At 30.5% G+C, this 57,671-nt stretch carries 49 protein-coding genes and 2 pseudogenes (2 of these 51 cut by a window edge); 18 read left to right on the plus strand and 33 right to left on the minus strand.

Annotation, left to right across the window (positions count from 1 at the left end):
• Together ABD766_RS00575 and ABD766_RS00580 are read right to left on the minus strand one after the other, a co-directional pair.
• Window positions 1-3,036: the 5' portion of a transglutaminase domain-containing protein gene (locus ABD766_RS00575; protein ID WP_344814895.1), read on the minus strand. Its footprint begins 711 nt before the window's first position; the window shows 3,036 of its 3,747 coding nt (coding positions 1-3,036); it begins with the start codon at window positions 3,034-3,036; the stop codon falls past the left edge of the window.
• Between the two features lie 56 nt (window positions 3,037-3,092).
• On the minus strand, window positions 3,093-3,734 hold the full coding sequence (locus ABD766_RS00580) for a protein-L-isoaspartate(D-aspartate) O-methyltransferase (protein ID WP_298306062.1): 642 nt from the start codon (window positions 3,732-3,734) through the stop codon (window positions 3,093-3,095).
• Between the two features lie 97 nt (window positions 3,735-3,831).
• Between ABD766_RS00580 and ABD766_RS00585 the strand changes: the two genes are divergently transcribed.
• The 11 genes from ABD766_RS00585 (at window position 3,832) to ABD766_RS00635 (ending at window position 13,837) form a co-directional block, all read left to right on the plus strand.
• Window positions 3,832-4,800, plus strand: a complete 969-nt coding sequence (locus ABD766_RS00585; RefSeq protein ID WP_344814896.1) for a Gfo/Idh/MocA family protein — start codon at window positions 3,832-3,834, stop codon at window positions 4,798-4,800.
• Window positions 4,801-4,802: 2 nt separating this feature from the next.
• On the plus strand, window positions 4,803-5,810 hold the full coding sequence (locus ABD766_RS00590; protein WP_344814897.1) for a PDDEXK nuclease domain-containing protein: 1,008 nt from the start codon (window positions 4,803-4,805) through the stop codon (window positions 5,808-5,810).
• Window positions 5,811-5,853: 43 nt separating this feature from the next.
• On the plus strand, window positions 5,854-6,447 hold the full coding sequence (locus ABD766_RS00595) for a hypothetical protein (protein ID WP_344814898.1): 594 nt from the start codon (window positions 5,854-5,856) through the stop codon (window positions 6,445-6,447).
• A 9-nt stretch (window positions 6,448-6,456) separates the two neighbouring features.
• Window positions 6,457-7,347 carry a 3-hydroxyacyl-CoA dehydrogenase family protein gene (locus ABD766_RS00600; RefSeq protein WP_344814899.1) on the plus strand — a complete coding sequence of 297 codons (891 nt, stop codon included), beginning with the start codon at window positions 6,457-6,459 and terminating at the stop codon, window positions 7,345-7,347.
• Window positions 7,348-7,417: 70 nt separating this feature from the next.
• Entirely contained in the window at window positions 7,418-8,650 is a 1,233-nt protein-coding gene (locus ABD766_RS00605) for a DUF1015 domain-containing protein (RefSeq protein ID WP_344814900.1), read from the plus strand.
• Window positions 8,651-8,747: 97 nt separating this feature from the next.
• The gene (locus ABD766_RS00610; RefSeq protein WP_344814901.1) at window positions 8,748-9,209 is read left to right on the plus strand and encodes a hypothetical protein; all 462 of its coding nucleotides are present in this window, start codon (window positions 8,748-8,750) and stop codon (window positions 9,207-9,209) included.
• Window positions 9,209-9,883 carry a YggS family pyridoxal phosphate-dependent enzyme gene (locus ABD766_RS00615; RefSeq protein WP_344814902.1) on the plus strand — a complete coding sequence of 225 codons (675 nt, stop codon included), beginning with the start codon at window positions 9,209-9,211 and terminating at the stop codon, window positions 9,881-9,883. The genes ABD766_RS00610 and ABD766_RS00615 overlap by 1 nt, the downstream gene beginning before the upstream one ends.
• Window positions 9,884-9,942: 59 nt before the next feature.
• The gene (locus ABD766_RS00620; RefSeq protein ID WP_344814903.1) at window positions 9,943-11,304 is read left to right on the plus strand and encodes an exonuclease domain-containing protein; all 1,362 of its coding nucleotides are present in this window, start codon (window positions 9,943-9,945) and stop codon (window positions 11,302-11,304) included.
• Between the two features lie 9 nt (window positions 11,305-11,313).
• On the plus strand, window positions 11,314-12,141 hold the full coding sequence (locus ABD766_RS00625; RefSeq protein ID WP_344814904.1) for an ion transporter: 828 nt from the start codon (window positions 11,314-11,316) through the stop codon (window positions 12,139-12,141).
• Between the two features lies 1 nt (window position 12,142).
• The gene (gene miaA, locus ABD766_RS00630) at window positions 12,143-13,066 is read left to right on the plus strand and encodes a tRNA (adenosine(37)-N6)-dimethylallyltransferase MiaA (RefSeq protein ID WP_344814905.1); all 924 of its coding nucleotides are present in this window, start codon (window positions 12,143-12,145) and stop codon (window positions 13,064-13,066) included.
• A gap of 42 nt (window positions 13,067-13,108) precedes the next feature.
• Complete coding sequence (locus tag ABD766_RS00635) at window positions 13,109-13,837, plus strand: acyl-[acyl-carrier-protein] thioesterase (protein WP_344814906.1); 729 nt, start codon at window positions 13,109-13,111, stop codon at window positions 13,835-13,837.
• 29 nt (window positions 13,838-13,866) lie between these two features.
• Here the strand turns inward: ABD766_RS00635 and ABD766_RS00640 are convergent, their stop codons facing one another.
• The 13 genes and pseudogenes from ABD766_RS00640 to ABD766_RS00700 form a co-directional block, all read right to left on the minus strand.
• Window positions 13,867-14,571: a response regulator transcription factor gene (locus ABD766_RS00640; protein ID WP_298306159.1), complete on the minus strand. Its 705-nt coding sequence runs from the start codon at window positions 14,569-14,571 to the stop codon at window positions 13,867-13,869.
• A gap of 6 nt (window positions 14,572-14,577) precedes the next feature.
• Window positions 14,578-16,161 carry a sensor histidine kinase gene (locus tag ABD766_RS00645; RefSeq protein ID WP_344814907.1) on the minus strand — a complete coding sequence of 528 codons (1,584 nt, stop codon included), beginning with the start codon at window positions 16,159-16,161 and terminating at the stop codon, window positions 14,578-14,580.
• Window positions 16,162-16,232: 71 nt separating this feature from the next.
• Complete coding sequence (gene coaE, locus ABD766_RS00650; RefSeq protein ID WP_344815387.1) at window positions 16,233-16,943, minus strand: dephospho-CoA kinase; 711 nt, start codon at window positions 16,941-16,943, stop codon at window positions 16,233-16,235.
• A gap of 12 nt (window positions 16,944-16,955) precedes the next feature.
• A pseudogene (locus ABD766_RS00655) lies at window positions 16,956-17,951 on the minus strand (glycosyltransferase family 2 protein); the annotation flags it as partial.
• Window positions 17,952-18,039: 88 nt separating this feature from the next.
• Complete coding sequence (locus ABD766_RS00660) at window positions 18,040-22,041, minus strand: GEVED domain-containing protein (RefSeq protein ID WP_344814908.1); 4,002 nt, start codon at window positions 22,039-22,041, stop codon at window positions 18,040-18,042.
• Window positions 22,042-22,135: 94 nt separating this feature from the next.
• A complete protein-coding gene (fabV, locus tag ABD766_RS00665; RefSeq protein WP_344814909.1) occupies window positions 22,136-23,326 on the minus strand; it encodes an enoyl-ACP reductase FabV in 1,191 nt (396 codons plus the stop codon).
• A gap of 61 nt (window positions 23,327-23,387) precedes the next feature.
• Entirely contained in the window at window positions 23,388-25,040 is a 1,653-nt protein-coding gene (recN, locus tag ABD766_RS00670) for a DNA repair protein RecN (protein WP_344814910.1), read from the minus strand.
• Between the two features lie 21 nt (window positions 25,041-25,061).
• Window positions 25,062-25,949 (minus strand): type IX secretion system protein PorD, encoded by an 888-nt coding sequence (gene porD / locus ABD766_RS00675; protein WP_298306175.1) that lies wholly within the window; start codon window positions 25,947-25,949, stop codon window positions 25,062-25,064.
• A complete protein-coding gene (coaBC, locus tag ABD766_RS00680; RefSeq protein WP_344814911.1) occupies window positions 25,942-27,153 on the minus strand; it encodes a bifunctional phosphopantothenoylcysteine decarboxylase/phosphopantothenate--cysteine ligase CoaBC in 1,212 nt (403 codons plus the stop codon). Before coaBC ends, porD begins: the two co-directional genes overlap by 8 nt.
• 9 nt (window positions 27,154-27,162) lie before the next feature.
• Window positions 27,163-27,480, minus strand: coding sequence for a DNA-directed RNA polymerase subunit omega (locus tag ABD766_RS00685; protein WP_298306181.1), 318 nt, complete (start codon window positions 27,478-27,480; stop codon window positions 27,163-27,165).
• A 7-nt stretch (window positions 27,481-27,487) separates the two neighbouring features.
• Window positions 27,488-28,282 (minus strand): outer membrane protein assembly factor BamD, encoded by a 795-nt coding sequence (locus ABD766_RS00690; RefSeq protein WP_344814912.1) that lies wholly within the window; start codon window positions 28,280-28,282, stop codon window positions 27,488-27,490.
• A 120-nt stretch (window positions 28,283-28,402) separates the two neighbouring features.
• The gene (dapA, locus tag ABD766_RS00695; RefSeq protein ID WP_298306187.1) at window positions 28,403-29,278 is read right to left on the minus strand and encodes a 4-hydroxy-tetrahydrodipicolinate synthase; all 876 of its coding nucleotides are present in this window, start codon (window positions 29,276-29,278) and stop codon (window positions 28,403-28,405) included.
• Between the two features lies 1 nt (window position 29,279).
• Window positions 29,280-29,798 (minus strand): DUF6913 domain-containing protein, encoded by a 519-nt coding sequence (locus ABD766_RS00700; RefSeq protein WP_425556538.1) that lies wholly within the window; start codon window positions 29,796-29,798, stop codon window positions 29,280-29,282.
• A 78-nt stretch (window positions 29,799-29,876) separates the two neighbouring features.
• On the opposite strand from ABD766_RS00700, the gene ABD766_RS00705 reads away from it, so the two are divergent.
• Window positions 29,877-30,626 carry a 5'-nucleotidase C-terminal domain-containing protein gene (locus ABD766_RS00705; RefSeq protein ID WP_344814914.1) on the plus strand — a complete coding sequence of 250 codons (750 nt, stop codon included), beginning with the start codon at window positions 29,877-29,879 and terminating at the stop codon, window positions 30,624-30,626.
• Between the two features lie 26 nt (window positions 30,627-30,652).
• Window positions 30,653-31,567, plus strand: coding sequence for a bifunctional metallophosphatase/5'-nucleotidase (locus ABD766_RS00710; protein ID WP_344814915.1), 915 nt, complete (start codon window positions 30,653-30,655; stop codon window positions 31,565-31,567).
• On the opposite strand, the gene ABD766_RS00715 is transcribed toward ABD766_RS00710, so the two are convergent.
• The 6 genes from ABD766_RS00715 to rpsF all read right to left on the minus strand — a co-directional run bounded on the left by ABD766_RS00715 (window position 31,543) and on the right by rpsF (window position 37,515).
• The gene (locus ABD766_RS00715; RefSeq protein ID WP_344814916.1) at window positions 31,543-32,241 is read right to left on the minus strand and encodes a hypothetical protein; all 699 of its coding nucleotides are present in this window, start codon (window positions 32,239-32,241) and stop codon (window positions 31,543-31,545) included. The two genes, ABD766_RS00710 and ABD766_RS00715, sit on opposite strands and share 25 nt — an antisense overlap.
• A gap of 1,418 nt (window positions 32,242-33,659) precedes the next feature.
• Window positions 33,660-35,657: an NAD-dependent DNA ligase LigA gene (ligA, locus tag ABD766_RS00720; protein WP_344814917.1), complete on the minus strand. Its 1,998-nt coding sequence runs from the start codon at window positions 35,655-35,657 to the stop codon at window positions 33,660-33,662.
• 57 nt (window positions 35,658-35,714) lie between these two features.
• Entirely contained in the window at window positions 35,715-36,188 is a 474-nt protein-coding gene (locus ABD766_RS00725) for a DUF6495 family protein (protein ID WP_344814918.1), read from the minus strand.
• A 180-nt stretch (window positions 36,189-36,368) separates the two neighbouring features.
• Window positions 36,369-36,809, minus strand: a complete 441-nt coding sequence (gene rplI, locus ABD766_RS00730; RefSeq protein ID WP_344814919.1) for a 50S ribosomal protein L9 — start codon at window positions 36,807-36,809, stop codon at window positions 36,369-36,371.
• A 65-nt stretch (window positions 36,810-36,874) separates the two neighbouring features.
• The gene (gene rpsR / locus ABD766_RS00735) at window positions 36,875-37,171 is read right to left on the minus strand and encodes a 30S ribosomal protein S18 (protein WP_007138295.1); all 297 of its coding nucleotides are present in this window, start codon (window positions 37,169-37,171) and stop codon (window positions 36,875-36,877) included.
• Window positions 37,172-37,173: 2 nt separating this feature from the next.
• Window positions 37,174-37,515 carry a 30S ribosomal protein S6 gene (gene rpsF, locus ABD766_RS00740; RefSeq protein WP_344814920.1) on the minus strand — a complete coding sequence of 114 codons (342 nt, stop codon included), beginning with the start codon at window positions 37,513-37,515 and terminating at the stop codon, window positions 37,174-37,176.
• A 191-nt stretch (window positions 37,516-37,706) separates the two neighbouring features.
• On the opposite strand from rpsF, the gene ABD766_RS00745 reads away from it, so the two are divergent.
• The gene (locus ABD766_RS00745) at window positions 37,707-38,402 is read left to right on the plus strand and encodes a LytR/AlgR family response regulator transcription factor (RefSeq protein WP_344814921.1); all 696 of its coding nucleotides are present in this window, start codon (window positions 37,707-37,709) and stop codon (window positions 38,400-38,402) included.
• Here ABD766_RS00745 and priA read toward each other — a convergent pair.
• From priA to nadC, 4 genes are read right to left on the minus strand one after another with little or no spacing between them, the layout of a single operon-like run.
• A complete protein-coding gene (priA, locus tag ABD766_RS00750; protein ID WP_344814922.1) occupies window positions 38,399-40,846 on the minus strand; it encodes a replication restart helicase PriA in 2,448 nt (815 codons plus the stop codon). The two genes, ABD766_RS00745 and priA, sit on opposite strands and share 4 nt — an antisense overlap.
• 49 nt (window positions 40,847-40,895) lie before the next feature.
• Window positions 40,896-41,345 carry a DUF2147 domain-containing protein gene (locus tag ABD766_RS00755; RefSeq protein WP_344814923.1) on the minus strand — a complete coding sequence of 150 codons (450 nt, stop codon included), beginning with the start codon at window positions 41,343-41,345 and terminating at the stop codon, window positions 40,896-40,898.
• A 55-nt stretch (window positions 41,346-41,400) separates the two neighbouring features.
• Entirely contained in the window at window positions 41,401-42,345 is a 945-nt protein-coding gene (locus tag ABD766_RS00760; protein ID WP_344814924.1) for a YihY/virulence factor BrkB family protein, read from the minus strand.
• 3 nt (window positions 42,346-42,348) lie between these two features.
• A complete protein-coding gene (nadC, locus tag ABD766_RS00765; RefSeq protein WP_344814925.1) occupies window positions 42,349-43,206 on the minus strand; it encodes a carboxylating nicotinate-nucleotide diphosphorylase in 858 nt (285 codons plus the stop codon).
• 140 nt (window positions 43,207-43,346) lie between these two features.
• Here nadC and ABD766_RS00770 point away from each other — a divergent pair, with 140 nt between their 5' ends.
• A complete protein-coding gene (locus ABD766_RS00770) occupies window positions 43,347-44,996 on the plus strand; it encodes an XAC2610-related protein (RefSeq protein WP_344814926.1) in 1,650 nt (549 codons plus the stop codon).
• A gap of 225 nt (window positions 44,997-45,221) precedes the next feature.
• Here the strand turns inward: ABD766_RS00770 and ABD766_RS00775 are convergent, their stop codons facing one another.
• The 3 genes from ABD766_RS00775 to ABD766_RS00785 all read right to left on the minus strand — a co-directional run bounded on the left by ABD766_RS00775 (window position 45,222) and on the right by ABD766_RS00785 (window position 48,511).
• Window positions 45,222-45,695 (minus strand): porin family protein, encoded by a 474-nt coding sequence (locus tag ABD766_RS00775; protein ID WP_344814927.1) that lies wholly within the window; start codon window positions 45,693-45,695, stop codon window positions 45,222-45,224.
• Between the two features lie 78 nt (window positions 45,696-45,773).
• Window positions 45,774-47,177, minus strand: coding sequence for an FAD-binding oxidoreductase (locus ABD766_RS00780; protein WP_344814928.1), 1,404 nt, complete (start codon window positions 47,175-47,177; stop codon window positions 45,774-45,776).
• Between the two features lie 122 nt (window positions 47,178-47,299).
• Window positions 47,300-48,511, minus strand: coding sequence for an MFS transporter (locus tag ABD766_RS00785; RefSeq protein ID WP_344814929.1), 1,212 nt, complete (start codon window positions 48,509-48,511; stop codon window positions 47,300-47,302).
• 117 nt (window positions 48,512-48,628) lie between these two features.
• Here ABD766_RS00785 and meaB point away from each other — a divergent pair, with 117 nt between their 5' ends.
• On the plus strand, window positions 48,629-49,714 hold the full coding sequence (gene meaB, locus ABD766_RS00790) for a methylmalonyl Co-A mutase-associated GTPase MeaB (protein WP_344814930.1): 1,086 nt from the start codon (window positions 48,629-48,631) through the stop codon (window positions 49,712-49,714).
• Window positions 49,715-49,749: 35 nt separating this feature from the next.
• On the opposite strand, the gene ABD766_RS00795 is transcribed toward meaB, so the two are convergent.
• From ABD766_RS00795 to ABD766_RS00815, 5 genes and pseudogenes are all read right to left on the minus strand, one after another.
• Window positions 49,750-52,584 (minus strand): BspA family leucine-rich repeat surface protein, encoded by a 2,835-nt coding sequence (locus ABD766_RS00795; protein ID WP_344814931.1) that lies wholly within the window; start codon window positions 52,582-52,584, stop codon window positions 49,750-49,752.
• Between the two features lie 226 nt (window positions 52,585-52,810).
• Window positions 52,811-53,038, minus strand: coding sequence for a hypothetical protein (locus ABD766_RS00800; protein ID WP_298115261.1), 228 nt, complete (start codon window positions 53,036-53,038; stop codon window positions 52,811-52,813).
• Between the two features lie 11 nt (window positions 53,039-53,049).
• The gene (locus tag ABD766_RS00805; protein WP_344814932.1) at window positions 53,050-53,628 is read right to left on the minus strand and encodes an HNH endonuclease; all 579 of its coding nucleotides are present in this window, start codon (window positions 53,626-53,628) and stop codon (window positions 53,050-53,052) included.
• Window positions 53,612-55,018, minus strand: coding sequence for an MATE family efflux transporter (locus ABD766_RS00810; protein WP_344814933.1), 1,407 nt, complete (start codon window positions 55,016-55,018; stop codon window positions 53,612-53,614). Before ABD766_RS00810 ends, ABD766_RS00805 begins: the two co-directional genes overlap by 17 nt.
• A gap of 145 nt (window positions 55,019-55,163) precedes the next feature.
• Window positions 55,164-56,036: pseudogene (locus ABD766_RS00815) on the minus strand (PPK2 family polyphosphate kinase).
• A 133-nt stretch (window positions 56,037-56,169) separates the two neighbouring features.
• Between ABD766_RS00815 and ABD766_RS00820 the strand changes: the two are divergent.
• Together ABD766_RS00820 and ABD766_RS00825 are read left to right on the plus strand one after the other, a co-directional pair.
• Entirely contained in the window at window positions 56,170-57,003 is an 834-nt protein-coding gene (locus ABD766_RS00820) for a DUF6929 family protein (protein ID WP_344814934.1), read from the plus strand.
• Between the two features lie 99 nt (window positions 57,004-57,102).
• Window positions 57,103-57,671: the 5' portion of a hypothetical protein gene (locus ABD766_RS00825; protein WP_344814935.1), read on the plus strand. Its footprint extends 160 nt past the window's final position; only the first 569 of its 729 coding nucleotides appear in the window; its start codon is at window positions 57,103-57,105; its stop codon lies beyond the right edge, outside the window.

Below are 57,671 nucleotides of genomic sequence, written 5' to 3' on the forward strand. Positions count from 1 at the left end.
GATTACAAGTGCATTGGCATTATACAAACTACTTGGCAATGCTTTAAATGGAAGATACTTATCTGTTAACTCTAAAAAATAATCTTTACCATCAATTGCAACTTTTACGATACAATGATTAAAGTCATTTGATGGCAATAACATAGAAGTAAATCCATTATCGTTTGTAGTTACCAAAACTAAATTGGCTTTCATTCCTGCCAATTGCGATAAGGCAACAAATAACGTTGAAACATCTTTACAATCACCAAGTTTTGTTGTAATAGTTTTAGATGGTTTTTGAGGAACATAACCACTTTGTCTAAAATCTAAAGAACTGTATTTAATATTATTTCCTATATAAGAGTATATTTTTTTAGCTATTTCTTCTTGAGAAATTCCAGTTACGCCATTTGGAAAAATTTCGGCAAAAGTTTTCTTAGTTATTTTATCTAATTTCAAATTTTTCTTAACCAAATCAGAATACCAATTTGAAATTTCTTTCCAAGACTTTATTGTACTAATTCTGATAGTATTAGTCAAATCGCTAAAATTTGGTGCATAAGCTTCAGAAAGAGCCATTGCAGGAACATTAGTTCTTTTCCAAATCATATAAGTTTTATTATTTACTTTTTTAGTTGTTGATGGAACTGTTCCGTTGATGAAATCTGAAATGTATTCTGTTCCTGGAGGATAGATAAATCCAAAAACTGCTTCTACTGCAGGATAATAGCTATTGAAATAACAAGACAAATCAAAATCTTTATAGAATCTTCCATAAGAATTCTCATATCTTTCATATTGAATATAGATTACATCACCAACTTTCAAATCGGTAAATACTAAAGTACCATCACCTTCTTCTGCTGGAACTATAGAACCATCTTGCTTAACAATTTCAGATTTTAAAACAGTATTACTATAAGATTGTATGTTGTACTCCTTAAGTTCTTCAATACCTTTTTCTGAAGTAATTTCATAAAGAAAAGTAACTTTAGATTTTCTTCCGCCTTCTGGCAAAATATTAACGATGTATTCATCAAGAAGAGTCGTTACTCCAAAATCACCTTTCAAAGTTGAATTTCTTCTTTGTTTAATAACTTTATAGATATCTTTAGTCGCCACCTCTTCTATCTCATCTGGAGTTTTTGTAATATCATAAAGTTTCTTACGCAATGAACTATTACTAGAATTGTGAGATAATGATTGTCTGATGAATTTTTCAGCATCTTTAACGTTATTAAGACTATTGTAAATAGTTCCTTTTTTCTCCATCAAAGAAAATGAATACGGAAAATTAGCTAAAGCTCTGTCAACCTCAACCAATGCTTCTGTATATCTTTTTTCATCAACCAAATGATTAATATAATCAACTCTTAAATCATTAGAATAAGGATACCTTGTACTAACATCTTGAATCAATTTTTCAACCTCATCTTTTCTATTTGCATCATCATAATACCCTCTTAATTGATTCAATGCAATAAGATTCTCTTTTGAAGCAACTAAATCCTCAAGCATTTTTATGGTTTTAGCCTTATCATTTTTTAACTTTTCATAAATACCAGAAAATGTGGTAACATAAAATTCATTATTGTCTGATTTAGCAAATAAATCCTCCAATTTTTGAATCATTAAATTGATATCAGATTTTCTTGAAGCTAAAATAAAATCAAACAAAGTTGTTACCATTTCTGATTTTACCGAGGTTGTTTTTTCACGAAATTTTTCAAGCTCTACAATATTTGCTGAACGCATCCAATCTTGATCTTGAATTTTTTTGATGATATTATAGTAATAAAACTCATCATTAATCTCCATATTTTTAGCAATCTCTTCAACTTTTTGAGTTTCCTTTTTATTAGAATAATTGGTCATTTGAAGCACATGCATAAAAGAAGATTTTGGATATTCTTTTATCAATTCTTCAATGATATCATTTGCCAAATCATTTTTACTATTATTAGAATAAGCTTCAAATAATAAAATCTTGTATAAAACATTACTCGGATTTTTGGCAATCAAATCTTTAAAATAATCTTCGAATGTTGGATTCAATTCAACTACATTCAATTGCTCTAGAGTTGATTTATTATAAGTTTTATACTTATTTGAAATCGTTACATCTGAAATCTTATTGTTAGTTTCATCTGTTAATGACACAAAGAAATTATCATTACTAGCATTAGTTGAGAATTTTACTAATAACCTATTTGTGCCTTTCAACAACTTGAATTTCAACCTAAAGGCATTCAAATCGGTGTGTTCTGCCATATTATTAGCATAAATTTCAGCATCATTTACAAAGATTTTGATAGAAGAACTAGTACCAAAATTTAAATACACTTCTTTATCAGAAGGTGAATCAATGAATACTTGAGAATACATAATTCCGTCACCATATTCTGACTCATTACTATAAAAGTGATAGCCTTCTTCTTGCTTGTCAACAGGAATATACCAACCAATTTTTCCGTTACTATTTGCATCAAATAACTTATCGTTATTAGCATAAACTTCTGGTTCGTATTCTGTTTCTAATCCACTGTCATTTAAATTTTCAAAAGCTCCACAATATTGCCAATCTTCAATAGCATTCAATTTTTTAATATTATCGCTAAAACCTTGTGTATTTTTTCTTTTTCTATCGCAAACCGCCTTGAAATAAATTACCAAAGGATCTTTACCAAATACTTCTGAAGCAGCTAAAAGATCTATTTTCTTGTAGGTATAATCATTGTAACCATTGGTATTTGCATTATCCATCATGTATGGTTTGTACCAAATTGGATACAGATAATTTTTCTCCTTACAAGTAACCAAAAATTGTTTTAAAATTTGATCATCAAATGCTAGTGTTCCCATTTCATATTGCAACATAGCGTCTAATATCAAATAATCAACATTAGTTGTCATTTTGGATTTTAATTCTTTATCAAAAAGTTTTCTGGCATCTTCACGCTTGTTAGACAATAACAAATCCCATACTTTTTTTTCAGCTGTTTGTGCAAATGTTACATTTACAAACAGAATACAAATGGCAATGATTTTCTTCATTAATTTGGTTGGTTTAAATTTGGTACAATATAGTAATTCTTGTGAAACTTTGTAAATTAATTCTTATTTTCCAAGAGAGGCACAAATTTAAAATCACCAAATTCATGTTTTTCAAATTGCGTTTCGTTTTTACGAATTAGCATAGTCATGATTTGCTCTTTTTCTCCAACTGGAATTACAAGTTTACCTCCAATTTTTAATTGCGCCATAAGTGGCTTTGGAATAATTGGAGCACCAGCAGTGACAATAATACTATCAAATGGAGCGTGATTAGGTAATCCTTTATAACCATCTCCAAACGATAAATGTTTTGGACGAATTCCGAGTTTTGGTAATAAAAGTGAAGTAGTTTTAAATAATTCATTTTGTCTTTCAACTGAATAAACTTTGGCACCAAGCAAACACAAAACTGCTGTTTGATATCCACTACCAGTACCAATTTCTAAAATTTTATCATCTTTTTTAACGTCTAAAAGTTGACTTTGAAAAGCTACAGTGTAAGGTTGTGAAATAGTTTGTCCAGCACCTATTGGAAATGCTTTGTCTTGGTAAGCAAAATCTTCAAAACTTGAATTCAAAAACAAGTGCCTTGGAATTTTTTTTATAGCTTCCAAAACGTTTTTATCGGTAATTCCTTTTTCTTCAAGCTGTTTAGCTAATTGATTTCTAAGTCCTTGATGTTTGTTTGTATCTTTCAATTTGGGCAAGTATTTATTTTGTAAAAATAGAAAACAAATTATCAATTATCAATTACCAATTATCAATTAATTACTATTTTTGATAAAATTTTATTTTATGCTTAAAGTTGGCGTTTTAGGTGCCGGTCACCTTGGAAAAATACACTTACGATTGTTGAATCAATCTAAAAAATATGAATTAGTTGGTTTTTATGATGAAAATGCTGAATATGCAGATAAAATAGCTGCTGAGTTTGGTTATAAACGTTTCGATACCATTGCCAAATTAATTCACGCTGTTGATGTAATTGATATTGTCACTCCTACTCTTTCTCACTACAAGTGTGCAAAAGTTTCCATCAAAAGTGGCAAACATGTTTTTATAGAAAAACCAATTGCAACAACTGTTGCAGAAGCAGAGGAAATCATTGCTCTAGCCAAAGAATACAATGTAAAAGGTCAAGTTGGACATGTGGAACGATTCAATCCTGCGTTTATAGCTGTAAAAGATATGATTGAAAGCCCAATGTTTATTGAAACGCATCGTTTGGCAGAATTCAATCCTCGTGGTACTGATGTTCCTGTGGTTTTAGATTTAATGATTCATGATATTGATGCTATTTTAAGCGTTGTAAAATCAAAAGTTAAAGCCGTTCACGCCAGTGGAGTTTCAGTTTTGAGTCAATCTCCAGATATTGCTAATGCTCGAATTGAGTTTGAAAATGGTTGCGTTGCCAACATAACTTCAAGCAGAATTTCGATGAAGAACATGCGTAAATCTCGTTTCTTTCAAAAAGACGCCTACATCTCTGTTGATTATTTAGATAAAATCTGTGAAGTTGTAAAAATGAAAGACGCACCAGAAGTTCCGGGTGATTTTGATATGATTTTACAAAACGCAGAAGGCGAAAAGAAACAAATTTATTTCAATAATCCAGAAGTTACGACAAACAATGCCATTTTAGATGAATTAGAAACTTTTGCCGATGCTATTGTAAATAATACAACTCCAATAGTAACTTTAGAAGATGGAACCGAAGCTTTGAGAGTTGCTTATATGATTATTGATTCGATGGAAAATAGATAATCATGGAGTTAAGTCAAAACCTTATACATGAAATAAAATCTTTAATTGTGAAAGCAAAAGAAGGTGCTATTCGATCGGTTGACCATCATCGAACAGTTATGTATTGGCATATTGGCGAAAGAATTTTTAACGAAGAACAACAAGGAAAAGACCGAGCTGATTATGGTAATTATTTAATAAAATATTTATCGGAGCAACTACAACCTGAATTTGGAAGTGGATTTTCCTATAGAAATTTACATTGGTACAGACAATTTTACCGAACATTTCCAATTGTGAACTCACTGCGTTCACAATTGAGTTGGACACATTACAGATTGCTTTTAAGTATTGATAATGAAGACAAAAGAGAATATTATATAGCGGAAACCGCAAAAAATAATTGGTCGGTTCGTCAAATGGAACGACAAATAAACAGTCAACTATTTGAACGATTATTATTGAGTAATGATAAAGAAAGTGTTTTGGCTATTGCAAGAAATGAAGTAATACCAACCAATCCGAATGAAATTATAAAAGATCCTTTGATTCTAGAATTTTTAGGATTAAAACGTGAAAGTGCTTACTACGAAAAAGATTTTGAGCAAGCCATCATCACCAACCTTCAAGATTTTCTTTTAGAACTTGGAAACGGATTTTCATTTGTGGCCAGACAAAAACGAATTCATTTAGATGGTGATGATTTTTTTATAGATTTGGTTTTTTATAATCGATTGTTGCAATGTTTCGTCTTGTTTGAAATCAAAACACACAAATTAACACATGAAGATTTAGGTCAACTTCAAATGTATGTGAACTATTATGATCGTGTTGAAAAAGTAGCTCACGAAAAACCAACGATTGGAATTTTACTTTGTGCCGATAAAAACGATGCCGTAGTAAAATATTCATTACCAGAAAACAACAATTCGATATTAGCAAGTCAATACCAATTATATCTTCCAACAGAAGAACAATTGTTGACTGAAATTAGGCGAGAAATTGAAATTTTAAATAAAAATGATAAATAGACTTTTCATTTTATTCTTTTGTATTATTTTTTCTAATTGCTGTTTGTCGCAAATAGATCACATTTTTTATGTGAATGATGTTGAAAATGTAGAATATTTGACTGTCAATTTTTGTATTGACAACAAAGGTAAAACATCTAGCGTTAATATTGTACCTAATAAAACAACATACAAAAACGAAAATATAATAAATCAAGTAATTGAATATAGAAAGGGAATAGAATATTATCCAGATAGTAATATGAATAACAATTGTTATGATTACACATTTACATTTCTGAATATTAAATATCAAACAGAAACTTTGGATAGTAACGAATTAGAAAAATGTAAAAACTTTAAAAAAGGTGTTTACAAATACAATAATACAATTCATCCAAATACAATAATTGAGAGAACAGAAGAATTTCAAATAGAAAAAACAGGAAAAGATTTTATTAAATTCAAAATAGATTGGCTAACACCAAATAAATATATCTTAACTTATTTTGAAGTAAGTGATAAAGAATATGATTATTTGTTAGGCGAAAAAATAGAAGTCGAAATCATTAAAATCATAAATGACAATGAATACTTATATTTCAGTAATTTATTAAATAGAACTTATACAAGTATGATTATTACAAAAACAAACTAAACAAACATAATGAAAACAATAGCTGTAATAGGCGCAGGAACGATGGGCAACGGAATTGCTCACACTTTTGCACAAAGCGGTTTTACCGTAAAATTAATCGATATTTCAGAGAAATCTTTAGAAAAAGGAATGGCTACCATTGCTTCCAACCTTGACCGAATGGTTGCTAAAGGAACGATTACTGAAGATGACAAACACAAAACTATCGGAAACATAATCACTTACACCGACATTAAAGATGGCGTTGTTGGAACTGATTTAGTAGTAGAAGCTGCAACAGAAAATGTAACTTTAAAACTAAACATTTTCAAGCAATTAAGTGAAGTTTGCGACCATAATGTGATTTTGGCAACAAATACTTCTTCTATTTCTATTACTCAAATAGCTGCTCAAGTAGTTCATCCAGAACGTGTCATTGGAATGCATTTTATGAATCCGGTGCCGATTATGAAATTGGTTGAAATCATTCGTGGTTACAACACTTCTGATGAAGTTACTAAAATCATTATGGATTTATCAGTAAAACTTGGAAAAACGCCAACAGAAGTGAACGATTATCCAGGATTCGTTGCCAACAGAATCTTAATGCCAATGATTAACGAATCAATTGAAACTTTATATAACGGAGTTGCTGGTGTTGAAGAAATCGATACCGTAATGAAGTTAGGAATGGCGCATCCAATGGGACCATTGCAATTGGCTGATTTTATTGGACTTGACGTATGTCTTTCAATATTAAACGTAATGTATGACGGATTCAAAAATCCAAAATATGCTCCTTGCCCACTTTTAGTAAATATGGTAATGGCAGGAAAACTCGGAGTAAAATCTGGTGAAGGTTTCTACGATTATTCGGAAAGTAAAAAAGCAGAGAAAATTGCAAAGCAATTTTCAAAGTAATTAGTCGCAGTCGCAGTTTACAGTTAGTAACTAAACTGAAAACTGGGACTGAAAACTGTAAACTAAAAACATGAGCAAAATAATCCCTTTCAAAGCCGTTCGTCCAACTCCTGATAAAGTAGCGTTGGTAACTTGTCGTAATTATGATGACTATTCGCCTGCGGAATTGGCTTCCTGGTTGGATTTCAATCCGTATTCGTTTTTGCACGTGATTAATCCTGCTTACGTTCATTCGCAAAAGATTACTTTAGACAAGCGTTTCAAAGGTGTCGCTCATAAATATCAGGATTTCAAAAACGATGGTATTTTTCTTGAAGATGAAAAAGCGGCTTTCTTTTTGTATGAAATTCAGACGAAAAGTCAATCTTTTACAGGAATTGTAGCAGGAACTTCAATTGATGATTACAAAAACAATGTCATCAAAAAACACGAAGATACTTTGCAATATCGTGTAGAATTATTCAAAGATTATTTGCATCAAACAGGTTTCAATACAGAACCAGTTTTGATAACTTATCCAGATAAATCAGAAATCAACAATTGGATTTCAGAAAAGAAAAAAGAACAGCCAATTTATCATTTTGCCACAACCAACAAAGAAAAACATACACTTTGGAAAGTTGATTCTGACTCAGAAATAACTTGGTTAGAAAAACAATTTGAAAACATTCCAGAATTATATATTGCTGATGGTCACCACCGTTCGGCTTCGGCAGAATTATTATTTGATGAAGACAATCATTTAGGAAATCAGAATCTGAATTATTTTATGAGTTTTCTAATTGCTGAAAGTAATGTCAAAATTTATGAGTTCAACCGAATCATTCGTGATTTGAATGGTAATTCGAAAGAAGAATTTATTCTAAAGCTATCAGAACATTTCATCATCAAAACCAAAGAACAAGAATTGTGGAAACCCCAAGGAAAATTTGAATTCGGAATGTATTTAGATGGTGCTTTTTATGCGTTGTTTTACAAAGTCAATGACAATGACAATATCAAAAAGCAAAATTCAATATTATCAAATTTAGATGCGCAAGTTTTATACGATAAAGTATTGCAACCCATTTTAGGAATAGAAGATTTAAGAAATGACGAACGTATTGAATACATTCCAGGAAAGCAATCAATTTTAACGATAAAAGAATTGGTTGACGAAGGTGAATTTGAAGTAGGATTTATGTTATTTCCAAGTGATATTTCAGAGATTAAAGCACTAGCAGATAACAATTTAATCATGCCTCCAAAATCAACTTATATTGAACCTAAATTTCGTAGTGGATTGATGGTGTATGAACTTTAGTTGGGAGTTTGAAGATGGAAGTTGGGAGTTTTGCTCACAAAGTTTAACCACAATCTAGTCATTCTAAATTTGTTTCAGAATCTATCAATTTATGAAAATGAAAAAATTACTTATTTTGTTATTTATTACAACTTTCTGTTTTTCGCAAGAAAAAGCATTGACTATTTCTCAAATTGATAGTATTGTAAAAAAAATACGACCAAAAATAGAATCTAGCGGGATTTTAAAAAAGAAGAAAAAAATAATTGGTGGTTTTGGAAATACAATATATGAATATAAAAAAAAGCTGATTTATTCTTATTACAATGAATCTACTAAAGAAAAAGAATTTGAATTTTTCCATTTTTATGAATTTTATTATTTCAATGAAAGTCCTATTTTTATTAAAATAAATATTGAAAAAACAAATATTAAAGATAAATCAAAAGAAGTATTTAAAGCTGAATTAAATGAAACAGAATCAACTTCTTTCAAAGAAATAAAGAATCCATTTTTAATTAATTTAAGAATGAAACTAAATAGAATCATTTTTGATTTCATAAATAATATGCCAGAATAATGTCAATATCTCAAAACCTTACCGAAATAAAATCCCAACTTCCAAATCATGTTACACTTGTTGCCGTTTCTAAAACTAAACCTGTTGCTGATTTGATGGAAGCTTACAATGCTGGTCAACAAATTTTTGGAGAAAACTATGTTCAAGAATTAGTTGAAAAACACGAAGCGCTTCCTAAAGATATTCAATGGCATTTTATTGGTCATTTGCAATCGAGAAAAGTAAAACTTATTGCTTCATTTGTAAATTTGATTCACGGAGTTGATAGTTTGAAATTATTGCACGAAATCAGTAAAGAAGCTCAAAAAAATAATCGCGTAATTGATTGTCTGCTTCAAATTTTTATTGCCGAAGAAGAAAGTAAATTTGGATTAGATGAAAAAGAATTAACAGAAATTCTATCTTCAGAAGAGTTCAAAAACCTGAAAAACATAAGAATTATTGGTTTGATGGGAATGGCAACCTTCACAGACAACCAAATCCAAATCCAAAAAGAATTTGATCATTTGAAAACAATTTTCGACAAACTTAAAAAATTACCTAAAACCCAAAACCTACAACCTACAACCTTATCAATGGGTATGTCTGGCGATTATCAATTAGCAATTGAATGTGGAAGTACAATGGTTCGAATTGGAAGTAGTATCTTTGGGAACAGAAATTATAATAATTAAAGTTGAGATTCCTACGGAATGACAGACTGAACTCTGAAAACTGAACACTGAATACTATTTTGTACTGCATACTCGACATAGAAACCACTGGAGGTCAATTCAACGAAGAAGGAATTACCGAAATCGCCATCTACAAATATGATGGTCACGAAGTCGTGGATCAATTTATCAGTTTGGTCAATCCTGAAAAGGAAATTCAACCGTTTGTGGTTAAGTTAACTGGAATCAATAATGCTATGTTGCGTTCGGCTCCAAAGTTTTATGAAGTTGCCAAAAGAATTATCGAAATTACACAAGATTGTATTGTTGTGGCTCACAATTCTTCATTTGATTATCGTATTTTGAGAACCGAATTTACACGCTTGGGTTACGATTTCATTCGTCCAACACTTTGTACAGTTGAATTATCTAAAAAACTTATTCCTGGAATGGAATCGTATAGTTTGGGAAAATTGGTTCGTGCTTTGGGAATTCCTGTAACCGATAGACATAGAGCTAGTGGTGATGCCTTAGCAACCGTCAAATTGTTCAAATTATTATTATCAAAAGATACTGAAAAAGAGATTTTAATTAGTTCGATAAAAGCTGAAATCAAAAGTGGTTTGACTCCAAAATTGCTTGATATTGTTGAAAGTTTACCCTACAAAACTGGTATTTATTACATTCACAATGAAAAAGGTGATTTGATTTACATTGGTAAAAGCAAGAATATTAAAAAACGTGTCAATCAACATTTTACAGGAAAAACCAATAAATGTAAAAAGATTCAATTAGAAGTTTTTGCCGTGACATATGAAGAAACTGGAAGTGAATTGATTGCGCTTTTAAAAGAAAGTGAAGAAATCAAAATTAACAAACCAATTTACAATCGTGCGCAGCGTAAAAGTATTTTTCAATATGCTTTGTATGAAGTTTTAGACGACAATGGTTATTTGAATTTACGCCTTCAAAAAGCAGATGGTAGAAAGAAAGAAATTACAGCATTTACAACACTTCAAGAAGGAAAAAATGCGTTGTTTAGAATCACAGAGAAATATAATTTATGTCAGAAATTGAACGGATTATATGAAACGCAAAACGGATGTTTCCAACACAAAATAAAAGAATGTAACGGCGCTTGTTTAGGATTAGAATCACCTGAGGAATATAACCAACGAGTTGAAGATTTTATCAATGAAATGACGTTTGAAAATAACAATATGATAATCATTGACAGAGGTCGAAAAATTGACGAGCGAAGTGCGGTTTTAATTGAAAACGGCATTTACAAAGGCTATTGCTTCTATGATTTAAATTATCAAATTACTAATGTTGAAGTCTTGAAAAACATTATTATTCCGATGCAAAATAATCGAGATACACGAACTATTATTCAGAGTTATTTGAGAAAGAATAAAGTGTTGAAAATTGTCAAATTTTAAATTAGTTTCATGCAAAATAATAAATCTACTTATCAAAAGTTTATTGAAAAAGCTCATGTTATAATTTATGGCACCAATACTATTGCAGGAAGACTTTTTGATTTAATCTTACTCGGATTAATACTTTTAAGTGTTTTACTAGTAATGCTAGAAACTGTAAAAGATTTTAATCAAAAGTACCATTCCTTTATAATTGTATGTGAATGGATAATAACTATCTTTTTTACTATTGAATATATACTCAGAATTTTAACTATAAAACGTCCGAAAAACTATATTTTTAGTTTTTATGGATTGATAGATTTAATATCTATTTTACCAATGTATTTGTCTTTTTTCATAAGCGGAACAAGCATTTTTGCAGTCATTAGAGCGTTACGTTTGTTACGATTATTTAAAATTTTAAATCATCCACAATTTAATAATCATTCTAAACATTTAAAGGAATCATTAATTGCTAGTAAAGGAAAAATAGTGATTTTTATATACTTTGTTATGATAAGTACAATTATTATTGGGTCTGTGATGTATGTTGTAGAAGGTGAAGAAAACGGATTTACAAGTATTCCGACTAGCATATATTGGGCTATTGTAACTTTAACTACGGTTGGCTACGGCGATATTTCACCAGTAACTCCTTTAGGACAATTTATTGCTTCTTTTGTAATGATAATGGGTTATGGCATCATTGCAGTTCCTACAGGTATTATTTCGGCAGAGTTTGCCAAAAATAGACCAATAATTAAAGAAAGTGAAACCAAAGTATGCAGTAATTGCGGAAGTCACGAGCATTACATTAATGCTAAATTTTGTCAAGATTGCGGTCATGCATTATAAAATGAATTATCTAATTACCATCATTGGACCAACTGCTATAGGAAAGACTTCCTTGAGTATTGCATTGGCTCAACATTTTGGTTGTGATATTCTTTCGTGTGATAGTCGTCAGTTTTTTAAAGAAATGAAAATTGGTACTGCTGTTCCAAGTGATGAAGAATTGGCAAGTGCAACGCATCATTTTATTCAAAATAAATCCATTTTTGAAAATTACACTGTTGGAGATTTTGAAAAAGAAGCCATTGTTAAATTGGACGAATTATTCTTGAAAAACAACATCCAAATTATGGTTGGTGGTTCTGGTTTGTATGTTGATGCTGTTCTAAAAGGATTTGATAGTTTTCCTGAAATCGATTCGCAAGTTCGAGATGAAGTTCGATTGAATTATGAAGAAAAAGGAATCGAATATCTTCAAAATCAGTTGAAACAATTAGATACTGAATATTTCAATTTCATAACAGAAACCAATCCACAAACATTACAAAATCCACAACGAATGATGCGTTTTGTAGAAGTCTGTATCGGAACAGGAAAACCTTATTCGTCATTTCTAAATAAAGAGAAGAACAAAAGAAACTTCACGCCTATTATAATCGGATTGGAAGCCGAAAGGTCAATAATGTATGAAAGAATCAACCAAAGAGTTAATATTATGATAAATGAAGGATTGCTTGCAGAAGCAGAAAAGTTGTTTCCAAATAAAGATTTGAATGCCTTACAAACGGTTGGCTACAGAGAATTATTCGATTATTTTGAAGAAAAAACTTCACTAGATTTTGCAATCGAAGAAATCAAAAAAAATACAAGACGCTTTTCAAAACGTCAATTGACTTGGTTTAAAAGAACCGAAAATACGGTTTGGTTTGATTATTTGACTGATAGAAAAGAAATAATTAATCATATAAATCAACACTTTAAGTCTTAATACTTAATACTCATATCTTAATACTCATATCTTAATACTTCCATGCCAATTTCACCTAACTTCACTTCTATTCTAACCAAAGACTGGGAAATCAATTTTCTGCAATGTTATCCTAATGGATATTTGAAATATACTGAATTGTGTAATTTATTTCAGTTGACAGCAGCAACACATTCGGAAGTTGGTGGGATTAGTTTTAGCGATATGCAAGAGTTTCATCAAGCGTGGGTTTTGAGTAAAATGAGAGTTGAGATTAAGCGTTTACCTAAATGGAAAGATAAAGTAACAGTTAAAACTTGGATAAAATCGTTAGAAAATTCGCGTTCTACACGTTGTTTAGAATTGTATCTTGGTGATGAAAAGATTGTAGGTTGCGAAACTTTTTGGGCAGTTTTTAATACCAAAACACGTCGTCCGGAAGCTTTAGCATTACCACACGAGCATTTTGAAAAATATCCAAATGTTAGTGCAACTGAAAAAAGTTATGCAAAAATAGATCTTCAGCAGGAATTTGAAGAAGTTGCAGAACGAACTGTTTTACTATCTGATTTAGATATTGTTAATCATGCCAATAGTGTAAAATATTTAGAATGGTGTTTGGATTGTGTGGATTCAAAAAAGCTTTTGAAACAAGAACTAACAGCTTTTGAAATGAATTACTTAAAAGAAGTTTCGCTGAATGAAGTAATTACAATTGGTAAGAATAAGAACGTTTTTACAGTAAGTAAAGATGGAAAAGTTTGCTTTGGATTGGAACTTGAATTGAAATAAAAAAGCCCCAATTTCTTGGAGCTTTCTGTTTATTTTTTTACGACTAATCTAAATCCCTCACCGTGAATGTTTAAAATTTCTACATTTGGATCTTCTTTTAGATATTTTCTTAGTTTAGCGATGTAAACGTCCATACTTCTTGAAGTGAAGTAGTTATCGTCTCTCCAGATTTTTGTTAATGCTAATTCTCTTGGCATTAAATCTTCTACATAAAGTGCTAACATTTTTAGCAATTCGTTCTCTTTTGGTGACAATTTTATTGGTTCGTTACCTGGAAAATTCAAGAAACGCAACTTAGAATTTAAGTGAAATTTACCAATTTGGAATTCAAACTGAACATTTTCAGCTTTAGTTTCAGATGATTTTCTTTGCATGATAGCTTTGATTTTCATCAACAACACTTCAGAATCGAATGGCTTGTTAAGATAATCGTCTGCTCCTACTTTGTATCCTTTCAATACGTCTTCTTTCATGGTTTTAGCCGTTAAGAACACGATAGGCACTTCTTTATTTTTCTCTCTAATTTCTTTAGCTAAAGTATATCCGTCTTTGTAAGGCATCATTACGTCAAGAATGCACAAATCGTAAGTGTCTTTTTTAAACTTTTCAAAACCTTCCATCCCATTTTTTGCCAATACAACATCAAAATCATTTAACATTAAATAATCTTTCAGAATGGCTCCAAAGTTTTGATCGTCTTCAACTAATAATATTTTTTTATTTTCTTTTTCCATAATTTTTTAATTTATCAATGGGACTTTTATAATAAATGTACTTCCTTTTCCTTTTTCGCTTTCAACAAAAACTTGACCATTGTGGTCTTCCACAATTCGTTTTACGTAAGCTAGACCTAAACCGTGTCCTTTTACGTTGTGAATATCGCCTGTGTGTTCGCGATAAAACTTTTCAAAAATTCTTTTTTGAGCCACTTTGCTCATTCCTGCGCCTTGATCTTTTACTTTAATTAATATAAAATCTTTGATGTTCTCTGTGTATATATCTATAACGGGCGCATCTGGCGAATATTTTATAGCGTTGTCTAAAATATTAACAATTACATTGGTAAAATGTACATCATTTAGTAATGCTGTGGTTCTATTTGCCTCAAAATGAGTTGTAATAGCACCTTGTCTATCTTCAATAATTAAATGCACATGATCTATTGCTTCTTCAATAATATCTTGAACGTCTAATGGTTCTTTGGTAATCTCTAATTCTTTTTTCTCTAGTTTTGAAATCCTAAGGACATTCTCTACTTGAGCATGCATTCGTTTATTTTCGTCTCTAATCATTTGGAGATATCTATAAACTTTTTCTTTATCATCAATTACTTTAGGATTTTTAATAGCATCTAAAGCTAAATTGATAGTTGCAATTGGCGTTTTAAACTCATGCGTCATGTTATTAATAAAATCTGTTTTGATTTCAGAAATTTGACGTTGTTTGATTAATTGGTGTAACGCATTGGCATAAGCTATAATTATTATTAAAGTAAAAACTACCGATAACAGCGTAATAGCAAGAATTTCTGAAAACAAGAACTTCTTTTTCTGAGGAAATGTAACTAGCAACATATACTTGTTATTTCCGTCATTGTCTATAAAAACAGGAATCGAATAAGTAGCATATTTATCAAAATTGAAATGTTCTGATTTAATTTTTGTTGCTAATCCATTACTGTAAATATTGAACTCATAAGGAGTTTTGATTCCATATTCTTTAAGTTCTTTATCTAATAATTCATTTAATTGTTCTTTAGAAACACGTTCGTTTATTGGATAATTAGCTACAACATCTTTGTAGGCAATTTCAAATTGTGCATCTTCAAGAATCTTTAAATCTCCAGCTTTTTCAATAGTTAAATCAGGAACAATTGTGTTTTGAATTCCTGAATTATCAAATGAGTTATTGTTAAATACTTTAGTTTTTCTTTTAGCTGTGTAATTTTTTACTTTAAGACTATCAAGTCTTTTATCAAAGAACGTAGAAAACATATCATAATCCTCTGAAATAATGCTGTTGGAATAAATTATTGTTTTATTCGTTTTAGCATTTCTTTCGTAGTAACCGTATTCTAATAAATCTTCACTTTTTGGAGATTTTTTAGCATTATCTTTAAATCTTCCGTTTTTTTTATAAAAAGCATAACGCTCTTTATTTTCGAGTTTGTTGGCAACGCTACCTAAAACCTGTTTTACATGAAACTTAAATTGTTCTTCGTTGTTTTCTAATGAAGTATTAAACCAATATACTTGGACTAAAATTATCCCAAGTAAGGATAAACTCATTAATAATACCAACAGCCGAAAAACAAACTTATTCATCACAACAAATTTAGTATTTTAACATTTATTCTGTTAATGTATTAACCAAACATTAACATAGAGGTAAATAATTATCTATTTTTCAATAAATTGACGATTTCGTCGACTTGTTTTTTAGTATCTTCAAAATTTTCGTTTTTTATTACAAAATTACTTCTTGCAATTCTTTCTTCATCAGACAATTGATTGTTTATTCTTTGTAATACTTTTTCTCTCGTAGTCGAATCACGCTTCAATACACGCGCTATTCTTAACTCTAGTGGTGCTGATACGGTAATAATTTTATCACAATCTTTATAACTACCACTTTCAAACAATATAGCTGCTTCTTTTACTAAAATTGGATGGTTTTGATTTGTAGCAATCCAATTATCGAAATGTTTTTTTACTGCCGGATGAACGATAGCATTAAGTTGTTTTAGCTTTTCTGGAGCATTAAAAACAATTGCTGCAAGTTTTTCTCTATCTAAAGTTTGATCACCTGTAATTAATTCATTTCCAAAAGTTTGTACAATTTGAGAAATAATCTCAGGAAACTCCATTACTTTTTTTGCTTCTACATCGGATATATAAACTGGAATACCTTTAGAAATAAGATATTTTGCAACCGTAGTTTTACCACTACCTATTCCTCCTGTTAGACCAATTATTTTTGATTTTGTTACAACTGGTTCAACAATTTTATTAATAGGAGTAACAATTTTATCAATAACTTTCTCTACCGATTTTTGAATTGGAGTTTCCATTTGTTTTTCAAAAATCAACTCTTTTTCAGCTTCCATTGGATTGGAATTTATTTTAAAAAACAATTCAGGAAAAGCATCTTGAGGTTTTTTTCTGAGAATATTAATCTTGAAAAATGATTTTAAAAATCCAAAACCATACCCAAAAAATTGCTTCCAAACAGCTACTATGGATAATAAACCTATTATTGGATTTCTGTTTTGAATACTAGATACAATAAAGATTATTACGAAATATAAAAAATATAGTTTTAATCCCCAATCAAATAGAATTATTAAAAGCCCAACAGAGATTATAAATCCAATAACAAATAAAGAAGGTAACCAATAGGTTAATTTACTATATTCTGGATACCAGTGATTTAAAATTGGTCTTGCTTTTCCAAATTTTGATACTTGAAGTGTAAATTTATCCCAGTCAATTCTTCTTTTATGATAAACAAAAGCTGAAGAAAAAAGTCTAGTTTGATAACCTAATTTCCATAATCTAATGGATAAATCTGGATCTTCACCTGGATGAATATTTCCGAAACCTTTAGATTCTTCAAATGCTTTTTTAGAAATTCCCATATTGAAACTTCTTGGTTGAAATTTATCTATTTTCTCAGAACCACCTCTTATTCCTCCTGTTGTTAGAAAAGAAGTCATTGAAAAGTTGATAGCTTTTTGAATATTAGAAAATGATTTTAGAGCTTTATCAGGTCCACCAAAACAATCTACATAATTGGATTTTAATTCTTTATCAACTTCAGAAAGATAGTTATTTGGAATAATACAATCGGAATCAAAGATGATAAAATAATCACCTTTGGCTTTCTGCATTCCAAAATTTCTAGAATCTCCTGGACCAGAATTTGCTTTATAATAATATGAAATAGATAATTTATCTGTGAATTTCTTTATTACTTCTTCACAGGAAATTGAAGAACCGTCTTCTACAATTACAATTTCATAATTGCTTTTGTAAGTAGATAATAGTAAACTTTCTAGCAGTTCGTTTATTTCGTCAGGTCTATTATAGACTGGAATAATAATTGAAAAATACATTCGAAAAAATTTTAACAAAGATACTCTTTCTATAAAACAAAAGTCCCGCCGAAGCAGGACTTTTTATTTATTTAAGAATAAGTTATAATTATTCTTTTACAACTTTAATCGTTTTCACTTGATTTTCAGAAGTTAATCTTACTAAATAAGTTCCAGATGGAAGATTCGACATATCAATTGCTGCTTGAGTAGCGTTGATTGATTTAGCAGAAACTTCTTGACCTAAAATATTCATAATTTGAACAGTATCAATATTTTTTGAATAAGATAAATTCAATACATCTTTAACCGGATTAGGATAGAATGTAAAGTTTGAACTATCAAAACTATTCGTTCCTAATGAAGCATCATAAGCTGAAATTGAGAATGAACCAGGTGCATCATTATTGTATTCATAAACTCTCAATAGTATTGTGCTACCTGGAGTTTGACCAGTTAATGTAAGTAATGTAAATCCTACTGCAGTTTCAGTTGCTCCGTCATCATCACAACCTATTTGATTTAATACTGCACAATCTCCAGTATAAGCAGTAACAACAGTATCTATTCCAGTTCCTCCTGCTATAGGAACACTAGTTTCAATTGTAAGGTTACCACTCGCTGGAACAACTACACTAAACCAAACATCACCACCACTATAACCAAAACAAGTTGCAGGATTAGCTTGCGAAGATGCTGTTGCACCGAAAGTTGTACCATCGACATCATTATCTGTATAAACACCACCTGCAGTTAATGCAATTGGAGCTGAACAATTATCATTTAAAGGAGCTGGAGGAGGTGTACCACACAAAATCGCTCTTGTTCTAGGAGTTGTATTTGCAGCACAAGTATTGTCAACATGTGTATAAAATCTAATTACACCTGTTATACTTGATGTCCAAACTACACTACCTGTTCCAAAAGTGTAAGCAATCGTTCCATTCCCATCACTAATTGTAATAATATCAGTAGCAATTGAACTTGTAAATGTATATTGAACTCCTGTTGTTACATTTACTCTAGAATATTCGCCAGCATAACCAGCTGCAGTTATTGTTTGAGATGTTCCTAAACAAGCTGGTGTAAATGTTGCTCCAGGCCATTGACCATTTGGAGATGATAAACATCCAGCAAATGGACAGTTTTCAGTTACAGTTACAGCTAAACGTGTTAAACTTTCACAACCATCTTCTATTTGAGAAGCATAATAAGTTGTACCTGATACTAATGCAGTTGATGATGGCAAAATAGTACCTAAAGTTGCAGCATTATACCAAACTAAACTTGTACCAGTAATTACTACTGTTAAATCATCTAAAGTACTAGCTCCACAATAAGTTTGAGCAGCATCTCCAGTTGGTGCATCAGTTGAAGTTATATTTAATATTAATTCAGCTATATTATAACAACCGTTTGCGTTTTCAACTCTTACGAAAACAATTTGACCATTCGTACCTGCAAATGCTGTAGGATTTGCTATAGCATTAGAAGCGTTTTCAGCATCAAATAAATCAACATAATGTGTATAAACTACATTAGATTCTGAACTAATACTAGTATTTGCTGAAGTTAAATTGAAAACAGCAGTGCTTGATCCAGTATCACATACTGAAAGTGTAGCTGTATCAACTACAGGAAAAGAAGATACAATAACATTTACTGCCAATCTATTAAAACTTTCACAGTTTATTGTTTGAGAAGCATAATACATTCCAGAAACAAGATTATCTGTTGCTAATAATGGAGTTCCGCCAGTTGCAGAAGCATACCATTGAATAGTTGTTCCATCCGCAAATAAATCACCTACAGTTGCTGCACTACAAAAAATTTGCGTTGCATCACCAGTTGGAGCTGGAGTTGTAGAAGGACAATCGTAAGCAGAAACTAAAAATTGTCCAAAGTTATCATTTGAATAATCCCAAACATTTACAAATAAAACTTCACCTGGAGTTCTTCCTGTTAATGTAATTAATGAGAAATTTCCATTAGTACTATCATCATCATCACACTCTACAAAAGTAAGTGCACCACAAGTTCCTGAATAAACTGCCAAACCAGTATCTGTAATAACACTAGCAGCAGCTGGATTAGTTTCAATAGTTACTGAACCAGAAGCAGGAACAGTCACAGAATACCAAACATCACCTCCTAAGAAATTTGCACAACCAGGTGCAGGAGGATTTGAATTTGTTGCAGCAACATTAGTTCCTGTTACATCATTATCAGCAAAAACATTTCCTACAGTTAAAGCAACTGCCCCAGTACAATTATCGTTTACTGGAGAAGTAACAAAGTAAAATGGACCTGTCCAAAGACTAACTCCGTTGGTAGTACAATCTGCACTTACATAAAAATCGTAAGCTGTTCCTGGTGTTAAACCATTTACAACAAAAGGATTAACTACACTTGAATAGGTTGGAGTTGTTGGAGCTGCTCCACCAGCTGTGGTTACATAAACATTCCATGCTGTTTCAACACAACCAGCTGTCCATCCTAAAACTGCAGAAGTACCAGTTACATTAGTAACTAATAAATTTGAAGGCTGAGGACAAGCAACAGCAGCAGAAATAGTTACATCGTAATCTTCTGTTTCACCATAACCATAATTAAGGCATGGATCAATATTAATACCTGAAGTATTCCAAACATCTCTTACTCTCATTCTGTGAGTTCCAAGTGGTGGATTACAAGCTAAACTGATTGAAAATGTTGCAGATCCGTTACCTGCAATTGAAGCTGTAGTAAATCCAACTCTTTCAGATGTTGCAAAAACACCATCGTCGTTATAATCAATCCAAACGGCAACGTTTTGACCTCCAAAAGTTCCAACAGAAACATTCACGGTGTAAGAAGAACCTGCTTGTAAAGTTCCAGTATAGTTTGGTTGACCTGTAAAGTAAGTATATGCTGGATTTGTTGGTGCAGTACCTGAATTATTTGCCAGTGTAGTACCAGAAATTGAGATATTTGAAATCAAATCTCCATCTGTTTTACCAGTTGTATACGTTGGGATGCAATAGCAATTTGATGGAGTGTTTAATCCAACCATTACAGGTGAACTAGTTGTACTTATTCCTGATGCAGTACATGTTACAACACATTGGTAATACGTTACTGCTGTTTGATTTGCAGTATAAGTAGGATCTGTTGAAGCACCACTTGCATTTGAATAAGCAATTCCATCTGAAGACGTTTGCCATTGGTAAGTTACTCCAGAACCTGATGTACTATTTTGTAATGAAAGTCCAAAACTAACTCCACTACAAGCTAAAGCTGTTGTTGAAATTGTATTTCCTGGAGCAGGAGTTCCAGAGCAAGATGGTGGTGGTGTATAAGCAAATACTAAACCAGCAGGTGGAAAAATAACATTTGATAAAAACATAGTATTATTTGCTGCTGTGCTTGCAGTTGTACCAAACCAATCTACGGCAGTTGTTCTTCCTACAAAATTTGTTGCTACATTATTTGGATTAGCTCTTAAACCAGTTTGAGCAACTGTAGTAGTACCATTATCTGTCATTGTTCCGTAAACAATTTCAACTTTATTGGTTGTTTCGTACAATTTAATTTGAAAATTATAAGAATCTCCAACTGCTAAATATTTGGCATAATTTGTCCATTGAACAACTAAAACCTGATTAGGAGCTGTTCCTGTTAATTCATATCTAATCTCACCTCCATTTTGAGACATTAAATCTCTTGTAAAAGCAGAAATTCTTGCTACTAAAGGGTTTGATACCGCAGTAGTTGTTGAAGAAATTGGCTCGTAAGAAGATGTTGAATTCATATCAACTGACGGAGTCAATAATGATGAACCTAAAGAAATCCATCCGTTTGCATTTACACCAAAACGATTATAAGTATAACCATTGAATGTGAAATTGAAACCGATTGGCAAACCAACTCCTGTAAAATTTGCCGCTCCAAGTGGAACTGCAGGATCTAAAAATCTTTGGTCATCTGAAGTTGCTGACCCAAGTATTGTTCCTCCTGTTATAGCCGTGTAAGTCGAGTTACTTTGTGAAAAAGTATACTGTGATAAACTCTGACTAAAACCTAGTTGGAACAAACAAAAAAATAATGCTACTAAAAAGTAATTTTTCTTCATGTTGTTTTTATAAGTTAAATTTAAAGCTATAAAAATAAACAAAAAAAGCTCACAAATAATTGTGAGCCTTTAAATCTGTATAATTTTAACAATTTTATTTTATACTTGGTACAGAAACTAATTCATTTGCATCTGCATCATAATCAACACCATTAAAACCAAATCCAAATAAATTTAGAAAATCTTGTTTGTATCCTGCTAAATCACCTATTTCTACTAGTGATTCTGTTGTTGCTTTATCCCATAAATTTGAAACTTGCGCTTGAACATCTTCTCTCATTTCCCAATCATCAATTCTTATTCTTCCGTTTTCATCAGTTGGAACTTCTTTACCCGTATATAATCTTTCGCTGTAAAGTCTTTGAATTTGCTCGATACATCCTTCATGAATTCCTTGAGATTTCATAATTTTATACAACAATGAAATATATAGCGGAATTACTGGAATTGCAGAACTAGCTTGAGTAACTAATGCTTTATTCACAGAAACATAGGCCTTTCCGCCTAATTCTTTTAAATCATCAGTAATTGTAAAAGCTGTTGCTTCTAGATGATCTTTAGCTCTACCAATTGTTCCTTTTCTGTAAACTGCTTCAGTAACTGATGGTCCTATATAAGAATAGGCTATGGTAGTTGCTCCTGGAGCTAATAAACCTGCATCTTTCAAGTCATTCATCCACATTGACCAATCTTCACCACCCATAACAACAACCGTATTATCAATGTCCTCTTGATTAGCTGGTTCAATGGATACCTGAGTTACATTACCTGTGTGAAAATCGACAGTTTTATTTGTAAAAGTTGTTCCTATTGGCTTTAATGTTGAACGATGTAAAACACCTGTTTCAGGGTGCATTCTTACTGGTGAAGCCAAACTGTATATAACTAAATCAACTTGACCTAAATCATTTTTAATCAAATCAATTGCTTGTTGTTTTACTTCTTTTGAAAAAGCATCACCATTAATACTCTTTGCATATAAACCTGCTTTGTGCGCTTCATTTTCAAATGCTGCAGAATTATACCAACCTGGAGAAGCCGTTTTTCCTTCTGAAGCTGGTTTTTCAAAGAAAACTCCAATTGTCGCTGCATCACATCCGAAAGCACTAGAAATTCTAGAAGCCAATCCGAATCCGGTTGACGCTCCAATAACTAAAACGCGTTTAGCTCCATCTATCTTACCTTTTGACTTAACGTAATCTATTTGATTTTTAACATTTTGCTCGCAACCCTTTGGATGAGCTGTCAAACAAATAAATCCGCGCATTCTTGGTTCTATAATCATATCTTTAACTTTATTCGTTTATTTAGTTTGTCTTTGAAAAAACAAATATAATTCTATATTTTTAGTTAAGCAATTCCTTTGCATGAATTAAGGCAGAATCTGAAATAACTGAACCTGACAACATTTGAGCAATTTCAATAATTCGCTCATCATCAGACAACAACTTCAATTCAGAGTGTGTTTGATTGTCTTTAATCACTTTAAAAACTTTAAAATGATCTTTTCCTTTACTGGCTATTTGTGGTAAGTGAGTTATGGCAAAAACTTGCATATTACTGCTCATGTTTTTCATTATTTCTGCCATTTTATGAGCAATTTCTCCAGAAACTCCGGTATCAATTTCATCAAATATTATAGTTGGAAGATTTGAAAATTGAGATAAAATTGCTTTAACAGCCAACATAATCCTAGACATTTCTCCACCAGAAGCAACTTTTTTTAACAATCCAAAATCTGATCCTTTATTTGCTGAAAACAAAAATATAATTTCATCTTTTCCATTAATATAAAACTCCTCTTTCAAATCTAGTTGGATATTAAATCTTGCATTAGGCATTCCTAAATTTGATAAAAATGAAGATAATTTATCGGTTAAAACTGGTATTGCTTTTTCTCGATTATCATGAATTTTATTAGCCAAAACATTTAATTGATTTTCAAATTGAATAATTTGATTTTCAATTTCAACGATTTCAGATTCTAATGTCGTCACAGAAACCACTTTATTATCTAAATCATTTTGAATAACTAGTAGTTCATCAACCGTATTTACTTGATGCTTTTTTAATAAAGTGTAAATCAATTGTAACTTCTGATTTGTTAAATCTAAAGCTTCAGGATCAGAAAAAATAGTTTCTGAAAGTTGATTTAGTTCTTTTTCGATATCATCAAGTTCTATTAAAGTACTATTTACTCTTTCAAAAAGTAAATTATATTCAGTTGAAAGTCCGGCTATTTTTTGCAAAAAGGCTTTTACTTCTTTTAAATTTTGAATCACACCAAATTGCTCATCATTAGCTATTGCCAAAGATTTTACTAAAGTTTCTTTGATAAACTCAACATTATTAAGCTTTTCAAAACTTGATTCAAGCTCTTCTAATTCGCCAGATTTTAATTGGGCCGAAAGTAATTCTTCCAAAAGAAAAGTATTGTAATCTTGTTCTTTTAAAACAGAAGAAAGCGATTCTTTTTTAGATTTTAAATCTGATTTCAGTCTTTTATATTCCTTAAGTTGGATTGAATATTGTGAAATAAAATCAAAATTAGATGCAACAGAATCGATTATTTGAAATTGAACTGCATCATCAGACAATTCCTGAGTTTGATGTTGTGAATGAATATCAATTAAATAATTACTTAATTCTTGTAATTCATTTAAATTGACAGGTGTATCATTAATAAAAGCTCTTGATTTTCCGGAAGGTAATATTTCTCTTCTAATGATTGTTTCGTCTTCGTAGTCAAGGTCATTTGAAACAAAAAAAGATTTCAAATTGTAATTTTTAATTTGAAAATGTGCTTCGATAATACATTTCTCTTCTTTATTCTTCAGAGAAGTCAAATCGGCTCGTTTTCCTAAGACTAAGCCTAATGCTCCTAGAAGAATTGATTTTCCTGCACCAGTTTCACCAGTAATAACAGAAAATCCATCTGTGAATTTAACAGATAGTTTTTCAATTAAAGCAAAATTTTCAATAGATAATGATGTAATCATTGGTAAAGATTTAACTCCTAATTAAAACTTTATATTCAACCATTTAGAAGAATTCGTAGGTGAAATTTTAGATAATTTATCAACCAAACCATCAATAGTAACACTTGGACCACCAGAAAAAATGGATACAATTTCATCTGACTTTGCGTCGAAAAATATCCTTGTTAAATAGGCATTTGGTCTAACACTGTGAACCGTTGACAAAGTATTTATTGCTGTAACTATTTCTTCTTTAGATTTTTTTAAATCTTTATGCATGTTATCTAAACCATTAAAATGATATTGAAACAAAGCTTCTCTCAATGGTCTGAAAGTTGTTGACATAACATCATTTACTAGATAAAATCGATTTTGAGTTTTCTCGGTTTGTGACCATCCTTTTCCTCCTGAAGGAGCAGCAATACTTACAATTTCTTGTGCAGACTGAAAATATGGAGTACCACTATCCAAAGCAAAACTTTCTGCATCAAAGCCTAATATCATATAATTATAAAAAGCAATTACAGAAACTAAGTTAGAATCATAACTATTTGGATTGTAGAATAAATTTTGAAATTCTACATATTGAAAACTAAAATCCTTATCGTTTATATTTAATAAAGGACTTGAAAAGTTTGAATTATATATTGGACGTGAAGATTGTACTTGAATACTTGCTTCAAAATTATTATTTTCAAATGAATTGACCGTAATAAAATAGGTACAGTTTATTTTTTCATTTTCTTTAAAAGTTTTTTCTGTCCAAACAGTTTTATTGACAAAATCGTTTAGAGAAGTTTCTAGACTTTTAAAGATTTGAGTATTTACGTTAGTAATTTTATCATAATTAACAATTACTTTACAATTAAGTTCTTGCGATTGAACGTTTGCAAATAGAAACAAAAAAACTAAAATTAAAATACTACGCATGATAATGATTTATTATTTTATTTATTATATCAACAGCTACATCTTCTTTAGATTTCAATTCCATTGGCTCAATGCTAAAATCTTTGTCAATGAAAGTAACTTTGTTAGTTGGCTTTCCAAAACCAGCTCCTTCATCTTGAAGCGAATTTAAAACAATCAAATCTAAGTTTTTTTTCTGAATTTTCAACTTAGCATTTTCAATTTCATTTTCAGTTTCTAAAGCGAAACCAATTAAAAATTGATTTTTCTTTATTTCTCCCAAAGAAGCTAAAATATCTTTAGTTTTTTCTAATTCAATTGTAAAACTAGCTTCACTCTTTTTAATCTTTTGTTCCGCAACTTTCTTTGGTCTATAATCAGCAACCGCAGCTGCTGCAATAGCGACATCAACATCATTATAAAACTCATGACAAGCTTCATACATTTGTTGAGCTGAAACTACTCTAATCAAATTGATTTGGCTATTCTTCACTTTAAAATGAGTAGGACCAGAAATCAAAATAACTTCTGCTCCAAGATTTGCAGCTTCATTTGCAATATCAAAACCCATTTTTCCAGACGAATGATTTCCTATAAAACGTACAGGATCTATTGCTTCGTATGTTGGACCGGCAGTAATTAATATTTTTTTTCCTTTTAAAGGTAATTTGCTTGATAAATCGGCTTCTAAGAAAGCAACAATATTTTCAGGTTCTGCCATTCTACCTTCACCAGAAAGTCCGCTTGCTAGTTCGCCTGATTCAGCTGGTATTATAGTATTTCCAAATTGTTGTAATGTTCTAAAAGAACTTACTGTTGAAGGATGTTTGTACATATCCAAATCCATTGCAGGAGCAAAATAAACTGGACATTTTGCTGACAAATAGGTTGCAATTAATAAATTATCACAATTTCCATTTACCATTTTAGATAGTGTATTGGCTGTTGCTGGCGCAATAACCATTAAATCTGCCCATAAACCTAATTCAACATGATTGTTCCATTGAGCATTCTCATCTTCTTCATTGTAAAATGTAGAATGAACTGGATTTTTAGACAATGTGGATAATGTTAATGGAGTTACAAAATCCTTAGAAGCAGGTGTCATTATCACTTGGACATGTGCACCTGCTTTTATAAATAGACGAACTAATGTTGCTGTTTTGTATGCGGCAATTCCACCAGAAACACCTAGTATTATTTTTTTACCGCTTAAAACTGACATTGTCTTATATTATTTGTTTGTATCTTTATGATAAATCTTTCCATCCAACCATTCTTGAACTGCAAGAGCATGTGGTTTTGGAAGTTTTTCATAAAATTTAGAAACTTCAATTTGTTCTTTGTTTTCAAAGACTTCTTCTAAGCTATCATTGTAAGTTGCAAACTCATCTAACTTTTCAATCAATTCTTTTTTGATTTCTGTGTTAATTTGGTTTGCTCTTTTAGCCATAATAGTTATTGCTTCATAAACATTCCCGGTAGGTTCTTCAATAACATTTTTGTTGTAAGTTATTGTGTTTACTGGTGCATTGGTCTTTTTTAAATCCATGACTTTTTTATTTAGAAAATTGTTTTAAATCGTTATCAATCTTAGCCAACATTTCATCGGCTTGTGCTTTATATTTTGTGCTTGCGTTAAATTTAATCAAGCTATTATATGCAGATTTCGCCACATTTAATCGTTCTTCCATTTTCTGTTCTACACTATTTATCGCCAACTTATAAGCAGAATCTAATTTGTAAAACAAAGCATCTTCTTTAAATGGAGTTCCTGGATAATCGCTTATAAAATTATCTAAAGCTATTTGAGCTGCTTTAAAATCTGATATTGTATTGTATTGTTTGGCGTTTTCAAAAGCTTTTTTCTCTAACTTATTTCTTAAATCAATCGCTACTTTATTTGCCTCAGGCAAGTAGGTTGAATTAGGATATTCGTCAATAAAACTTTGTAATTTATCTATCGCTTTATCAGTATCTACCTGATCTAAACTATAAACAGGAGATAATTTTGAATAACATAATGCTCCTAAATATTTAGCTTCTTCTTGTTTTTCACTTTTTGGATAACTTGAAGCAAAACTTTCAAATTGATATCCAGCTAGGTAATACTGTTTTGTTTTGTAATACGATTGTGAAAACATGTAAAACATTTTCTCTGCTTGAGGCTTCCCTTTGTATCCTGTAGCAATTTGCTCGAACAAACGGATTGCTTTGCTATATTTACCATTGTCGTACATTTTTGCAGCAACATCATACTTAGCAGCAACATCTTCATTCTTCAATGCTTTTTGATATTCGCTACAAGACGAAAAAAGAACAACCAATGCGATAAGAGAAACTATTTTCTTCATTTTTATTTTTATGGATACAGTTTTTTAGAGGATTTTACTTCTCAAAAAACGAACTGCAAAATTAGTTAATAATTAGATACTATGAAAGATTTTTTTTAATTGTATTTTTTTTATAAAAAACTAAAGACTTTTTACAAATTTATTCAATCGATCTGCTAAATCTTGATTGACATTTACTAATGGTAAACGCACTGTGTTCTCTGACAAACCTAGTGTTTTAAAGACTTCTTTAATTCCAGCTGGATTTCCTTGTTCGAAAATCATATCTATTGCTTCTGCTAAAAGATAATGCAATTTATAGGCTTCATCAACTTTTCTTTCTAATCCTAAACGCACCATGTCAGAAAATTGTCTTGGAAATCCTTCACCAATAACTGAAATAACTCCACTTCCACCTGCTAAAACCATTGGTAAAGTAACCATATCATCTCCAGAAATAACTAAAAATCCTTCTGGCTTTCCTTGAATCAATTTCATTGCTTGAACGATATCACCAGCTGCTTCTTTTATTGCAACAACATTTTTAAAATCATTAGCCAACCTTAAAACAGTTGAAGGCAACATATTGCTTGCAGTCCTTCCTGGAACATTGTATAAAATGACAGGAATTGGAGAAGCTTCTGCAACAGCTTTAAAATGTTGATAAATTCCTTCTTGAGTTGGTTTATTATAGTAAGGAGACACAGAAAGAACAGCAACAAAATTTGAAAAATCTCTTGTTTTAAGTTCTTCAACCACTTTATAAGTATTGTTACCTCCTACTCCTAAAACTAATGGCAATCTACCATTGTTAGCATTAATAACCGTAGTAATAACCAATTCTTTTTCTTCTTGACTTAACGTAGCGTTTTCAGCAGTAGTTCCTAGTACAACAAGGTAATCAATTCCGTTATCAATTTGAAAATTTACTATTCTTGTTAGTGCCTCAGTATCTACAGAAAAGTCTTTTTTGAATGGTGTTACAAGTGCAACTCCAGTACCAATTAGTGATTGCATATTATAGTTTGTTTAGTATTTTTAAATATTTAAATAATTCGTCTATAAAAACGGTATAATTCTCAGCATTTGTGTCAATCATAAAATGATTTAATCTTTTATCAATTGAGGTAAATCCCACTTTAAAATTTGATTTTGAAAGATTGGTTACCAATAATAATGGTGCTTTTTCTGTATCGTAATAGCTAATAAGTAAATCAAAATCATCGTTTATAAAATCATTTACCTCTTTACTATCAAATGTGGCATTCCAATTAATATTTTTATAAGTAAAAACATTGTAGTCGAAAGTTTCATTCTTTTTTACCTTGTTTTTAAATACCAAAAACTTAATGTTTTCAGAATAAATTCCATTTTTCACAAGCTGTTCTATCAATTTTTCCTTTTCATAAAAATAACTCTCATCGAAAATTATCCCAACTTTTTTAATAGAACTATCTGAATTTATATGCTTTACATTTGATAACCGTTTCTTAACTATTTTTTTTGTCCAAAAATCCTTTATTTTACTTAAAAACATAGTACTTTTACTTGGTTACAAATTTAATTAAATTTAGTCGTATTTGAGATGGTAAATCTAAAAAACTATAACGTTGTTTTGAAACATTTTGTTTTATTATTAACATTTATTTCTTTGATCGCTTGTTCGAGTCAAAAGTATCAAGTTACAAAAATTGAAGGTAAGAAAATAGGTATTACAGAAACACAACAAAGTAAGACTGAAATTGAGAACTATATTAAACCCTATAGAGAACATATTGATAAAGATTTAAGTGAAGTTTTAGCTTACAATCCTGAAACATTAGACAAATCTAAAGGTGAATGGCAAACTAATATTGGTTGTTTTTTGGCAGATATTACCATAGAAAAAAGTAATCCTATTTTTCAAAAACGCGAAAATAAAACAATAGATATTTGTCTATTAAATCATGGAGGAATTAGAACCTTAATTCCAAAAGGCAATGTTACCGCAAGAAATGCTTATGAAGTAATGCCATTTGAAAACAGCGCAATCATTGTTGCTCTTAAAGGTGAACAAATTATTGAATTAGCCAATCACATTATTGCTGAAAAAAAACCACATCCATTGTCTGGATTAAATTTTACAGTTTCTAAAGATTTAAAAGCAACAAATTTATTAGTTCAAGGAAAACCATTAGAAAATGATAAAATATATTATGTAGTAACGTCTGATTATTTATCAAATGGTGGTGATAATATGGCTTTCTTTAAAAAAGGAATTGAAAAATTTGATATTGATTACAAACTTAGAAACATTATGATTGATTATTTCAAAGATGTTGACACTTTAAGAATCAATAACGATGTTAGAATTATAAAAGAATAATACTGAACTAAATTAAGCCAAAAGAAATGAAAAGAAGAGATTTTATTCAAAAAACAGTAGCAAGTTCAGCTTTATTAAGTTTGACAGGACTTTCATTAAGCAGTTTTAAAAGTAACGATTTAAAACACATTACAATTTTACACACAAATGATGTTCACAGTTATATCGATCCATTTCCTGCAGATCATCCAAGAAACCCAAATATGGGCGGTGTTGCCAGAAGAGCTTCACTTATCGAAACTATTCGCAAAGAAAACCCAAATGTATTATTACTAGATGCAGGAGATATTTTTCAAGGAACTCCTTACTTTAATTATTATGGAGGTGAATTAGAGTTCAAATTAATGAGCATGATGGGTTATGATGTTGCAACATTAGGAAACCACGACTTTGATAATGGAATTGACGGTTTTTATGCTCAATTACATAATGCTAAATTTGATTTTGTATCTGCTAATTATGATTTCAAAAACACTATCCTTGATGGTCATGTAAAGCCTTATAAAATCAAAACGATTGATGGTATAAAAATTGGAATTTTCGGACTTGGTGTTGAACTTGAAGGATTGGTAGACAAAAAGAACTACAAAGAAACTGTATATAATAATCCGATAGAAGTGGCTACAGATATGGCTAGAATTCTAAAACAAGAGGAGAAATGCGATTTAGTAATTTGCCTTTCTCATATAGGATTTAAATACAAAGAAGATCCTAATAAAGTTTGCGATATTTTATTAGCCAAACAAACTAAAGATATTGACTTAATCATTGGTGGACACACTCACACTTTTTTAGACAAACCAATAATTGAAAAGAATAGCGAAGGAAAGCAGGTATTGATTAATCAAGTTGGTTGCTATGGCTTGAATTTAGGTAGAATAGATTTCTATTTATCTAATGATAAAGAACTTCAATCTCAAGGTAAATCAATAGTTGTCTGATTTTTTTCAGAAATAACTACAAATTGATAAAACATATAAAAAGCAAGGATATTTAAGGTCATTGCTAATGGTCGAAGTATGTAAGAATGTGAATCGACCATATAATACTTTTCAATATAAATTACCAATTGTAAACCTAAAAACAACAATACACTTATTAATAAATAAGAGTTTTGTTTACTGTCATTCATGACATAAGAAGATATTGCAACACCACCTAAAACTGCTGCAATAAGATTATGGAAAAAGATTAAATAATAAGAATTTTCAGGAACATCTGAGGCAGCAAAAAGATAGAAAAATATAAATCCTAGTGGTAAAGTAGCCAAGAAAAAAGGAATATAATCTTTAATTTTTATAATTCTAAAAATTAATATCAGTAAAAACATTCTATGAATTGTATAGGTAATAACTCCATAAAAAAGAGAGTCTGCTGTATTAGGAATAAATAGAAGATTGGTTAGCAAAGAAAAAAACATTATCACATAAAATAATTTGCAATTGCTCTTTGAAGTATAAAAATACAAAACCATTAATAGTATAGGTATTAATGGTTTTGTAATGAAAATTATTGGTTCGTAAGAAAAAGTTTCTGCTATAACTTCAATAATAGCATTGAAGAAATAAAAGAATGAAATAATTTTAATTATATTATTTTTAACACTTAAACTCATTTAGTAAAATTAAGAAAATAATTATTAAAAATACAACAAAAAGAATTTTTATTTTTGATTAATTACAAAAAAGTTTTCTTTTTCTGATAATATCATAAAATTTAATAGAGAAAAATGTCCTAAAATAAAAAATACCATTGACATTGGTTTCAAAAATGGCAAATCTAAATAATAGAATTTAACTCCTAAAATCAAAATATTAAAAGTATAAAAAATTGCACTGACCAAAAGCAGTTTGCTTGTCTTGTCATTTTTCATAATATAATTTCCTAGTGCAATTCCTCCCATAAATGACATGCTTATACTATGAAAAATTGTAATAATGAAAACTTGAAAACTTATTTCATCAAAAATTAAAAAATTCAAATAAATAAACATAAAAATAAATGGAATTGTTCCAATAACAAACGGAAACAATGTGGGCAATTTTACTTCTTTATAAACTTTTAAAAGAATAAATAGCCTACTAATTATAAACAACACAGAAGCAACAGTTACATAGTTAATAGCTTCTGATAAGAATAACACATTTGAAATCCAATTCAAAAAAAGTGCAAAAATATATACACTGGATACTTTGCATGATCTAATTAGATATAAACTTAAAAGTAAAGGCAATAAAATTGGTTTGGAAATAGCAATCCATAATTTATTTTCCAAAAATTCGGACACAATTTCAATTATTGCTAAAAGAAAAAATAACAATAATAATTTTTTATATACGTAAGACTTATTAATTGTGAGAGTTATCATTGATTATATAAGATAATTTTTCTCTATTAATAATAGAATTTACAAAAAATAAATAGGAAAAAATTTGACATGAAAAATGAATTGAATCGAAAATTAACAACTTAGCCTGAAAATTGTACAGTATATAAAAAACATCCGATATTAAAACACAAAAAGCACACAAAAGTAAATACAAATTGGAAGTAGTTACTTTATTAATGATTTTATATGAAGCCAAAAATGAAATTAAAAATAACGCTATTCCATAGATTGCTATTTTCACTTGTAAACCTTCAGAAAATTTAAAAATATCAACTACAGTATGCCATAAATATCCTAAAAAAAGACTCACAATTAACATTGATATTAAGTTGAAAACTGTTGGTCTAAATTTTTCAATCCTTTTTAACATTATAAAAATTAATAAAATATTACATATGAAAAAAGGGATAATTAAATATTGAATCTCATCTTTAAAATCAAAAATCCCAATAGAATCTCCTATAAAATTAAAAAAAAGATATGTACAGGATAAAAAATCTACTTTCTTTACATTTCCAATATAGTAAAAAAACAAAACAGGAATTAGCATCGATTTTGAAAACAATTTCAAACCATAAAGCTCAAAAAAGTTAGCAAAAATTGCAACAACACATAAAATTAAATATCCAATTAAGGCAATTCTATCAATTTTCATTTATCATTTGTATAAAATCGTCTTCCGATATAATGGAAATTCCGAGTTGATTTGCTTTTTCTAATTTGGCAGGTCCCATATTATCTCCTGCAACCACAAAATCAGTTTTAGCAGAAATTGAACTTCCTACTTTTCCTCCATTATCCTCAATAGCTTTCTTTAAGTCATCTCGAGAAAATTTTTCAAAGACTCCTGAGACTACAAAGGTTTTTCCAGAAAGTTTTACTGTTGCATTGGGATTAAATTTTTCAATTATTTCGAATTGAACTCCAAAAGATTTGAGTCGTTCAATAATAGTTCTGTTTTCTTGATTTTCAAAAAACTCAATAACACTTTGAGCAATTCTTTCTCCTATTTCATCAACTAAAATTAAATCCATTACAGAAGCTTGACTTAAAGAATCTATAGTTTTATAGTGTTTCGCTAATTTCTTAGCAACAGTTTCTCCAACATATCTTATTCCTAAAGCAAACAAAACTCTTTCAAAAGGAATCTCTTTTGACTTTTCAATTCCATTTACAAGATTTTCAGCACTTTTTTGCGCCATTCTTTCTAATGGAATTACATCTTCTACTTTCAATTCATACAAATCGGAATAATCTTTTACTAATCCATTATTGAATAACAAAGCTACAGTTTCGCCACCTAGACCTTCAATATCCATAGCTTTTCTAGAAATGTAGTGCTGAATTCTTCCGATAATTTGTGGTGGACAACCATAGAAATTTGGACAATAATGTTGTGCTTCGCCTTCTTTTCTAATCAATTCTGATTGACATTCTGGACAATGAGTAATATATTTCGTTGGTGAAACTTCAGTTCCTCTTTTAGAAACACCAATAATTTTTGGAATGATTTCTCCTCCTTTTTCAACAAAAACTTCATCGCCAACTCTAATGTCTAATTTTTCAATTTGATCAGCATTGTGCAAAGAAGCTCTTTTTACAATAGTTCCTGCCAATTGCACAGGTTCTAAATTAGCAACTGGCGTTATCGCTCCTGTTCGCCCAACTTGATAGGATATTGAGTTTAAAGTTGTGGTAACTTGTTCCGATTTAAACTTGTAAGCAATTGCCCAACGAGGAGATTTGGCTGTGTATCCTAATTCATTTTGATGGTTAAAATCGTTGACTTTAATTACAACACCATCTGTTTCGTAAGGTAAATCGTGACGATGTACATCCCAATAATTAATAAATTCGAAAACTTCGTCAAGGTTATTGGCCAATTTTGATTGCGTTGGAACTTTGAAACCCCAATTTCTAGCGGTTTTCAATCCTTTAAATTGCGTATCAAAAGGTAAATTATTTCCTGTTATAAAATACAACAAGCAATCTAATGGACGTTTAGCAACTTCGGCACTGTCTTGTAATTTTAAACTTCCAGAAGCTGTATTTCTTGGATTTGAATAAGGTGTTTCCCCAATTTCAATCAATTCCTGGTTCATTTTTTCAAAACCTTCAAACGGAAGAATAATTTCACCGCGAATATCAAATTTGGGTGGAAAATTTCCTTTTAATTGTAATGGAATAGATTTTATAGTTTTGATATTATTAGTTACATCATCTCCTTGAAAACCATCACCACGAGTAACTGCTTTAGATAGTTTTCCATTTTCATAAGTTATAGAAATCGAAGCACCATCATATTTTAGCTCACAAGTATATTGCAAATTTACATTACCCAAAACCTTTTGAATCTTGATTTCCCAATCTTGTAAATCTTCCTTAGAATACGAATTATCGAGCGAATACATTCGGTTTTCGTGAACAACCGTTTGAAAATTCTTAGTAATTGTTCCACCAACACGTTGAGAAGGAGAATTTTCGTCAAAATATTCGGGATGTTGAGCTTCTAAATCTTGTAACTCTTTTAATTTTTGATCAAATTCAAAATCAGAAATTGTTGCATGATCAAGCACATAGTAATTGTGATTGTGCAAGTTAAGTTCTTCACGTAAGCCTTGAATTTTTTTAAGAATGTCCATAAAATCAAAAAATATATTTCTTCACTAAAGTAGGTAAATATTTCTAAATTCAGGAAATTATGATTGAATTATAGTATTAATTTGAACATATAATTGTCCGTCACTCAAAATAGCACCTTGAGTAATTAAGTCAAATATTGATTCTTTTCTTTCGGCATCATAATTCTTTTTTCCAACATGGATTTCTACAAAATCAGTAAAGAGGTTTTCACTAAGCCATTGCAATCCATCTTTGGTGAGAAAATCAACATCTGGAACTAACGATTTTATTACCATAGAATCGATATAGTCTTCTTGACAATGAAAAAGGAAAATATGGTTTTTAGAGAAATGTTCCAAAAATTGAGAATTAGATAATACTCCTTCCCAAATTAAATCTGAGAAAACGTCTAACTCTTGTTCGGCAACTTCCGGTTTATTGGCTTTAATTTCGTCCCATTCTTTTTTATCAATAGATTGAGAGGCAAGAAAATTTGCAAATTCTTGATGCAAAGCTTCAAATTGTTCTTTGGTTAATCTTTTGTATTTCATAATTATTTGCCACAAAGGCGCTAAGACACTAAGTTTTTATTTATTATTTAGCCATTAAACATAAAACACCAAAGATTAATTGAAAGAGTAACACTTTAGAACCATTGTGCCTTTGCGTCTTTGTGGCTAAATAAAAAAATCCCGACTTTCATCGGGATTTAGATTGTTTGTAGCTAGTTATTAAACTTCTGCTACGATTTCGTATGGTAATTCTACAACTACATCTCTGTGTAATCTTACAGAAGCAGTGTATTTTCCAGTTCTTTTTACAGTTCCACTAGTGATAAATTTTCTATCAACTGGTTGACCAGCAGCTTCTAATGCAGCAGCGATATCAATATTGGTTACAGAACCAAATAATTTTTCACCACCTGCTTTTGAAGTAATTTTAATTTCTAAAGCTTTTAATGCATCTGCAATTTTGGTAGCATCTGCAATAACTTTAGCTTCTTTATGCGCTTTTTGCTTTAAGTTTTCAGCTAATACTTTCTTTGCAGAAGGTGTAGCTAAAGTAGCAAATCCTTGTGGAATTAAGTAATTACGACCGTATCCAGCTTTTACTGTAACGATATCATCTTTAAATCCTACGTTTTGAACGTCTTGTTTTAATATAAGTTCCATGTTGTTGTCCTTATTATAGAAGTTAGGTTTCCTTTATTGGAAAACCAACAACTGTTGATTTTAAATTATTTTAATAAATCTGCTACATATGGCATTAAAGCTAAGTGACGAGCTCTTTTTACAGCTACTGACACTTTTCTTTGATACTTCAATGAAGTTCCTGTTAAACGTCTTGGTAAAATTTTACCTTGCTCGTTAACGAATTTTAATAAGAAATCGGCATCTTTATAATCGATGTATTTGATTCCAGATTTTTTGAAACGACAATACTTTTTAGTTTTGTTAGTTTCTATGTTCAAAGGCGTTAAATATCTGATATCTCCGTCTTTTTTTCCTGAAGCTGATTGTTGTAATGTTGCCATGATTAAGCTTTTGCTACTTTAAGTTTTTCTCTTCTTCTTTCTGCCCATGAAATTGCATGTTTGTCTAAACTTACAGTTAAGAAACGCATAACACGTTCGTCACGTCTAAATTCAGTTTCAAAAGCAATTAATACTTCTGGAGCTACTTGGAATTCAAATAAATGGTAAAAACCACTTTTTTTGTTTTGGATTTCGTAAGCTAATTTTTTTAAGCCCCAATCCTCTTTTGATACCATCTTTGCTCCTCTACTTGTAAGAAAATCTTCAAATTTGCTTACTGTTTCCTTTATCTGAACATCAGATAAAACGGGATTTAAGATGAAAACAGTTTCGTAATGATTCATAATAAATATGTTTTAATTATATAAAATTGGGTGCAAAGGTAAAAATAAAAATTAGTTACACAACGGAAAAACATAAAATATCGCCTAAATGCAAAAAAATACTGCTTAAAAGCAAAAAAAATCGACAAACGTTATTTTCTTTAAAAAAAAGTGATATATTTGTATCACCAAATCTATAATAACACTGAATTATGAAATTAAATTGTGTAGTAGTCGATGATAGTTCTCTTCAGAGGATGGTCGTTGCAAAGTTAGTAAATAATCATCCAAATTTACAATTAGTAGGTGATTTTTCTAATGCAATTGAAGCAAAAAATTGTATGACAGTGCATACGGTTGATCTAATCTTCTTAGATGTAGAGATGCCAGTAATAAGCGGTTTTGATTTTATTGATGGTTTAAAAGTTAAACCTCAAGTAATTTTCATTACTTCAAAAGCAGAGTATGCCTTGAAAGCATTTGATTATGATGCCACAGATTATTTGCAAAAACCAATTGTACTAGAACGTTTTAATGCTTCCGTAAAAAGAGCATTAGACCATTACATGTTACGTCAGGACAATCATGATGATGAAGGTGAACACATCTTTATTAAGAGTAATCTTAAAAAACTAAAGGTTTTTACCAATAAAATTAAATGGATTGAAGCTTATGGCGATTATGTGAAAGTAGTCACTGAAGAAGATACAAATCTTGTTCTTTCTACCATGAAATCTTTTGAAAAAGACTTATCTAAAGACAAATTCATTAGAGTTCACAAATCTTACATCATTAATATCGACAAAGTGGAACGTTTCAACAGTAAGTTTGCCGAAATTGGCGTTACTAAAATTCCATTAAGTCGTAATAAAAAAGAAGATTTGATTAAAGCTTTAGCAATAGCTTAATAAAAATCAACATTTACAGTAACTTTTACAGCTCTGTATTGTGGAATAACATCAAAACTATTCAGGATTTTCTGGATAGTTTTTTTTGTGTTTGGTATAGAGACATTTTGTGGAATTTTAACCATAATAGTTCGAATATATTCATTGCGAATACGATTAATTCCTGGTTCCTCCGGACCTAAAACTGGAATTTGCAAATGTTGTTGCATTACTTGATACAACCACATCGAACCTTCTTTAAGTTTATCAAAATCTTTATGTTTTAAAGTCAATTTAATCAAACGGAAATAAGGCGGATATTTATAAATCTGACGTTCGTATAATTGCTCTTTATACATTCCAACATAATCATTGTGAGTAACTTGCTGAATAATATTGTGATTTACATTATACGTTTGAATAATAACTTTTCCACGTTTATCGGAACGACCAGCACGACCAGAAACTTGTGTCATCATCTGAAAACTTCTTTCAAAAGCTCTAAAATCTGGATGATACAACATTGTATCTGCATTCATGATTCCGACTAACGAAACGTTATCAAAATCTAAACCTTTTGCAAGCATCTGTGTCCCAACCAAAATATCTATTTCACGATTTTTAAAACTATCAATCAATTTCTCAAAACTGTATTTTCCACGAGTGGTGTCTTGATCCATTCGCTTGATGTTTTTTGTTGGAAATAATTCGGCTAATTCCAATTCAATTTGCTCTGTTCCAAAACCTTTGGCAGAAATATCTACACTTGAGCAAGCGTGACAATTGGTTGGTTTTGCAATAGAATACCCACAATAATGACAACGTAATTGATTTTTAAATTTGTGATATGTCAAACTCACATTGCAACTGGTACATTGCGGAATATGACCACAAGTCATGCATTCTAAAACCGGAGAAAAACCGCGTCGATTTTGGAATAAAATGATTTGCTCACCCAAACTCAAAGCTTCCGTTATGGCTTCAATTAGCGTCAAACTGAAATGACCTTTCATTCTTTTTTTGAAATAATTTTCTTTTAAATCAACCAATTCAACTTCAGGTAAAGGTGCTTTTCCAAAACGTTCCGAAATAGAAATTATTCCATATTTTCCAGATTGCGCATTGAAATACGTTTCAATACTTGGTGTCGCCGAACCTAATAAAACTTTGGCTTTTTGTGAATTTGCCAAAACAATTGCGGCATCACGAGCATGGTATCTTGGCGCTGGATCTTGTTGCTTAAAAGTTTGCTCGTGCTCTTCATCAATAATTATTAATCCTAAATTAGAAAATGGTAAAAACAAAGACGACCTCGCTCCTATTACAATTTTTGCTTTTTCTGAATTTTCTAAAACTTGATTCCAAACCTCAACACGTTCATTATTAGAATACTTAGAATGAAAAACAGCAACTTGATTTCCGAAATGCGCCGTTAAACGAGAAACCAATTGCGTGGTTAAAGCAATTTCGGGAAGTAAGTACAAAACTTGTTTGTCTTGAGCAATATATTCCTCTATTAGTTTGGTATAAATTTCCGTTTTTCCTGAAGATGTAACACCATGAAGTAGCGAGACATCTTTCGAAAGAAAACTCTCTTTAATTTCAAGAAATGCCTTTTGTTGTGCTTCACTTAAAATTAAATTATTATCGGTTTTGTTTTTATCAAAATTGACTCTGTCTTCTTGAATAAAATATTCTTCAAAAATATTTTTATCAATCAACGTTTTAATTGTAGTCGATGTTGACTGAGAAATTTCAGTTAATTGCTTTACAGAAATTGGCTTTTTTTCTTGTGCATTTAACTGAAAATATTGCAATAAAACTTCCTTTTGCTTAGCTCCTGTTAATGAATCTAACAACGAAATCAGACTTTCGTCGGAAGTATAATTTTCATGTAAACGAATGTATCTAATTAGCTTCGGCTTGTATTCTTCTTGAAGTTCTTCTTGAAGCGAAAGCACATTTTTATTTAGCAATTTCTGAACTATAGGAAAAATATTCTTCTTGTTCAAAATTGCACTGATATCCTGAACTTTTAATGAACTTTGATGTTGAAGTGCTTCAAAAATTAGAAATTCATCATCGGATAATTCGGATTCATTTACATTGAAATCTTTCTTTTGGGAAATTATAGTTTCGCTTTCTAAAATAAAAGCAGATGGCATTGCACCTCGAAAAACGTCACCAAGATTACACATATAATAGGACGCAATCCATTGCCAATTTTGAATTTGAAACTCATTTACAATTGGTTTTTCATCTAAAATTTGATGAATTTCTTTGGCTTCGTATAATGTTGGTGGAATTTGGTGCAAATCTAAAACCAATCCTGTATAGATTTTACTTTTCCCAAATGGAACCGCAACACGCATTCCGATTTTGATGTAATTATACTCAGCTTCCGAAACGCTGTAAGTGAACGTTTTGGGTAAAGAAAGCGGTAAAATTACTTCAATGAAATGCATTTTTTTATAATAAAGAGAATAGAAAATAGATGAAAGAGACTAAAACTAACTAACTTTCCACTCGTTTCCAATATTGGGTTCTTCCTAAAAGAGAAATTCCAATATAACCCCGAACTTTTAGTTTGTCATTGCCTTCCAATGTGATATAACACTTGTATAGCTTACCGTTTTTTGGATCTAAAATTTTACCAACACTATATTCTTCGCCATCTTTAGTCAATCCTTTGATAAAAATCAAGCCCATAATTGGTTTATCTTTATCTGTTCCTTGACATAATGTACATTTTTTGAATCGATGTTCAGTTTCTAAAATTTCAACGATTCTTCCGTAGATTTTTCCGTCAACTTCATAGATTTCTACAATGCTCTTTTCTTTTCCGGTTTCATCATCAATAGTTTTCCATTTTCCTAAAACAGATTGACTTTGCACTATTTGAAAAAACAAAACTAAAAGTAAAACTAAACTATTCTTGAGTTTGAACATTTTTAACGTCTTCATAACTGGATTTATTTCTTAATTGTAAATTTTAATTATTGATTTATGATTTAAAATATTAATTTGAACTTTTTTCTGCTTCTAATTCGAGTGCTTTTTCTCTTTTTAGTTTTTGAATTAAGGCATTCAATTCGAATCCTAATAAAAGAATCATACAATTAATCCAAATGTAAAACATTACTACTAAAAGCGTTCCGATAGAACCATAAAGTTCATTGTATTTTGAGAATTTTACCACCCAAATTCCGAAGAAATAAGAAGATAAAATGATTAAAATTGTTGTAAAAACGGAACCTATTGAAATAAAGGCACGTTTGCCATTTCTTTTAATTCCGTATTTAAAAAGTATAGATGTTGCAATTAAAATCATCAGAATTAAGAAAATATAACGGCTCATTTCGATGATTGGAATATCTTCTGAAAGTACGTCTTGAATTTTAGTTTTCTGAATTAAAACTTCAAAAACAACTATGGTTGCAACGGTTATAATCAATATTAATGAAAGTAAAATAGACATTCCCAGTGAAACCAAATATTGTCTCACATAAGCACGCTTCAAAGTTATATGCTGCGAATTTTCAAAACCTCCAAGAATAGCATTTACCCCATTTGTCATTAACAAAACCGCCATGATAACTCCGGTAGAAATCAATCCTGAATGACTGTTGTGAAGAATATCATTTATGATTTTGAAAATAGCATCATAAGTTGTTGGAGGAACGCCATCTTTAACAAATCCAAGGAAATCCTCTTGAAAACCTTCAATTGGAATGTACGGAATCAAATTCAGAATAAACAAAGCAAAAGGAAACAACGCCATAAAGAAACTAAATGCAATTGCAGCAGCACGATAAGACAAAGCGCCTTCTATAATTCCTGTAATGTATAACTCTAAAAGTTCATATAACGACAACCCATGTAGCCAAGGCAATTTGATTGAATTACCAAAAGCTATAAGTTGCTTAATTACTGGAAAACCTTTTATTTTTTCTTCGAGAGTCATTTTTTAGATTGCTTTTAAGCTCAAATCCATGTTATAAACAGAATGCGTTAAAGCACCAGATGAAATGTAATTCACTCCACACTCAGCATATTGACGAATGGTATTTTCATTTATGTTTCCTGATGATTCTGTCAAACATTTAGTTCCAATTAATTCCACTGCTTTTTTGGTATCTTCAAAATTGAAATTATCGATTAAAACTCGATAAACTCCATCGTTTTGTAAAATTTCTTTTATTTCATCAAGATTTCTAGCTTCAACGATAATTTTCAAATCTTTATTGTTGGCTTTTAAATATTCTTTTGTTTTGTTGATTGCTTTTGTAATTCCACCAGCAAAATCGTTATGATTGTCTTTTAACATAATCATGTCGTACAAAGCAAATCGGTGATTTTCGCCTCCACCAATTTTTACAGCCCATTTTTCACAAGCTCTAAAACCTGGCGTTGTTTTTCTTGTATCAAGAACTTTAGTGTTAGTTCCTTCTAGTAAATCAACATATTTCCTAGTTTTAGTTGCAATCGCACTCATTCTTTGCATCGAATTCAATACTAATCGTTCTGCTTTTAAAATCGATTGCGAACTTCCTGAAACATGGAAAACTACATCGCCATATTTCACAGTAGAACCATCATTGATAAACGTTTCTACTTTCATGCTGGCATCAACATAATTGAAAACCATTTTGGCAAATTCAACTCCGGCAATAATTCCGTTGTCTTTTACTAATAGTTTAGCTTTTCCTTGATCATCAGCCGGAATACATGCTAGTGAAGAATGATCGCCATCGCCAACATCTTCTCGAATGGCATTTTGTATAATTAATTGGAGTTCGTTTTGAAATTGTGCTTCTGAAATCATAATCTAAATTTGAATGGCTAAAATAATTAAAAATGTTGATTTGCGTTATGATATAAATCTGAAATTATAAATAGATTAACTAAAACTATTCAATTACATTTTTTTATACATTTGATATCGTTTAATAACTTCAAAAACTCATGAAGAATAGTAATTATTTTATACCTCCTCTTTACATTCTTCTTCTGATAAACGGTTGCAAATCTGTTGTCACCAAGCAAATTGAAAAAACCAACACTTCTGAAGAAGTTGAAGCAAAAATCCCACCATTTGAATATAAACGAACTGACTCAGATTCTATTTTATTAAAACGCTTTTTAGGTCATTACAAAGATATTTATAACAAAGACTCAACACAGTTAAATTATTATGGTGCCGAAATATTCTACGAAAAAGATTCCATTTTTAAAGTTATAAATCTTTATGGAGATTATGTTGGAGCAACCTATAATCCAGTTGCTGAAAGTCATATTGCTTATAGAAATAACTTGTATAAGGAATATGTTAGTGGCGAAACCTTTAGAATTGATAAATTATCGCCTTCTAAATACCTTTTATATACCGATGATTATAATAGATTATCAAGTAATTTTCATTTTTATAACGTAACATTTAACAACGATTCTATAGTAATTGAAGAAACTACAGAGCACAAAAATTTCATTTATAATTTTATTTACAAGAAAAAAGAATCCATGGATAACTATCTTGAAGAGATTAAAAATTCAAGAAAATTGGAAAAAAATGAACTTTATCAACTTGGAATAGATTCTACAAAAGTTGAAGTCAATGAAAAATATTATAGATCTCCTGATGCCTTTTTATCTAGAGAAAATCCATATTATTATGGCTCAATTTATTATCGTCAAAAATATGGTGATGAAACTATGAAAGTGCTTCAATTCAATCATAATGACACTATAAAAGAAATTACTTTAGGAATTGTTGGAGGTGATTCTGATAGTTATAAAATGACTTCAGAGTTTGTAAACGATTCTATTTTTATTCAATCACTTGTAAATCAAGAAACCATTGTGGATATTAATGATACAATGGGATATGCCTTTGACTCTATTGTGACCAAATTCAAATACAATGAGAAATTTGATTTAGACACCATTAGCAAAGACACTTTTAAATATAAAAAATACCAATTCAAAAAATATGGCGCACCAGCTGAAAATCATATTTATTATAGTAAGCCATTCAAAATCAATAATCTTGAATGTTATTGGGAGACTAAACTCGAAATTACTTTTGATGACAATAAAAAACCTTTAAAAGCCAAAAATATTACACGAAAATTAATCAATAGTAAAACTAAAAAGACTCTTTTGATTTCTCAACCAGACATGATTATTCGTGATGAAAAAAGTTTATTCTATTCGTCATCTGATGATTTTAAAGATTTCAATTTTGATGGATATGCAGATTTTTCTATTTATAATTCTGTTTATTCAGGAGCTAGTCATGCGTTTTATGACAACTATTTATTTAATCCCAAGACTAAGAAATTTGATTACAGCAAAAAACTATCTGGTTCAGAAATAACTGTAGACAACAAATTAAGAACCATTACTTTATACTACAATATGGGAAGGTCTTATCATATTGAACATATCATCCATTATGATTTAAAAGGCAAAATTCTATTTGAAGAAAAATTTATTGAAGAATTGGTGAAAGAGAAAAACTCAGAAGAATATTACTATTTGAAAACGTATCAGAAAATTAAAAATAATAAAATTATTTTGAATAATACTGAAAAAGACAAAAATCTAAGCAGATAAAACTGTAATTCTTACAAATATTTACTACATTTACTTATTAGCAATATTAAAACCATAAATCATGGCAAAAAGTCAAGACGCAAAAAAGACCGTAAAAAAAGAACCTCTTAAAACGGCGAAAGAGAAAAAAGAAGAAAAAAGAATTAAGAAAAACACTCCGAAAAGAGATTAAATAGAAAAGGCACAAATTTTAAAGTTTGTGCCTTTTAATTTTTGAAATTTATATTAAAATTTATATTCAGTTCCAATGAATATTCCGCTAATGCTTACATCTCCCATTCCCATGGAATATTTTGCATTTATTCCGAAATCCTCTGAAATTTCATAAGTAGCACCAAAATCTAAATTTAGTTTAAATTGATCTTCTGTTGCATCAAGATAATAATTCAAACTTGGTCCAGCTAAAACACCAATTTTTTCAGAAACAGAATATTTTCCTAAGATAGGAACACTCAAAAAATTGAAATCTGTAATAGCTACAAACAAAAGTTCTGGTTGCACAGAAAAAGATTCTGAAACTCCAATATTTGCAAATCCACCTGCAAAGTATCCTGTTTCACTTGCTGTTGCGGTTGTTCCTCCAATTTTTACTTTAACTGTTGCTATGTCAACACCAGCTTTTGCACCAAAAGTTGTTTCTTGTGCATTTGAATAAAAAATTGTTCCTAATAAAATTGCTGTAAAAAATAATTTTTTCATCATGAAAATATTTAAAGATTAGTATGATGTAAAACTATTTTACTTTGAAAAAACATGAAATACGTATAAAATCGTATTTTAAACTTCATCAGGAAATATCTTTCCAGGATTTAAAATATTGTTTGGGTCAAAGACATATTTAATGCGTTCCATTAATTCTAAATGAACTTTTGAAAAAGCAATATCCATAAAGTTTTTTTGAACAAAACCAATTCCGTGTTCACCAGAAAGTGTTCCTTTTAGAGCAACAGTTAATTCAAATATTTCACGAATTCCTTTAGGCACTTCTTTCTCCCAATTTTCATCATTCATTTCACCTTTAATGATATTTACATGCAAATTTCCATCACCTGCATGACCATAACAAACCGATTTGAATCCGTATTTATTTCCTATTTTTTTGATTCCGTTTAATAATTCAGGTAACACATATCTTGGAACAACAGTATCTTCTTCTTTATAAATTGAATTCGATTTTACTGCTTCAGCAACAGAACGTCTCATTTTCCAAAGTGCGTTTTTTTGATCTTCAGTATCAGCAAATAAAACCTCATCTATTTCAAATTGTTCCACAACTGACATAATTTTTTCAGCTTCCGAAAAAAGAATTTCTGGATAATTTCCGTCAACTTCAATCAATAAATGTGCTTGAACATTGTCATTGACTGTGATGTTGATATTGTCATTGTATTTCAATGTCCAATCAATGGCATCGCGTTCCATAAACTCTAAAGCACTTGGAATAATTCCGGCTCTAAAAATGGCAGAAACGGCTTCACACGCTTGACTTGCTTTGAAAAAAGGAACCAACATTAAAACATTATGTGTGTTTTGAGGAAGAAGTTTGAGTACAATTTTTGTAATCACACCCAGAGTACCTTCACTACCAACCATTAGTTGTGTCAAGTTATAACCTGTTGAATTTTTTAGTGTATTTGCTCCTGTCCAAATGATTTCTCCGTTAGGCAAAACCACTTCCATGTTTATTACATAATCTTTTGTAACACCATATTTCACGGCACGTGCACCACCAGAATTTTCGGCAACATTTCCACCAATCCAGCAACTTCCTTGACTACTTGGATCAACTGGATAAAACAATCCTTTTTCAGCAACTGCTTCACGTAAAACTTGAGTGATTACAGCTGGTTCGACAGTAACTTGAAGATTTTGTTCATCAATTTCAATAATTTTATTTAAGCGTTCCATAGAAAGCCCAATTCCTTGATAAATAGACAAAGCACCGCCACTCAATCCAGTTCTTGCACCGATTGGCGTTGTTGGAATTTTATATTCGTTGGCAATTTTCAAAATTTCTGAAATTTCCTTTGTATTTGCTGGTTTTAGAACAACATTTGGAGGAAAAACATAATCTTCGGTTTCATCGTGACCGTAATGATTGCGCGTTTCGATGTCTGTAAAAATATAAGACTCACCTACTATAGACGTTAGCTTATTTAATATTTCTGGATTTAATTGCATTTTGTAAAAATTGTGAAGTAAAAATAGAAAAAGAAAATAGAATAGAGAATAAAGAAAATAGATTTTTACAGCTTAATTGCTTTTGAAATTTTTCATTTACAAAATACGACCTCAAACTAGCCTTAATCTATCTTTTTTTTCAAATTTGGTAAAAAATAACAAATGATTCCTATTAGTGGAAGGAAAGAACAAACGTGGTAAACGTATTGTATTGAAGTTGCGTCAGCAAGTTTTCCGAGTAAAGCTGAGCCTAATGCTCCCATTCCGAAGGCAAAACCATAGAATAATCCGGAGACCATTCCGAGTTTTTTTGGAACTAACTCTTGCGCATAAACCAAAATTGCTGGAAATGCAGAAGAAATAATAATTCCGATTACAACCATTAAAACATCAGTCCAAAATAAATCTACATAAGGTAATGCTAAAGCAAAAGGAAAAGCTCCAAAAACTGATAACCAAATAACATATTTCCTTCCAATTTTATCGCCTAATGGTCCGCCAAGAATGGTTCCAACAGCATATGAAAACAAGTAAATAAACATGTGAAACTGTGCTTGTTTTATGGTTAATCCAAATTTATCGATGATGTAAAATTGATAGTAGCTTGAAAGACTTGCCGAATAGAAAAACTTTGAAAAAATTACTATTAATAAAATCGCAATAGAAATTTGAACTTTCTTTTTAGGCAGATTGTGCAAATCGATGAATGGTTGGACTTTATTTTTTCTAAAAACAAGATGTTCTTTGTACCAAAAGGCAATTTTACTCAAAATAAGTAGTCCTAAAGCAGCAACAATAATAAACCAAAGGATATACTTTTGAGAATTAGGAACAACAATTAAAGCAACCAAAAGTGGACCAAGAGCAGTTCCGAAGTTACCTCCTACTTGAAAAATTGATTGTGCCAAACCGCGTTTTCCGCCAGAAGCTAAATTAGAAATTCGAGCAGATTCAGGATGAAAAATAGACGACCCAGTTCCAATTAGAACTACAGAAGCAATTATCCAATAAAAATTATTGGCAAAAGAAATTGAAATGATTCCTGCCATCGAAAAAAGCATTCCATAAATTTGAGAAAATGGTTTTGGATTTTTATCGGTGTAATAACCAACCAACGGTTGAAAAATAGAAGCAGAAAATTGAAAAGCAAAAGTGATTAATCCGATTTGAGAAAATGTTAGATGATAACTTTCCTTTATTATTGGATAAATAGATGGAATAATGGCTTGAATTAAATCGTTGAGCAAGTGAGCAAAACTGATAGAAAACAGAATGGAGTAAACCGTTTTATTAAGTAAATCCTCTTTGTTTAATGTTGCAGATTGATTTTGCACAGTTGTAAATTTTGATACTGCAAAAATACTTTTTTTAACGGCAAAGAAGCAAAATTTTATCGCAAAGTTCATAACGAAAATATTTTACTTAAATTTGTAATAGAAATACCATTACTATTGGAACAATCATCAAAAAAATCGGCTTTATCGGAAAAAGATGGCGTTAATCAACCACAGAGTTTGAGTAATTCTTCGGTTGAAGTAATCAAACAAATGCGAAGAAAACAACCTTCAGCGCAAGAGTTGATTGATGGTATTTTGGCAAAAGATAAAGTAGCTTTAAGTCGAGCAATAACACTAGTTGAAAGTACCAATCCTGAACATTTAGAAAAAGCTAATACCATAATTCAAGCGTGTTTACCTCATGCCAATAAATCAATACGTATTGGAATTACAGGCGTTCCAGGCGTTGGAAAAAGTACCTTTATAGAAGCTTTTGGAAAACATATCACTTCCTTAGGAAGAAAAGTTGCCGTTTTAGCTGTCGATCCAAGTAGTACGATTTCTCATGGAAGTATTCTTGGTGATAAAACCCGAATGGAAGAATTGGTAAAAGATGAAAATGCTTTTATTCGTCCGAGTGCCTCTGGCGAAACACTTGGTGGAGTTGCAAGAAAAACACGTGAAACCATAATTCTTTGTGAAGCCTGCGGATTTGATACCATTATCATTGAAACTGTTGGCGTTGGTCAAAGCGAAACTGCTGTTCATAGCATGGTAGATTTCTTTTTATTGTTAAAAATTTCTGGTGCAGGCGATGAATTACAAGGTATAAAACGTGGTATTATGGAAATGGCAGATGCAATTGTAATCAATAAAGCCGATGGCGATAATATTGCTAAAGCTAAATTAGCCAAAACAGAATTCAACAGAGCATTACATTTATTTCCAGCAAAGCAAAGTGGCTGGATTCCAACTGCAGCAACTTGTAGTTCTTATACCAAAGAAGGAATTGATACAGTTTGGAAAACGATTTCAGATTATTTTGAATTGGTTAAAACGAATCATTATTTTGAGGAAAAACGTCAAAATCAGAATCAATTTTGGATGATGGAAACTATTAACGAGCAATTAAAGTCGAATTTCTACAATCATCCTGAGATTATTAAACTATTAGAAGAAAACAAAAAAGCAGTGCAAAATGATGAAATTTCACCATTTGCAGCTGCTATAAATTTGTTGGGAAAATATTTTAAATCCTAAAATTTACAATATTTAACCATTTATGGAAAATTGATTTAATCCTTTAAAACTTTTACCTCGCCAATCTTATCATCTGAATAAATTTTTATTAAATAAAAACCTGATGAAAGATTACTTAAATTAAGACTAAAATCAGCTGACATTGGTTTAGTGACAGCTAATTTTTGACCGATTAAGTTAAAAATTTCAACAGTGTCAATCACTTTATTAAATACAATATTTAAATCTTCTTTTACTGGATTAGGGTAAAACGTTAAACTCGAATAATCAAAAGCATTGTTAGCAAGTGAACTATTTATTAAAACCTCAAATGGTTGGCTTCTACAACCATTCTGGACATTAACAGCATAGTAACTAGTATTGTTTACAAGTGGAGTACTTGAAGCTAGTGGATTTGTATTTGAAACAGCATCACTAAATGAAGCATACCAAATAACATTAGTTGGATTGATTACAATATTAGCAATAGTTGAATTCGCAGTAAAATTTTGAACCGAATTTCCTGTAGGATTACTAACTTGATTTATTGTAACATTTAAAGTCGAAATTGTTGAACATTGTCCACCAAAAGGCACAAAAGTGTAGCTTCCAGATTGCGTATTACTTATAGTCTGAGGTATCCAAGAACCCGAAATTCCATTTGTTGATAAATTTGGTAATGTAGGAACAACATCTCCATTACAAAAAGTATTAGAAATATTGAAAACTGGAATAGTTTGCTGATTAATTGTTATCGTCAATGTACTTGTTTGCGAACATTGATTTTGATTTGGAGTAAATGTGTATAAAGTAGTTGAACTGTTATTGATTTGAGGTGACCAAGTTCCAGCAATTCCATTCAAAGATGTTGTAGGTAAAGATGGAATATTTGATCCACTACAATAAGAACTTTGAATATTGAATGTTGGAATAATTGTAGGATTGATGGTTATTGTTACTGGAGTTGTTAAAGTACAATCACCTGAATTTGGTGTAAAAAAGTAGGTTGTTGTTTGTAAATTATTTATTGCTGGAGACCAAGTACCTGTAATTCCATTTAAAGAAGTTGTTGGCAAATCAGGAATTGTTTCGCCTGAACAATAATTTGTTGGAAAATTAAAATTTGGTGCAACAGCTACATTAATAACTATAGTTAACGTTGTTGTTGTTCCACATTGATCAGAATTTGGAGTAAAGGTGTAAGTTGTAGTTTGCGTATTGTTAATTACTGGAGTCCATACACCAAATATACCATTTGTAGAAGTGGTTGGTAAAGCTGGGATTGTTGCACCACTACAATAATTATCTTGAATTGAAAATGTTGGTATTATAGGTTGAGTAATATTAATTGTAACACTAGATGCTACTCCACATTGACCAAAGTCTGGCACGAAAAAATAGGTTGTTGTTTGCAAATTATTGATAGACGGAATCCAAGTTCCTGAAACACCATTATCTGAAATTAAAGGCAAATTTGGTATTGTTGCTCCACGACAATATGTTGTTTGAATAGTGAAAGATGGATTAATGCTAAAAATATCATGACCAGAAAAACCCCATCCTTTAGTTACAGTTAAGTTATTTACAGCAGCTACAGCTTGTGGTCCATATTCAACGAGTGATACCCCAAGAATTCTATTATTAGGTGTATTTGGATTGTTATTCCATGCAATTAAGGTTTGTGAATAATTAGAACAATCTATTCCTGAGCTATCAAGCATTTTTGTTAAATCAACATTTGGGTTTAAAATCAAATTTCCAAGTGGTTGGTTAAATGATGAGGCTCCTTCAAACATTCCCGACATATTTATAACATTTGCAGTATTCCAATTTTGAATTGAATTACTTCCGCCATTGTTAAATGAACTTGCAACAAATTGAAAATTAATTGTTTTACCAAACATTTGGGACATATTGGTAACACTTGAAGTATTCCAATTACCAATATTTTGATTAAAACTTGAAGCACCTCTAAACATTGATGCCATAGAAGTAACATTGGAAGTATTCCAATTACCAATATTTTGATTAAAAGCCTCATTTGCTTCAAACATTTCAGACATATCTAATACTGAACCTGTATTCCAAGAGCCAATGGGTTGATTAAATGAACCTAAAAAACCACTAAATTGATCTATTTTAAACATACCTGACATGTTAATTACGTTTGCAGTATTCCAAGAATTAATATTTCTATTGAAAGAATATGCATTTGCAAACATTCTTGACATATTTGTCACATTTGATGTATCCCAGTTTCCTATATTCAAGTTAAAGGATTGAGCACTTTCAAACATACTTGACATATCCGTTACATTAGATGTGTTCCATTGATTTAATGCTTGATTAAAAAATAGACATGATTTAAACATTCCAGACATATTCGTAACTGTTGCAGTATTCCAACTATTAATATTGAATGGAGAGTTTAAATTACCACAATTTTCAAACATACTAGCCATAGAAGTAACACTGGATAAATTAGGTATATCAGTGGCTGTAACTTGAAGATTAAATGAATCTTTAAAAGCATTTTCCATACTTGTCCATTGAACAGCACCCCACTGTTCTACTTCTACTAAGCTGTAGGCAAAAAATCCTTGCGTATTAGAAATTCGTTTAAAATTTTGAGGTTGAATAGATAAACGAACTTCAACTCCTGATGGGAATCCTCCAATATTGACATTTGGTCCTGTAAAACTTCCCGAACCTGAAGCTGGACTTGCTGGAGAGACTGTTTCCCAAGTATAGTTAACAGTACCTGTGGTCACAGCATTAAATGAAATCTGTGTAGCTCCATTAAAAGTAATCCATTTTGTAATAAAATCTTGAGCAAAACTTAATTGACAAAGCAAAAGAAATTGAATCAACAATAGTATCTTTATTTTCATAACTTTTTTTCATAAATTTAAGATAATCAAGTTTTTAAACAATATTTTTTCTTATTTATTTATAGTTTGTTTAATCGAAAAAACATGCATACATCGTACAGATAATAATGATAAATAGTCTAAACTCTAGTTTTTACTATAACAAAAAAACTCATTAAAAAAATAAATTTATCTTTTTAATGAGTTAATATGTTAAACAAAATTAGTTAACTATAAAAGAAATTACTTACTCTTCGTAAGCTTCCATTTCTTTGTCGTAGAATTCACCTGCTAGTGTAATTAAATGTTCCATTTCCGATTCTAATTCGGTTTCGTCTTCTCCTTCTAAATCTTCTAAAAACTCTACTTCATCGTCTTTCAAATTGATTATAAAACGTGGAAAATCTAAATGAATAACGAAGATATCGTCGGGAAAATCGGAGTTGTCTGCTAATACAAACTTTGGTAATTGCATAGTATTTATTTTTAAACTTTAATGTGACCCCAATTTTCACCAGTCCTAATTCGGTATAATTGTTGGGTTGAAATATTGAATTGTTTTGCAATCATCACCAAACGTGTTTTATTCTCTGGGCGTTGCAACATTTTTTTTATTCTTATTACCTGGGTAGAAGTTAATTTTCTTCCATCAGCTTTTTTATTAATCTCTATAATTTTTAATTTTCCTGCAATAACCGCTGGATTTTTAGATTGAAAGGCGACTTGTTCTGCTCTAGTTGCCCATCTCAAATTTTCAACTCTATCATTGGTTTTTACATAATCTAAATGCAAAACCATAGTACGTTCAGGATTATCATTTGGAATAAAATACTGAGCTACTAGTTTGTATATCAAAAATCCTTTTGTTTTTCTTTTACCATTTTCTCTTATCTGATATCTAAAAACTCGAAAACCCTCAGCCATAGTCCCTTTCAATTCATTTCCGTTTATAAAATCATCAGAGTAACTAATAATTCGTCCATGGTTGGAAACGGCATATTTCAATTGCAATGGATGTTCAATATAAATTTGTTTGAACTCTTCTCCTCTATTCAGTTGTATCATTTGGGGTTGATTTACTACTATCTTTCAAAATTAATGATTTTGTTAAATAATGAAAGCGAATATACAAAAATAATGCTGCCGCTGTTAATCCAGCTAAAAGCCCTAACCAAACCCCAACAGCTTTCAATTCAGTATATTCACCCAGATAATAGGATATTGGAAATCCAATTATCCAATAAGCCACAAACGTAATATACATAGGAATTTTCACATCTTGTAATCCGCGTAACGCTCCAAGAACCACAACTTGTATTCCATCTGATATTTGAAAGATAGCTGCAACCAATAATAATTTGGCCGCAATTGTTACAACTTCTGCATTATCAACAAGTTGCACTTGGTCTTCCATATCCAAAAATAATGGTGGTAAAATTTGATGAAAAACTACAAACAATATCGCAAAAACAACTTCTATAATGATTGCTAGTAAAAAGATGGAGCGAGCAACAACAACTAATTTTTTATAATCTTGCAATCCCTTTTGATTACTAATTCTAATCATAGAAACAACGCTCAATCCCATAGCAAACATAAACGTCATTGAAGCCAAACTTAATGCAATTTGATTGGCTGCTTGACTTGTTTTTCCGATGTTGCCACAAAGCCAAATTGCTGCTGTAAATAGTACTACTTCAAACAACATTTGCATTGCTGATGGCATTCCTAAATTTACAATTTTTACTATAGTTGCTTTCTTAATTTCATCAAAACTAAATCCTTTAAAATACTGTTTCAAGCGTTCTTGTTTTGCCAAAATAAAATGCATAAAAACTACCATCGCAATTCTGGAAATCACAGTTCCAAGAGCTGCGCCTATTATTCCCATTTTTGGAAAAATCCAAATTCCGTAGATTAATAAGTAGTTGATAATAACGTGAATGATATTGGCTCCAACAATGGCATACATCGAATATTTTGTCATTGACAAACCATCGGCAAACTGCTTATATCCTTGATAAATTATTAATGGAACTAATGAAAAAGCAACCCAATCTAAATATGGTTTTGCTAATTCAATCACTTCTTTTGGTTGATGTAATAATTCCATGATTGGTTTGGCTAAAACAACCATTCCGAATAATGCAAACCCTAAAATGGTACACAAAAGCATTCCGTGATGAAAAGCCGAACGAATTTTAACATTATCGTTCTCTGCATCAGCTTCACCAATTATCGGAGTTAAAGCCGTTGAAAATCCTATACCGATGGACATCGCAACAAAAATCAAACTATTCCCAAGTGAAACAGCCGCCAATTCGGTTGAACCTAATTTTCCAACCATAATATTATCTACAATTCCAATTAAGGTATGACCAAGCATACCCAAAATTACTGGATAAGCCAATTGAAGATTGTAACGAAACTCTTTAGTGTATTGAGATAAATTCACGGTGCGTTTTTTGAGTGCGCAAAAATAGGTAATTCAACTTCAAATATCAATCTCAACCTCAAAAATCAATAAAATATAAAAAAAATGAAATTGACTTTTGAAGTTGATTTTTGAAGTTGATTTTTGAAGTTGATTTTTGAAGTTGTTATTTCAATTGATTTTTGTATAACTCAATATTAGAGGCAACTTTTGGATCCAATTCTGGTTCGGTGATATCGGTTAGCTTTTGCATTTCTTCCCAAATGGTTTTGGCAACAATATAACGTGCTATTCCTTTATCATCGGCAGGAACAATATACCAAGGTGCATTTTCGGTAGAAGTTTTATTAATGGCTTCTTCGTAGTACTTCATATAATCGTCCCATCGTTCACGTTCTTTTAAATCACCAGCCGAAAATTTCCAATTGTCTTCTGGTGTTTCTAATCGTTTTAACAATCGTAATCGTTGCTACTCTTTACTCATGTGGAAATAAAACTTCAAAATTTTAGTTCCATTCTGCGAAATGTGTTTCTCAAAATTATTGATTTGCTCAAAACGATTTTCCCAAAATTGAGGCGTAATATCTTCCACTTTTTCAATTCCTGGCAGGTTTTCAAACAAAATATATTCGGGATGAACTCTAGTTACCAACACGTTTTCATAATGTGTTCTGTTAAAAACAGCAAACTTTCCTTTTTCAGGCAAAGCCAAATAATGACGCCATAAATAATCGTGTTCCAATTCGGTAGAATTTGGCGTTTTAAAACTATGAACCACTACTCCACGCGGATTAAATTCCTTAAAAACTTCACGAATTAAACTATCTTTTCCGCTGGTGTCCATTCCTTGCAAGCATATTAAAAAAGCATGACGATTGTGGGCATACATCGCATCTTGCTTTTTACTCAACTTCATTTGAACTTTGTCCAACTCTACTTCCTCTTGCTCTTTATCTGTATCAATATCTAATTTTGTTGGGATTTTTGACAAATTTATGTTTCCAACAACTTTAAAATCTTCTATGTTAATTGATTTCATATATCGTATATTTATATTTGTAAAAATAGTATTTTTGAGGAGCTATTTCCAGCTATTCGCTCTATCTTTTCCTTTTTAAAGAAAAAAGGAAAAGGATGCCGCTACTATCTGGGCTAAAACTATCTGATAACTTATGGAAAAATTTCAACTTACACTTCTATTTAAAATCATTGGGCTTGGCTCAGCTTCTGGATTGATTTATCAGGATAATTCTATTTTAGCAATCGGAGACAACAGCTCCTACTTGTATGAATATCATATCGATAATAACAAACTTGAACGTCACGCATTAGCCGAAAACCCCGAAGAAAATATTCCTAAAAAACTGAAACCCGATTTTGAAGCCATTACAAAATATCAAGATAGTTTATACCTTTTTGGTTCAGGTTCAACCGTAAACAGAACTATTATGGTTCAAGTTGATGCTAAATCTAAAAGTGTAATTAAATCGCAAGATTTATCCGATTTATATTTGGCAATGCAATCTTTTGGAAAAATAGCTGAAGAAGATTTTAATTTAGAAGGTGCTATTTTTAATGGTCAAACTTGGTTTTTGTTCAACAGAGGTAATGGAAAAACCAATAAAAATGTAGTTTTCACAATCGACGGAAAAAACTTAGCCAATGAATTCCGAATTGTAGCCAATGAATACAAACTACCTAAAATAAAAGGAATTAGAACTAGTTTTACCGATGCCATTTTAGTTGACGACAAAATCTATTTTCTAGCAACAGCAGAGAATACAGATTCAACCTATAATGATGGTGAAGTTCTTGGAAGCATAGTAGGAAGAATTGATTTAAAGAAAATGAAAATTGATTTTACAAAGAAAATTACCAATACACAAAAATTTGAAGGAATAACGCTTTTCAAAAAATCGGAAAAAGAAATTGAGTTTTTACTTTGTGAAGATAACGATACTGAAGTTTTAGAATCTAATATTTATAAGTTAGTGATTAGTAAATAGTGAAAAGTGAAAACCATATTGAATAAAACTTAAAAAACTTTTTTTCATCTCTTCCCAACCTTTTAATAAAAAATATCATCTAAGTTGATAAAAGACTCCATGAAAAAAAATTTACTATTAGGTTTACTTATTAATTTCCAAACAACATTTAGTCAAAACTCAATAAAATTTGATTCAATAGTTTTGAATTATAATTACTCGACATTAGCATTAAAGAAAGATATTTCAGAAACTTTAAAAATTATTCGAGTTGACAATTCATTTCATCTTTCAAATAAAAAAATTGATTCAACATTAATTAATAATTTATGGATTGAATTAAATACCAAAAAAGACAACTTTACTTATGATTATTTTTTATTAAAAAAATTAAAAGTAAAAAAGTATAAAATAAAAAAAAGTATAAACTTTTACAGTCAAATAGTACATTCTCAAAATAAAAAGATGAGTCAAGATTTAAAAAATGAATTAATTATTGACATTACAAATTTAAAAGATTTTTCAGAGTTTATTGAATTTGAAAAACCAAAAAAAGAATCGATTTATGGTAGTTTAGATGGTAGAAAGAGCATTTTAATTTGTTTTTATTATGAAGGAGAAAAAACATTTTTTAAGTTTGAAGACTATCACAGATGTGGGCAGCCTTTTTATATCGGAGAAAAACTTAT

The organism is Flavobacterium cheonanense, from assembly GCF_039539185.1.
Lineage (GTDB): Bacteria > Bacteroidota > Bacteroidia > Flavobacteriales > Flavobacteriaceae > Flavobacterium > Flavobacterium cheonanense.

Bases quoted from the DNA above. Each gene is read 5' to 3' on its own strand.
- ABD766_RS00585 (WP_344814896.1), top strand. From the start codon at position 3,832: ATGCTTAAAGTTGGCGTTTTAGGTGCCGGTCACCTTGGAAAAATACAC.
- ABD766_RS00590 (WP_344814897.1), top strand. From the start codon at position 4,803: ATGGAGTTAAGTCAAAACCTTATACATGAAATAAAATCTTTAATTGTG.
- ABD766_RS00600 (WP_344814899.1), top strand. From the start codon at position 6,457: ATGAAAACAATAGCTGTAATAGGCGCAGGAACGATGGGCAACGGAATT.
- ABD766_RS00605 (WP_344814900.1), top strand. From the start codon at position 7,418: ATGAGCAAAATAATCCCTTTCAAAGCCGTTCGTCCAACTCCTGATAAA.
- ABD766_RS00610 (WP_344814901.1), top strand. From the start codon at position 8,748: ATGAAAAAATTACTTATTTTGTTATTTATTACAACTTTCTGTTTTTCG.
- ABD766_RS00615 (WP_344814902.1), top strand. From the start codon at position 9,209: ATGTCAATATCTCAAAACCTTACCGAAATAAAATCCCAACTTCCAAAT.
- ABD766_RS00625 (WP_344814904.1), top strand. From the start codon at position 11,314: ATGCAAAATAATAAATCTACTTATCAAAAGTTTATTGAAAAAGCTCAT.
- miaA (WP_344814905.1), top strand. From the start codon at position 12,143: ATGAATTATCTAATTACCATCATTGGACCAACTGCTATAGGAAAGACT.
- ABD766_RS00635 (WP_344814906.1), top strand. From the start codon at position 13,109: ATGCCAATTTCACCTAACTTCACTTCTATTCTAACCAAAGACTGGGAA.
- ABD766_RS00640 (WP_298306159.1), bottom strand. From the start codon at position 14,571: ATGGAAAAAGAAAATAAAAAAATATTATTAGTTGAAGACGATCAAAAC.
- ABD766_RS00645 (WP_344814907.1), bottom strand. From the start codon at position 16,161: ATGAATAAGTTTGTTTTTCGGCTGTTGGTATTATTAATGAGTTTATCC.
- coaE (WP_344815387.1), bottom strand. From the start codon at position 16,943: ATGGAAGCTGAAAAAGAGTTGATTTTTGAAAAACAAATGGAAACTCCA.
- ABD766_RS00660 (WP_344814908.1), bottom strand. From the start codon at position 22,041: ATGAAGAAAAATTACTTTTTAGTAGCATTATTTTTTTGTTTGTTCCAA.
- fabV (WP_344814909.1), bottom strand. From the start codon at position 23,326: ATGATTATAGAACCAAGAATGCGCGGATTTATTTGTTTGACAGCTCAT.
- recN (WP_344814910.1), bottom strand. From the start codon at position 25,040: ATGATTACATCATTATCTATTGAAAATTTTGCTTTAATTGAAAAACTA.
- porD (WP_298306175.1), bottom strand. From the start codon at position 25,949: ATGCGTAGTATTTTAATTTTAGTTTTTTTGTTTCTATTTGCAAACGTT.
- coaBC (WP_344814911.1), bottom strand. From the start codon at position 27,153: ATGTCAGTTTTAAGCGGTAAAAAAATAATACTAGGTGTTTCTGGTGGA.
- ABD766_RS00685 (WP_298306181.1), bottom strand. From the start codon at position 27,480: ATGGATTTAAAAAAGACCAATGCACCAGTAAACACAATAACTTACAAC.
- ABD766_RS00690 (WP_344814912.1), bottom strand. From the start codon at position 28,282: ATGAAGAAAATAGTTTCTCTTATCGCATTGGTTGTTCTTTTTTCGTCT.
- dapA (WP_298306187.1), bottom strand. From the start codon at position 29,278: ATGCAATCACTAATTGGTACTGGAGTTGCACTTGTAACACCATTCAAA.
- ABD766_RS00700 (WP_425556538.1), bottom strand. From the start codon at position 29,798: ATGTTTTTAAGTAAAATAAAGGATTTTTGGACAAAAAAAATAGTTAAG.
- ABD766_RS00710 (WP_344814915.1), top strand. From the start codon at position 30,653: ATGAAAAGAAGAGATTTTATTCAAAAAACAGTAGCAAGTTCAGCTTTA.
- ABD766_RS00715 (WP_344814916.1), bottom strand. From the start codon at position 32,241: ATGAGTTTAAGTGTTAAAAATAATATAATTAAAATTATTTCATTCTTT.
- ligA (WP_344814917.1), bottom strand. From the start codon at position 35,657: ATGGACATTCTTAAAAAAATTCAAGGCTTACGTGAAGAACTTAACTTG.
- ABD766_RS00725 (WP_344814918.1), bottom strand. From the start codon at position 36,188: ATGAAATACAAAAGATTAACCAAAGAACAATTTGAAGCTTTGCATCAA.
- rplI (WP_344814919.1), bottom strand. From the start codon at position 36,809: ATGGAACTTATATTAAAACAAGACGTTCAAAACGTAGGATTTAAAGAT.
- rpsR (WP_007138295.1), bottom strand. From the start codon at position 37,171: ATGGCAACATTACAACAATCAGCTTCAGGAAAAAAAGACGGAGATATC.
- rpsF (WP_344814920.1), bottom strand. From the start codon at position 37,515: ATGAATCATTACGAAACTGTTTTCATCTTAAATCCCGTTTTATCTGAT.
- ABD766_RS00745 (WP_344814921.1), top strand. From the start codon at position 37,707: ATGAAATTAAATTGTGTAGTAGTCGATGATAGTTCTCTTCAGAGGATG.
- priA (WP_344814922.1), bottom strand. From the start codon at position 40,846: ATGCATTTCATTGAAGTAATTTTACCGCTTTCTTTACCCAAAACGTTC.
- ABD766_RS00755 (WP_344814923.1), bottom strand. From the start codon at position 41,345: ATGAAGACGTTAAAAATGTTCAAACTCAAGAATAGTTTAGTTTTACTT.
- ABD766_RS00760 (WP_344814924.1), bottom strand. From the start codon at position 42,345: ATGACTCTCGAAGAAAAAATAAAAGGTTTTCCAGTAATTAAGCAACTT.
- nadC (WP_344814925.1), bottom strand. From the start codon at position 43,206: ATGATTTCAGAAGCACAATTTCAAAACGAACTCCAATTAATTATACAA.
- ABD766_RS00770 (WP_344814926.1), top strand. From the start codon at position 43,347: ATGAAGAATAGTAATTATTTTATACCTCCTCTTTACATTCTTCTTCTG.
- ABD766_RS00775 (WP_344814927.1), bottom strand. From the start codon at position 45,695: ATGAAAAAATTATTTTTTACAGCAATTTTATTAGGAACAATTTTTTAT.
- ABD766_RS00780 (WP_344814928.1), bottom strand. From the start codon at position 47,177: ATGCAATTAAATCCAGAAATATTAAATAAGCTAACGTCTATAGTAGGT.
- ABD766_RS00795 (WP_344814931.1), bottom strand. From the start codon at position 52,584: ATGAAAATAAAGATACTATTGTTGATTCAATTTCTTTTGCTTTGTCAA.
- ABD766_RS00800 (WP_298115261.1), bottom strand. From the start codon at position 53,038: ATGCAATTACCAAAGTTTGTATTAGCAGACAACTCCGATTTTCCCGAC.
- ABD766_RS00805 (WP_344814932.1), bottom strand. From the start codon at position 53,628: ATGATACAACTGAATAGAGGAGAAGAGTTCAAACAAATTTATATTGAA.
- ABD766_RS00820 (WP_344814934.1), top strand. From the start codon at position 56,170: ATGGAAAAATTTCAACTTACACTTCTATTTAAAATCATTGGGCTTGGC.